At 69.1% G+C, this 56906-nt stretch carries 55 protein-coding genes (1 of these 55 running past the window's edge); 26 read left to right on the forward strand and 29 right to left on the reverse strand.

Going from position 1 to position 56906, the window contains the following annotated elements:
- Together A5701_RS26175 and A5701_RS26180 are read right to left on the reverse strand one after the other, a co-directional pair.
- Positions 1-179, reverse strand: a 179-nt coding sequence (locus A5701_RS26175) for an SDR family NAD(P)-dependent oxidoreductase (protein ID WP_156670278.1), incomplete at its 3' end; no start/stop codon positions are given.
- Positions 176-778 (reverse strand): TetR/AcrR family transcriptional regulator, encoded by a 603-nt coding sequence (locus tag A5701_RS26180; protein WP_067761046.1) that lies wholly within the window; start codon positions 776-778, stop codon positions 176-178. The genes A5701_RS26180 and A5701_RS26175, both read right to left, overlap by 4 nt.
- Before the next feature lie 88 nt (positions 779-866).
- Between A5701_RS26180 and A5701_RS26185 the strand changes: the two genes are divergently transcribed.
- The 3 genes from A5701_RS26185 (at position 867) to A5701_RS26195 (ending at position 4584) form a co-directional block, all read left to right on the forward strand.
- Complete coding sequence (locus tag A5701_RS26185; RefSeq protein ID WP_067761163.1) at positions 867-2003, forward strand: phosphotransferase family protein; 1137 nt, start codon at positions 867-869, stop codon at positions 2001-2003.
- The gene (locus tag A5701_RS26190; RefSeq protein ID WP_067761048.1) at positions 2003-3118 is read left to right on the forward strand and encodes a hypothetical protein; all 1116 of its coding nucleotides are present in this window, start codon (positions 2003-2005) and stop codon (positions 3116-3118) included. The genes A5701_RS26185 and A5701_RS26190 overlap by 1 nt, the downstream gene beginning before the upstream one ends.
- Before the next feature lie 119 nt (positions 3119-3237).
- Positions 3238-4584 (forward strand): flavin monoamine oxidase family protein, encoded by a 1347-nt coding sequence (locus A5701_RS26195; protein WP_067761049.1) that lies wholly within the window; start codon positions 3238-3240, stop codon positions 4582-4584.
- On the opposite strand, the gene A5701_RS26200 is transcribed toward A5701_RS26195, so the two are convergent.
- A complete protein-coding gene (locus tag A5701_RS26200) occupies positions 4579-5535 on the reverse strand; it encodes an alpha/beta fold hydrolase (RefSeq protein ID WP_067761051.1) in 957 nt (318 codons plus the stop codon). The genes A5701_RS26195 and A5701_RS26200 overlap by 6 nt on opposite strands.
- Before the next feature lie 132 nt (positions 5536-5667).
- On the opposite strand from A5701_RS26200, the gene A5701_RS26205 reads away from it, so the two are divergent.
- A complete protein-coding gene (locus A5701_RS26205; RefSeq protein ID WP_067761165.1) occupies positions 5668-7026 on the forward strand; it encodes an NAD(P)/FAD-dependent oxidoreductase in 1359 nt (452 codons plus the stop codon).
- Here A5701_RS26205 and A5701_RS26210 read toward each other — a convergent pair.
- The 3 genes from A5701_RS26210 to A5701_RS26220 all read right to left on the reverse strand — a co-directional run bounded on the left by A5701_RS26210 (position 7023) and on the right by A5701_RS26220 (position 10142).
- Entirely contained in the window at positions 7023-7445 is a 423-nt protein-coding gene (locus A5701_RS26210; protein ID WP_197499052.1) for an STAS domain-containing protein, read from the reverse strand. The genes A5701_RS26205 and A5701_RS26210 overlap by 4 nt on opposite strands.
- A gap of 387 nt (positions 7446-7832) precedes the next feature.
- A complete protein-coding gene (locus A5701_RS26215; protein WP_231972888.1) occupies positions 7833-8819 on the reverse strand; it encodes a helix-turn-helix transcriptional regulator in 987 nt (328 codons plus the stop codon).
- A 141-nt stretch (positions 8820-8960) separates the two neighbouring features.
- Positions 8961-10142, reverse strand: coding sequence for a glycosyltransferase (locus A5701_RS26220; protein ID WP_067761055.1), 1182 nt, complete (start codon positions 10140-10142; stop codon positions 8961-8963).
- A 174-nt stretch (positions 10143-10316) separates the two neighbouring features.
- Between A5701_RS26220 and A5701_RS26225 the strand changes: the two genes are divergently transcribed.
- Positions 10317-11183: a chemotaxis protein CheB gene (locus A5701_RS26225; protein ID WP_082950252.1), complete on the forward strand. Its 867-nt coding sequence runs from the start codon at positions 10317-10319 to the stop codon at positions 11181-11183.
- Positions 11184-11188: 5 nt separating this feature from the next.
- Here the strand turns inward: A5701_RS26225 and A5701_RS26230 are convergent, their stop codons facing one another.
- Genes A5701_RS26230 through A5701_RS26240 form a run of 3 tightly spaced genes read right to left on the reverse strand, consistent with a single transcriptional unit; the run spans position 11189 to position 14838 of the window.
- The gene (locus A5701_RS26230; protein ID WP_067761056.1) at positions 11189-13030 is read right to left on the reverse strand and encodes a CheR family methyltransferase; all 1842 of its coding nucleotides are present in this window, start codon (positions 13028-13030) and stop codon (positions 11189-11191) included.
- A 55-nt stretch (positions 13031-13085) separates the two neighbouring features.
- A complete protein-coding gene (locus tag A5701_RS26235; protein ID WP_067761057.1) occupies positions 13086-13844 on the reverse strand; it encodes an STAS domain-containing protein in 759 nt (252 codons plus the stop codon).
- A complete protein-coding gene (locus A5701_RS26240) occupies positions 13831-14838 on the reverse strand; it encodes a chemotaxis protein CheB (RefSeq protein ID WP_067761058.1) in 1008 nt (335 codons plus the stop codon). Before A5701_RS26240 ends, A5701_RS26235 begins: the two co-directional genes overlap by 14 nt.
- Before the next feature lie 154 nt (positions 14839-14992).
- Between A5701_RS26240 and A5701_RS26245 the strand changes: the two genes are divergently transcribed.
- A complete protein-coding gene (locus tag A5701_RS26245) occupies positions 14993-15250 on the forward strand; it encodes a Rho termination factor (RefSeq protein WP_067761060.1) in 258 nt (85 codons plus the stop codon).
- Here A5701_RS26245 and A5701_RS26250 read toward each other — a convergent pair.
- Positions 15244-15819: a nucleotidyltransferase gene (locus tag A5701_RS26250; RefSeq protein ID WP_067761062.1), complete on the reverse strand. Its 576-nt coding sequence runs from the start codon at positions 15817-15819 to the stop codon at positions 15244-15246. The two genes, A5701_RS26245 and A5701_RS26250, sit on opposite strands and share 7 nt — an antisense overlap.
- Before the next feature lie 104 nt (positions 15820-15923).
- On the opposite strand from A5701_RS26250, the gene A5701_RS26255 reads away from it, so the two are divergent.
- The 5 genes from A5701_RS26255 (at position 15924) to A5701_RS26275 (ending at position 19822) form a co-directional block, all read left to right on the forward strand.
- On the forward strand, positions 15924-16649 hold the full coding sequence (locus A5701_RS26255) for a glycosyltransferase family 2 protein (RefSeq protein ID WP_067761066.1): 726 nt from the start codon (positions 15924-15926) through the stop codon (positions 16647-16649).
- Complete coding sequence (locus A5701_RS26260) at positions 16646-17587, forward strand: acyl-CoA dehydrogenase (protein WP_067761068.1); 942 nt, start codon at positions 16646-16648, stop codon at positions 17585-17587. Before A5701_RS26255 ends, A5701_RS26260 begins: the two co-directional genes overlap by 4 nt.
- Before the next feature lie 7 nt (positions 17588-17594).
- A complete protein-coding gene (locus A5701_RS26265; protein ID WP_067761071.1) occupies positions 17595-18368 on the forward strand; it encodes a PIG-L deacetylase family protein in 774 nt (257 codons plus the stop codon).
- On the forward strand, positions 18365-18991 hold the full coding sequence (locus A5701_RS26270) for a cyclopropane-fatty-acyl-phospholipid synthase family protein (RefSeq protein ID WP_231968728.1): 627 nt from the start codon (positions 18365-18367) through the stop codon (positions 18989-18991). Before A5701_RS26265 ends, A5701_RS26270 begins: the two co-directional genes overlap by 4 nt.
- A 66-nt stretch (positions 18992-19057) precedes the next feature.
- A complete protein-coding gene (locus tag A5701_RS26275) occupies positions 19058-19822 on the forward strand; it encodes an endonuclease/exonuclease/phosphatase family protein (protein ID WP_067761073.1) in 765 nt (254 codons plus the stop codon).
- 12 nt (positions 19823-19834) lie between these two features.
- Here A5701_RS26275 and A5701_RS26280 read toward each other — a convergent pair whose 3' ends face one another.
- Positions 19835-20110 carry a DUF3349 domain-containing protein gene (locus tag A5701_RS26280; protein WP_067761075.1) on the reverse strand — a complete coding sequence of 92 codons (276 nt, stop codon included), beginning with the start codon at positions 20108-20110 and terminating at the stop codon, positions 19835-19837.
- Between the two features lie 125 nt (positions 20111-20235).
- Entirely contained in the window at positions 20236-20472 is a 237-nt protein-coding gene (locus tag A5701_RS26285) for a general stress protein CsbD (RefSeq protein ID WP_067761077.1), read from the reverse strand.
- 186 nt (positions 20473-20658) lie between these two features.
- Here A5701_RS26285 and A5701_RS26290 point away from each other — a divergent pair, with 186 nt between their 5' ends.
- The 5 genes from A5701_RS26290 (at position 20659) to A5701_RS26310 (ending at position 26114) form a co-directional block, all read left to right on the forward strand.
- Positions 20659-21465, forward strand: a complete 807-nt coding sequence (locus A5701_RS26290; protein WP_067761079.1) for an SDR family oxidoreductase — start codon at positions 20659-20661, stop codon at positions 21463-21465.
- Between the two features lie 234 nt (positions 21466-21699).
- Positions 21700-22116: an STAS domain-containing protein gene (locus tag A5701_RS26295; protein ID WP_067761080.1), complete on the forward strand. Its 417-nt coding sequence runs from the start codon at positions 21700-21702 to the stop codon at positions 22114-22116.
- A 262-nt stretch (positions 22117-22378) separates the two neighbouring features.
- Positions 22379-22777, forward strand: a complete 399-nt coding sequence (locus tag A5701_RS26300) for a heme-binding protein (RefSeq protein ID WP_067761081.1) — start codon at positions 22379-22381, stop codon at positions 22775-22777.
- Positions 22778-22884: 107 nt separating this feature from the next.
- On the forward strand, positions 22885-23931 hold the full coding sequence (locus A5701_RS26305; protein ID WP_067761084.1) for a DNA topoisomerase IB: 1047 nt from the start codon (positions 22885-22887) through the stop codon (positions 23929-23931).
- A gap of 392 nt (positions 23932-24323) precedes the next feature.
- Positions 24324-26114, forward strand: a complete 1791-nt coding sequence (locus A5701_RS26310) for a thiamine pyrophosphate-requiring protein (RefSeq protein WP_067761087.1) — start codon at positions 24324-24326, stop codon at positions 26112-26114.
- A gap of 15 nt (positions 26115-26129) precedes the next feature.
- Here the strand turns inward: A5701_RS26310 and A5701_RS26315 are convergent, their stop codons facing one another.
- Together A5701_RS26315 and A5701_RS26320 are read right to left on the reverse strand one after the other, a co-directional pair.
- The gene (locus tag A5701_RS26315; protein WP_067761089.1) at positions 26130-26780 is read right to left on the reverse strand and encodes a UdgX family uracil-DNA binding protein; all 651 of its coding nucleotides are present in this window, start codon (positions 26778-26780) and stop codon (positions 26130-26132) included.
- Between the two features lie 74 nt (positions 26781-26854).
- Positions 26855-27415 carry a hemerythrin domain-containing protein gene (locus A5701_RS26320; protein WP_067761092.1) on the reverse strand — a complete coding sequence of 187 codons (561 nt, stop codon included), beginning with the start codon at positions 27413-27415 and terminating at the stop codon, positions 26855-26857.
- A gap of 133 nt (positions 27416-27548) precedes the next feature.
- Between A5701_RS26320 and A5701_RS26325 the strand changes: the two genes are divergently transcribed.
- From A5701_RS26325 to A5701_RS26335, 3 genes are read left to right on the forward strand one after another with little or no spacing between them, the layout of a single operon-like run.
- The gene (locus tag A5701_RS26325) at positions 27549-28589 is read left to right on the forward strand and encodes a hypothetical protein (protein ID WP_067761096.1); all 1041 of its coding nucleotides are present in this window, start codon (positions 27549-27551) and stop codon (positions 28587-28589) included.
- Positions 28590-28642: 53 nt separating this feature from the next.
- Positions 28643-29647: a sensor domain-containing protein gene (locus tag A5701_RS26330; RefSeq protein ID WP_067761098.1), complete on the forward strand. Its 1005-nt coding sequence runs from the start codon at positions 28643-28645 to the stop codon at positions 29645-29647.
- 9 nt (positions 29648-29656) lie between these two features.
- The gene (locus tag A5701_RS26335; RefSeq protein WP_067761100.1) at positions 29657-30625 is read left to right on the forward strand and encodes an aldo/keto reductase; all 969 of its coding nucleotides are present in this window, start codon (positions 29657-29659) and stop codon (positions 30623-30625) included.
- Here A5701_RS26335 and A5701_RS26340 read toward each other — a convergent pair.
- The 5 genes from A5701_RS26340 to A5701_RS26360 all read right to left on the reverse strand — a co-directional run bounded on the left by A5701_RS26340 (position 30622) and on the right by A5701_RS26360 (position 37527).
- Positions 30622-31389 (reverse strand): SDR family oxidoreductase, encoded by a 768-nt coding sequence (locus tag A5701_RS26340; protein WP_082969841.1) that lies wholly within the window; start codon positions 31387-31389, stop codon positions 30622-30624. The genes A5701_RS26335 and A5701_RS26340 overlap by 4 nt on opposite strands.
- Before the next feature lie 91 nt (positions 31390-31480).
- Positions 31481-33235: a sensor domain-containing diguanylate cyclase gene (locus tag A5701_RS26345; RefSeq protein WP_067761104.1), complete on the reverse strand. Its 1755-nt coding sequence runs from the start codon at positions 33233-33235 to the stop codon at positions 31481-31483.
- 122 nt (positions 33236-33357) lie between these two features.
- Entirely contained in the window at positions 33358-35508 is a 2151-nt protein-coding gene (glgX, locus tag A5701_RS26350) for a glycogen debranching protein GlgX (RefSeq protein ID WP_067761106.1), read from the reverse strand.
- A 69-nt stretch (positions 35509-35577) separates the two neighbouring features.
- The gene (locus tag A5701_RS26355; RefSeq protein WP_067761108.1) at positions 35578-36759 is read right to left on the reverse strand and encodes a zinc-dependent alcohol dehydrogenase; all 1182 of its coding nucleotides are present in this window, start codon (positions 36757-36759) and stop codon (positions 35578-35580) included.
- A gap of 60 nt (positions 36760-36819) precedes the next feature.
- Positions 36820-37527, reverse strand: coding sequence for a GAF and ANTAR domain-containing protein (locus A5701_RS26360; RefSeq protein ID WP_067761110.1), 708 nt, complete (start codon positions 37525-37527; stop codon positions 36820-36822).
- 312 nt (positions 37528-37839) lie between these two features.
- On the opposite strand from A5701_RS26360, the gene A5701_RS26365 reads away from it, so the two are divergent.
- On the forward strand, positions 37840-39150 hold the full coding sequence (locus tag A5701_RS26365; protein ID WP_067761174.1) for an NAD(P)/FAD-dependent oxidoreductase: 1311 nt from the start codon (positions 37840-37842) through the stop codon (positions 39148-39150).
- A 5-nt stretch (positions 39151-39155) separates the two neighbouring features.
- Here the strand turns inward: A5701_RS26365 and A5701_RS26370 are convergent, their stop codons facing one another.
- A complete protein-coding gene (locus tag A5701_RS26370; protein ID WP_067761114.1) occupies positions 39156-39689 on the reverse strand; it encodes a DUF1360 domain-containing protein in 534 nt (177 codons plus the stop codon).
- A gap of 73 nt (positions 39690-39762) precedes the next feature.
- Positions 39763-40125, reverse strand: a complete 363-nt coding sequence (locus tag A5701_RS26375) for a helix-turn-helix transcriptional regulator (protein ID WP_067761115.1) — start codon at positions 40123-40125, stop codon at positions 39763-39765.
- Positions 40126-40270: 145 nt separating this feature from the next.
- On the opposite strand from A5701_RS26375, the gene A5701_RS26380 reads away from it, so the two are divergent.
- Both A5701_RS26380 and A5701_RS26385 read left to right on the forward strand, forming a co-directional pair.
- The gene (locus A5701_RS26380; RefSeq protein WP_067761176.1) at positions 40271-40720 is read left to right on the forward strand and encodes an Hsp20/alpha crystallin family protein; all 450 of its coding nucleotides are present in this window, start codon (positions 40271-40273) and stop codon (positions 40718-40720) included.
- 88 nt (positions 40721-40808) lie between these two features.
- Positions 40809-41489 carry a PAS and ANTAR domain-containing protein gene (locus A5701_RS26385; protein ID WP_067761117.1) on the forward strand — a complete coding sequence of 227 codons (681 nt, stop codon included), beginning with the start codon at positions 40809-40811 and terminating at the stop codon, positions 41487-41489.
- Here A5701_RS26385 and A5701_RS26390 read toward each other — a convergent pair.
- Positions 41484-42860: a wax ester/triacylglycerol synthase family O-acyltransferase gene (locus A5701_RS26390; protein WP_067761119.1), complete on the reverse strand. Its 1377-nt coding sequence runs from the start codon at positions 42858-42860 to the stop codon at positions 41484-41486. The genes A5701_RS26385 and A5701_RS26390 overlap by 6 nt on opposite strands.
- Before the next feature lie 108 nt (positions 42861-42968).
- Between A5701_RS26390 and A5701_RS28400 the strand changes: the two genes are divergently transcribed.
- Both A5701_RS28400 and ppsA read left to right on the forward strand, forming a co-directional pair.
- Positions 42969-43121 (forward strand): hypothetical protein, encoded by a 153-nt coding sequence (locus A5701_RS28400; RefSeq protein ID WP_156670279.1) that lies wholly within the window; start codon positions 42969-42971, stop codon positions 43119-43121.
- 25 nt (positions 43122-43146) lie between these two features.
- On the forward strand, positions 43147-45567 hold the full coding sequence (ppsA, locus tag A5701_RS26395) for a phosphoenolpyruvate synthase (RefSeq protein WP_067761121.1): 2421 nt from the start codon (positions 43147-43149) through the stop codon (positions 45565-45567).
- 16 nt (positions 45568-45583) lie between these two features.
- Here the strand turns inward: ppsA and A5701_RS26400 are convergent, their stop codons facing one another.
- The 5 genes from A5701_RS26400 to A5701_RS26420 form a co-directional block, all read right to left on the reverse strand.
- Positions 45584-46492 (reverse strand): 3-oxoacyl-ACP synthase, encoded by a 909-nt coding sequence (locus A5701_RS26400; protein ID WP_067761125.1) that lies wholly within the window; start codon positions 46490-46492, stop codon positions 45584-45586.
- Entirely contained in the window at positions 46476-47579 is a 1104-nt protein-coding gene (locus A5701_RS26405) for a 3-oxoacyl-ACP synthase III family protein (RefSeq protein WP_067761178.1), read from the reverse strand. The genes A5701_RS26400 and A5701_RS26405 overlap by 17 nt, the downstream gene beginning before the upstream one ends.
- A 50-nt stretch (positions 47580-47629) precedes the next feature.
- The gene (locus A5701_RS26410; protein WP_067761127.1) at positions 47630-48619 is read right to left on the reverse strand and encodes an NAD(P)H nitroreductase; all 990 of its coding nucleotides are present in this window, start codon (positions 48617-48619) and stop codon (positions 47630-47632) included.
- Between the two features lie 107 nt (positions 48620-48726).
- Entirely contained in the window at positions 48727-50187 is a 1461-nt protein-coding gene (locus A5701_RS26415) for a bifunctional aminoglycoside phosphotransferase/ATP-binding protein (protein WP_156670280.1), read from the reverse strand.
- Between the two features lie 15 nt (positions 50188-50202).
- Positions 50203-51090, reverse strand: a complete 888-nt coding sequence (locus A5701_RS26420; protein ID WP_067761183.1) for a universal stress protein — start codon at positions 51088-51090, stop codon at positions 50203-50205.
- A 118-nt stretch (positions 51091-51208) separates the two neighbouring features.
- Between A5701_RS26420 and otsB the strand changes: the two genes are divergently transcribed.
- Entirely contained in the window at positions 51209-54913 is a 3705-nt protein-coding gene (otsB, locus tag A5701_RS26425) for a trehalose-phosphatase (RefSeq protein ID WP_231972887.1), read from the forward strand.
- Positions 54914-55033: 120 nt separating this feature from the next.
- On the forward strand, positions 55034-55828 hold the full coding sequence (locus tag A5701_RS26430; RefSeq protein WP_067761132.1) for a universal stress protein: 795 nt from the start codon (positions 55034-55036) through the stop codon (positions 55826-55828).
- Between the two features lie 7 nt (positions 55829-55835).
- On the opposite strand, the gene A5701_RS26435 is transcribed toward A5701_RS26430, so the two are convergent.
- Both A5701_RS26435 and A5701_RS26440 read right to left on the reverse strand, forming a co-directional pair.
- A complete protein-coding gene (locus A5701_RS26435) occupies positions 55836-56204 on the reverse strand; it encodes an STAS/SEC14 domain-containing protein (protein WP_067761135.1) in 369 nt (122 codons plus the stop codon).
- Positions 56205-56238: 34 nt separating this feature from the next.
- Positions 56239-56906 carry the 3' portion of a universal stress protein gene (locus A5701_RS26440; protein ID WP_067761137.1) on the reverse strand. It continues 211 nt past the right edge of the window, so the window shows 668 of its 879 coding nt (coding positions 212-879); the start codon falls outside the window, past its right edge; the stop codon is at positions 56239-56241.

Genomic DNA, 56906 nt, shown 5'->3' on the forward strand with positions numbered 1-56906 from the left:
TCGATGTCGGCGACCGTCTCGCCGATGGTGCCGGGCAGCCGCTCGTCCCACACCTGCTCGGTGCGCCCGGCCACCGCCACGGCGGCGCCGTCGGCCGCCAGGGCCAGTGCGATCGCCCGGCCCAGCCCGCGGCTGCCGCCCGTGACGATCGCGGTCCGCCCCGACAGGCGCCCCGTCATCGCGTCACCCCGTGCACCACGATGGCGGTCGTCTGCTCCACCCACGCATCGTCGAGCTCGTCCTCCGGGCGCAGCAGCATGCGCAGCATCGTCGCGCCTCCGATCAGCTCGATCAACCGGTCCGGGTCGACGTCGGGATGGGCTTCGCCCCGGTCGACCGCGTCACTCAGCCGCACCCGCACCGTCGCGAACAGGTCCGCGAAGCGGGACATCACCCGCGCGTTCAGCGCGGGATCGGCCGTCATATCGGCGACCAGCCCGGGCAGGGCGGCGCGGACGACCGGGGTGGTGAAGACGTCGCGGGTGGCCTCGATCATCATGCGGACGTCGGCGGCGAAATCCCCGGCCGGCGCCTCCAGCGCGGTCGGCGCCACCGGGAAGGCCGCCTCGTGCACCAACTCGGCCTTGCTCGACCACCGCCGGTACAGCGCGGATTTCGTGGTTCCCGCACGCTCGGCGACCGCCGCCAGGCTCAGGTTTGAATAGCCCATTTGGACAAGCAGTTCCGCGGTGGCCGATAGGATGGCCGAGTCGATACGCGGGTCCCGCGGGCGGCCGGCGCCGGGGGCCTTGTCAATGTCGGACGGGTCTGCTTTCATAACGCTACCTACCGTATCGTAATTGCCGAGCCCAGGTCTCAAAGGGAACGTCTCAAAGAGAACGAAGTCTCACAGAATGGAGGCACCCGTGGCCAACGAACCCGTGCTCGACAAGGTCGACCGACTTCAGCGCTCCAGCCGCGACGTCACGACGCTACCCGCCGTCATGTCGCAATGGCTGTCGACCGTCCTACCCGCCGGTGCGAACCCGGAGGTCACCGTCGAAAGCGGCGTCGACTCGACGGGGATGTCCTCGGAAACGATCATCCTGACCGCCCGCTGGCAGCAGGACGGCGAGCCTGTCGAGCAGAAGCTGGTGACCCGGGTCGCCCCCGCCCCCGAAGATGTGCAGGTCTTCCCCACCTATCGGCTTGACCACCAATTCGAGGTGATCCGAAAGGTCGGCGAAATCACCGACGTCCCGGTCCCGCCGGTGCGCTGGCTCGAGCCCACCGGCGAGGTGCTGGGCACGCCCTTTTTCGTCATGGACTACGTCGACGGGGTGGTGCCGCCCGACGTCATGCCCTACACGTTCGGCAACAACTGGTTCGCCGACGCCCCCGCCGAACGCCAGCGCGAACTGCAGGACGCGACCGTCGGGGTGCTGGCCAAGTTGCATTCAATCCCGGACGCCCAGAACACCTTTGGCTTCCTGTCCGACGGGCAAAACGGCGACACCGCGCTGCGCCGGCACTTCAACTGGGTGCGGTCCTGGTACGACTTCGCGGTGCCCGACATCGGCACCTCACCGCTGCTGGAGCGGACCTTCGCCTGGCTGGAGGAGCACTGGCCGGCCGAACAGGCCAGCCGCGAGCCCGTACTGCTCTGGGGCGACGCCCGGGTAGGCAACGTGCTTTACCGCGACTTCTCCCCGGTGGCGGTGCTGGACTGGGAAATGGTCACGCTCGGACCGCGCGAGCTCGACGTGGCGTGGATGATCTACGCCCACATGGTTTTTCAAGAATTGACCGGCCTGGCCGGGCTGCCCGGACTGCCGGAGGTGATGCGTGAGGAAGACGTCCGCGCCACCTACCAGCGGCTGACCGGCGTGGAGGTCGGCGACCTGCGCTGGTTCTACGTCTACTCGGGTGTCATGTGGGCCTGCGTGTTCATGCGCACCGGCGCGCGCCGGGTGCACTTCGGCGAAACAGAGAAGCCCGACGATGTCGAATCGCTGTTCTACCACGCCGGATTGATGAAGCGTTTGATCGGAGAGGATCAGTAATGCTCGGACCGCTCGACGAGTTCCCCGTACATCAGATCCCGCAGCCGATCGCGTGGCCGGGCTCCTCGGACCGCAACTTCTACGACCGCTCCTACTTCAACGCCCACGACCGCACCGGAGACATCTTCGTCATCAGCGGCATCGGCTACTACCCCAACCTCGGTGTCAAGGACGCGTTCTTCCTCGTCCGGCGCGGGGACACCCAGACCGCGGTGCACCTGTCCGACGCGATCGACCAGGACCGGCTGAACCAGAAGGTCAACGGCTATCGGATCGAGGTCGTCGAGCCGCTGCACAAGCTGCGGCTGGTCCTTGACGAAACCGAGGGCATCGCGGCCGATCTCACCTGGGAGGGGCTGTTCGACGTCGTGCAGGAGCAGCCGCACCTGATGCGGTCCGGCAACCGGGTGACCCTGGACGCCCAGCGGTTCGCCCAGCTGGGCAGCTGGAGCGGTCGCATCGCCATCGACGGCGAGGAGATCGCCGTCGACCCCGCGACCTGGCTCGGCAGCCGCGACCGGTCCTGGGGCATCAGGCCGATCGGCGAACCGGAGCCCGCCGGGCGACCCGCGGACCCGCCGTTCGAGGGCATGTGGTGGCTCTACGTGCCGATGGCGTTCGAGGAGTTCGCCATCGTGCTCATCATCCAGGAAGCGCCCGACGGCTTCCGCTCGCTCAACGATTGCACCCGGATCTGGCGCGACGGCCGCGTCGAGCAGCTGGGCTGGCCGCGGGTGAAGATCCACTACCGGTCCGGCACCCGCATCCCGACCGGGGCGACGATCGACGCCACCGCCCCCGACGGCACGCCGGTCCACTTCGACGTGGAGTCCAAGCTGCCGGTGCCCATCCACGTCGGCGGCGGCTACGGCGGCGACTCGGACTGGCTGCACGGCACGTGGAAGGGTGAGAAGTTCGTCGAACGGTTGACCTACGACATGACCGACCCGGGGATCGTCGCGCGGTCGGGTTTCGGCGTCATCGACCACGTCGGCCGGGCGGTGTGCCGCGACGGCGAGCGCGAGCCGGTGGAGGGTTGGGGACTCTACGAGCACGGCGCGCTGGGCCGCCACGACCCGTCGGGATTCGCCGACTGGCTGACGGTCGCCCCCTAGGCAGCCCGCGAACGTCGACTTGTCGGAGATTTTCGGGCCATCTCGCGCAACAAGTCGACGTTCGTGGGTGTCGGGCATTCGCCCTACGAAATCGCAAGAATTGCGGTTGACTGTTCCCCGTGCCAAATCCGCCGTGGATCGTCGACGTTGTCGTGGTCGGTGCAGGATTCGCGGGGCTTGCCGCGGCGCGCGAGCTGGCCCGCCAGGGTCATGACGTCGTGGTCTTCGAAGGCCGCGACCGCGTCGGCGGTCGGTCCTTCACCGGCAGCGTGGCCGGGTTGCCCGCCGATCTGGGCGGCACTTTTGTCGGACCCACCCAGGACGCGGTGTTGGCGTTGGCCGCCGAGCTCGACGTCCCGACCACTCCTACCCATCACGACGGCAAGAACGTCATCCATTGGCGCGGCTGGACGCACTCTTACCGCGGCACCATTCCCAAACTCTCGCTGACCGGGCTGCTCGACATCGGCCGATTGCGTTGGCAATTCGACCGGATCGCCCGCAGCATCCCGGTCGACGCCCCGTGGGACGCGCGCCGGGCGTCCGAGCTCGACGACGTCTCGCTCGGCGGCTGGCTGCGCTCGGTGCGTGCCACCGCGTCGTCGCGTGACCTGCTGGCGATCGTGTCCCGGGTGACCTGGGGGTGCGAGCCCGACGACGTCTCGATGCTGCACGCGGCCCGCTACACGCACGCCGCCGGCGGCCTGGACCGGCTGCTCGACGTCGAAAACGGCGCCCAGCAGGACCGTTTTCCGGGCGGCACCCAGCAGATCGCCGAGGCCGCGGCGGCCGAGCTGGGCACCCGCGTGGTGCTGGGCGCGCCGGTCCGCCGCATCGACCGGCACGGCGCGGGGGTCACGGTCACCACCGACGTCGGCCAGGCCGAGGCCGGATTCGTGGTGGTCGCGGTCCCGCCCGCCCACCGCGCGTCGATCGAGTTCGCTCCCCCACTGCCCGCCGAGTATCACCAACTCGCGCGGCATTGGCCGCAGGGCCAGCTCAGCAAGGCCTATGCGGCCTACTCCACACCCTTCTGGCGGGCCGACGGCTTCTCCGGGCAGGCGCTGTCCGACACCGGACCGGTGTTCATCACCTTCGACGTCAGTCCGCACGCCGACGGGCCCGGCATCCTGATGGGGTTCGTCGACGCGCGCGAGTTCGACGAGCTGGCCCCCGAGCAACGTCGGCACGCGGCGTTGAGCGGCTTCGCCAGGTTGTTCGGCGACAACGCGCTCAAACCGCTCGACTACGTCGACCACCGTTGGGGCGCAGAGCAGTTCGCGCCCGGCGGTCCCACCGCGGCGGTTCCTCCGGGTTCGTGGACCCGATTCGGGCCGTTCCTGCGCGAGCCCGTCGGCCCGATTCACTGGGCCGGCACCGAGACGGCGGACGAATGGACGGGATTCCTCGACGGCGCCGTGCGGTCCGGCCAGCGGGCGGCCGCCGAGATCACCGCCCTGTTATGAACTGATCCGCACGTCCGGGATCACCGATTCGGCGAGCGCCCGCAAATGCCGATTCACCTCGCGCGGGTGTTCCAGCATCGAGCAGTGGCCGCCGGGCAGCTCGACCAGGCCGACGACGTTGGGCGCCGTGCCCGCGATCCGGCGGGCCTGGCTGATCGGGGTCAGCCGGTCGCGTTCGCTGCCGATGACCAGCGTCGGGACCGTCAAACCGTCCAGCTCCAGGTAGCGCGACCCCAAGGCGGCGACCAGCATCCTGGCGCAGCCGGCGCGCCCCGCGGGTGACGTCTGTTCGAAGAACTGGTGCACGATCCTGGCGATGCCCGGGTCGGCCTCCTTGCCCACCGCCAGCATGCCGACCAGATAGCGGCTCGGAATCCGGGCGGCGGTCGGGATCGGGAACCCGCCGAACGCGTGGATCAGCGCGCGGGCGGCGGCGACTCGCGCGGGTGACAGCCCGTGCGGCACCGACAGCAATTGCACCTTGCGGACCAGATCCCCGGTGGTGGTGTTGATCAGCGCGACGGCGTCCGCGCGGCGGCGAACCATGTGCCGGTACCGCGCCGACCACGCGGCGATGGTGATGCCACCCATCGAATGCCCGGCCAGCACGGCGCGCTCGTGCGGCGCCAGCGTCGCATCCAGCACCGAATTCAGATCGGAGGCAAGGTGTTTCAGGCTGTAGCCGTCGCGGCGGGGCATACCGCTGCGCCCATGGCCGCGGTGGTCGAAGGCGATCACGCGGTAGTCGTTGGCCAGGTCCGCGATCTGGTATGCCCAGGCCCGGATGGCGCACGTGATGCCGTGCGTCAGGACGATGGGGTAGCCGTCGGCGGGCCCGAAGACCTCGGCGTGCAGGCGGGTGCCGTCGGTGGCCCGGACGCTCACGGTCTGGCTGGGGGGCAACACGTCGGGATAGGGGTCGATCACGCGAGCCGATCGCCGAGCACTCATCGCCGCTCCCCCATTCAACTCGGCCTCGTCGCCGCAGTTAAGGACTGTCGCAAGTTTATCCCCCACGTCCGTTCGGATTCGGTAAATCCGGCAAACCGTTTCTCGTATGAGACGCTAACACCCGTGTACCCGATGTCCCGTCGGGAATTCATCGCGGCGACCACCGGTGTGGTGGGCGGCGGACTGATGGCCGCGTGCGCCCCACGGCGTCCGCCGCCCGCGCGGCCGCCCCCACCGGACACCCGGTCGATCCTTGTCGTCGGGGCCGGGATGGCCGGCCTGTCCGCCGCTCGTGTCCTCGCCGACGCGGGATGGCCGGTGCGGGTGATCGAGGCCCGCGACCGCATCGGCGGCCGCATCCACACCGACCGCGATTGGGGCGCACCGCTGGAGATGGGAGCGTCGTGGATCCACGGCACGGCGGACAACCCGTTGCTGGAGCTGGCGCGGCGGGCGCAGGCTCAGCTGGTCACGACCGACTATTACGGCTGGGCCAAGCTGGTCGTCGATCCCAAACTCCCACCGCTGGACTATGACCCGACGCCGTGGCGCGCGTTCGTGGAGCGGGCGCGTTACCAAGTCGACGCTGGCAGCCTGGCGGCCGCCGTCAACGCGGCGGCCGTCTCCGAGGGCCTTTCGGCCGCGGACCGCGCCCAGCTGGCCTTCTACCTGACCACCGAGATCGAGGACGAATTCGCCGCCGACGCGGATCAACTGTCCACCATCACTTTTGACGAGGGCGATTACACCGGCGGCGATCAGGACGTCATCACGAACGGCTATGACGCGCTGCCGAGGCTCCTCGCCGGCGGGCTTCAGGTCGAGTTGAACACACCGGTGACCGGAATCGCGCAGCGCGACGACTCCGTCACCGTTCGCGCGAAAGATCGGTCGTTCCAGGGCCCCGCCGTGATCGTCACCGTCCCGCTCGGCGTGCTGAAAGCCCGTGCCATTACGTTCGATCCGCCCTTGCCGAGCCGCCACAGCCACGCGGTGGACGCCCTGGGGTTCGGGGTGCTGTCCAAGAGTTTCTTCCGCTTCGACCGGCGCGGCTGGACGGTGGACAACGCCTTCTATCAGTACCTCGCCGCCGACAGCGGCACGTGGGCGCAATGGTTCACGCTGCCCGCCGCCGCGGGGCCAATCGTGTTGGCGTTCAACGCCGGCGGGCGCGGCCGGGCCGTGGAGTCCTCGGCCCCACAGGATCTGATCGCCACCGCGAGGCCCATCACCCGCCGCCTGTTCGGCGACGCCGCGCCCGTGGAGGTCAAGACATCGGATTGGAGCGCCGACCCGTATGCGCGCGGAGCCTACTCCTTTCATGCGCCCGGCTCCGGCCTCGACGACCGGCGCCGGTTGCAAGAACCGGTCGGCGACCGGCTTTATCTGGCCGGGGAGGCGGTCGGCGTCAACAACCCGGCGACGGTGCACGGCGCCATGGCCAGCGGTCGCTACGCCGCTGACCAGTTGATGCGCCGATTGGGCCGCTAGGACGCGAGCCCGCGGAGTCGCGTCGCCGTGTCGTGCTGCGGCTCGTGCTGCCGGGCCGGGCCCGATACCAGCCGCCGGCGGGCCGTGGTCGCGCCTTCGATGTGCGCCAGGGCGGCATCGACCGAGTCGGCAATGGGCAGGCAGTGTTCGGGCAGCACCCGCGTGAGCCGGCGCAGCGCCGCGCCGCTGACGATGCAGCAGCGCAGCTGGGCTTGCCGATGCTCCTCGTTGAGGGCGAGCAGCGCTCGAAGGCCCGAACCGGCAAGGAAATCCAGGCCGGTGAGGTCGAGGACAAGCGGGGCCCTGAGCCGAGAAAAGCGCCGAATCGCCTCGGCGATCAGGTCCGTGTTGGCCGCATCGATTTCTCCCTCGACGCGTAAGACCGTGGCGGTGCTGCGGGCGTGAACGTGGATTTGCACTCCGGCGCAATCGATTTGGTAGCGGCTACGGGGCTCCCCGAGCAGCTCGGGCGTATGTCGATCGGGTGTACGTAGATCGGGTGAAGCAGTCATGTGAATGTGCGCCCTTCAGGCTTGATAAGGCAGGGCGAGCGACGACGGTGTCCGTTTGGCGCCCGTTGATAACGGCAGCTGGGGACTCAACCTGACCCAAGCCTACCGGCAATGGCGACCGGCGGTGCTCATAACCGGCCACCCGCCCTCGGCCGCGCGACCCGGATTCGCCTTCAACCAGGCGTTTTCACCTACGGCTCGCCGTGCGAAAAACATCGTTCGGCGCGTCGGCTTGGGACCTGGCGATTCAAAGCGGACCGCGGATCTGACCTGCGGCTCAGCGGCGTGTCGCGATCACGACCCCGCGGTCAGGTGCCGGAGGGTGGTGTGCGGGCTCTGACCGTAGGTCTGCCGGTACAGCACCGCGAATCGGCCGGTGTGCGCGAAACCCCATCGCTGGGCGATCTCCGTGACGGTGGCGTGGGATGGCGTGGCGGCCAATAAGTCTTGATGGGCCCGGCTGAGGCGGACGCGGCGGATGTATTCCGTTGGGGTGCTGCCGAGTTGGCGGCGGAAGAGGTATTGCACCGCCCTGGGCGTGAGGTGCACCGCGGCCGCGACGTCGTTGATGCTGACGTCCCCGCCGGCGTGTCGATGGATGAAAGCCACTGCGTCCTTGAGGGTTTCGGGCAGTGCGGGCTCATTGGCCAGGTCCAGCTCCGTGACGTTGGACGGGTAACATTCCAGCAGCGCGCCGGCCAGCAACGGGGCCAGCCCCGCGACCACGAGTGGCTGGTCAGCTGTGTCCGGTCCGGCCAGGGTCAAGGCGACGTAATCCAGCGCCCGGTGCCACGCCCGCACGGCGGCGCGCGAACGCGGGCGCCAATCCGAAAAATGAATCTGCCGGGCTGGCGGGGCACCCCAGTCCGCGGCGACCTTGTGCAGCACGTCGGCGGCCAGGCTGACCACATCGAACCGGGCGCCGTTGCACTGCAACACGCACGGCATGCCTTGGGCGACCAGCACCGGGAAATCCACCGTCGCGGGCGGCCCCCCGGCGACGCTCATCGAGCCCCCGCGGGGCTGGATCACGATGATGCTTTCGGAGGCCACAATCTCCAGCGAGACGCGGCCCTGGATCATCACGTCGTCGACCGTCGCGGCGCCCGCTTCGCACCGCCGATGGGAGACGGCCGACCGGCTCGTGAGTCCGGCGATGCGCCAGGCGGGGTGGTAGGCGCCGGCCAGGAACTGCCGCGCGGCCCGCGGATCGACGGTGCGGAACTGGTCGCGCCGAAGTGCCGAGCCCGGATCCCGGGCTTGCCGCACAGCATCGCCCATGCGGCTGGGGTCGGTTTGGTCCGTAACGGGCAGTCGGCCGACCGCGCCGGCCACCTCACCGGGGCCGGTGTTGTCGGTAACGCTCGTCAAGGCGGTCATAGTCGGCGCTCCCCCAGGGTGTTGCGCGCTGCCCTCATTGCATCACCGGATGCCCGATGACTGCAAGCGTTGCGGCATCCAAGTTGTGGAACCCGCCCGTTGGTAGATGTTAAGGCAGTCGAGCGCGATCCGGTCCCAGGCATATCGAGACAGCGCACGACTGCGACCGGCAGAACCCATGCTCATACACTGAAACCTCTGCGCGAGAAGGCTTCTCAACGCGGCTGGCAACTGGGTGGGAGTTTCCGGGCGCAGCACGAGGCCGGTGACGTTGTCCACCACGGCGTCCCTGAGCACGCCGACGCCGTAGGCCACCACCACCACGCCGCAGGCCATCGCCTGTAGCACCGCGGTGGCGCGTGGAGGTTGTCGCGGGGTGCAGGCGACCACATCGGCGGACCGCAGCAGCATCGCCAGTCGATCGCCGGAAACGGTGCCCGCAAACCGGACCCGGTCGGACACCCCCAACCCGGCGCCGAGAAGTTGTAGTTTGAGCCGCGCCTCGTCGCACTCACGATTCGAGGCTTCCGTCTCCGCCAGCACCAGTTCCGTGCCCGGGACCCTGGCCAGCGCCCTGATGACAATGTCGAAGCCGTTGCACGGCTTGGGGTTCGGCGCAAGGCACACAATGCGATGCAGGTCGGTGCGGGCCTGCGCCGGGCCGCTCGAGTTGTATCGCTCGACGTCCACCCCGCTTGTCAAAGCGGATACGCGGGCCCGGCTGCGGCGCAGCCTGGCGAGCGCGTCGACGTCGTCGGAGCTCTCACCGGTGACCCAGTTGGCGCTGCGAGCCAACAGCGGTTCGACGCGGAGCCGTTCGCCCTCCGCCGGCGCGCCCATGGGCGAGGGCGCCGCGCCCGCGGTGGCCAGGCCCAGGAAACTCTGGACGGCCGGCACCCCTTGGCGCCGTGCGGCCAGCTGGGCGGCCAAACCGCCCAGCCACCCGTACGCGTGCACGACGTCGGGCGCCTCAGCGGACCACTCGTCTGCGAGCGCCCCCGCCCAGTCGCCGACGTAGGGCAGCACGTCCAGGTCCGAATTCGTCGACCGCGGCCCGACGGAGATCGACACTGTGCGGTGGCCGCAAGTTCCGATCCCCGCGGGCCGCCGTCGGTTCTGCCGGACGAACCTGGTGACGGCATTTCCGCGGGCCGCCAGTGCGGCGGACAGTTCCTGCGGGTCGTCACCGACAATGTCGTCGCCGCTGACGATCGCAATCCTCACTTCAACCCCGTTGCGTCGCCCATGGCGTGATGGCGTACCCGGCCCCATACCGGCGAAACCGTGGCGGCGCGGGGCTTCGCCTGAAGCGCCGCCGTTTCGCATGGCGGATAGCCGCGGTGGGGCGGGATCGTTCGCCGGACTGTGGTGTGGTCGTCGATTTGGAAGACTGAAAGGGTGGCCAGCGACCCGCATCGGCCCGCCGTCGAACTGGTAGTCCTGTTGTCGTCGGCGGGGGGGTTGGACGCGCTCTCGACGGTCCTCGGTGATCTGCCGGGCGATTTCCCGGCCGCCATCGTCGTGCAGCAGCACCTCGGCGCCCACGACAGCGTCCTCCCGGCGATCCTTCGGCGGCAGACCGCACAGCAAGTCTGTTGGGCCCACGACGGGCGGCCCCTTTGCCCGGGTCAGGCGGTGGTCTGTCCGCCGGGGATGCACCTTGAACTGACGCCGGACGGCTGCTGTCGCCTGCGCCCGATCAGGGATCTGGGCGTGCGCCGCTTCGACGTGCTGCTGCGGTCGGTCGCCGCCTCGTACGGACCGCGCAGCGTCGCGGTGGTGTTGTCGGGCTCCGGGCAGGACGGGGCCGCGGGTACCTCCGCGATGAAGCGGGCCGGCGCCATCGTCATCGCGGAGAGTCCGGAGACGGCCCTGTACACGTCGATGCCCGTGGCGGCGGCGCGCGCCGGCGCCGACCTCGTGCTGCCGATCCACCAGATCGGCCGCGTGCTGACCGGCATCGTCGAGGGAGCGCCGCTGCCCGAACCGCCGCCGCACCACGGTGGCGACCGGTGCGGGGCGGAGGACGTCGGCGAACTGCCCGAACTCCGGCGCAGCGACCTGGTGAACACCGCGGCGGGCCGGGCCGACCTGGCGCGCGAACGCGCCGAAGAGCTCAGCCGTCGACGCAGGGACCTATCCGCCGGACTCGGCGCCACCACCGAATCGGTGGCGATGGCGCGACGCAGGGCCGCGGAGTCGCGGCGGCGCGCGCAGTTGGCGCACCAGGCGGCCGAGGAAGCGGCCGCGCGGTGGGGCCACTGACGCGGCTAGCTCACGACCTCCATGAGCAACAGGGCGCCCCCGACCGTGCCCTCACCCGACCGGAACGACGTGCACGTGACGCGCACCCGGGTCGGGCGCCCCCGGCGGTTGATCGCGTCGACTTCCGTCTCACCGGAACTGTCGGCGTCGACGAACGCATTGCCGATCAAGGACCGCACGCTGTCCAGGGGCAGGCCGATGTCCAGGGCGGTCAGCCGGGTTCCCACCGCCTCCTCGGACCGCAGGCCCCACAGCTCTTCGCACCCGCGGTTCCACAGGATCACCTTCATCTCGCGATCCACCACCACCATGCCCATCTGGACCGAGTCGACCAGCGAATCGAGGAAGACCTTCGCCTCGTCGAGTTCGAGGCTGCGTTCCCGCAACATGTCGTTGATGGTGTGCAGTTCGTCGTTGGTGGACTGCAGCTCCTCGTTCATCGTCTCGAGCTCTTCGTTGGTGGACTGCAGCTCCTCGTTGGTGGTCTCCAATTCCTCCACGGTGGACTGCAATTCCTCGTTGGTGGTCTCCAGTTCCTCGTTGGTGGACTGCAACTCCTCGTACGCCACTTCCAGCTGGCGATTGGTCTGGACCACCTTGTCCAGCAGCGCGCGCGTCGCGCTGACGTCGAAGAACACGATCGACACGCCCAGCAGCCCGTTCTCGGCGTCGACCAGCGGATTGACGTGGATCTCGAACCAAACGGTCTCGGCGCCCGGTCGCTGCCACTTGACGTCTTGGATGCGCGCCGAGCGCCGCTCCACCTTGGCCTGCTCCAGATAGGCGCGCAGCTCGACCGGGCGGTAGGAGACTTCGAGGTCGCGCAGCAGCCGGCCGATGTCGCGGGCCGAGAGCCCGAACAGCGCCTCGGCCTGCTGGTTGATCATCGCGACGGTGTCCTCGCCGGTGATCACGATCTGGGCCACCGGGCTGGCGCGGAAAGCCAAGTCACGCACCGTCGTCAGGCCCGTGAGGTCGACGTTGCGTTCGTAGAACGCACCGGCGGGGTCGTAGCGCTCGACCCCGCTGTGGCTTCCGACCGCCTTGCGGAAGATGCGGTGCTTGAGGTTCAGCGGCGTGAACCGGTCGCCGTGGCTGAGCAACATCTCGGCGTGCCCGAGGAACAGCGTGCCCTGCGGTGCGAGCGCAAAGTGCAAGCGGCCCAGGACGTTTCGCTGAGTCTCGGCGTTGAGGTACATGAGCGTATTGCGGCACACCAGCAGGTCGACGCGGGAGATGGGCGCATCCTTGACCAGATCGTTGCGGCCGAAGATCACCGCGCGGCGCAACTCCTTCTGAAACACGTAGCGGCCGTTGACCTGTTCGAAATAGCGCGCCAGGAGATCGGGCGGCACCGACTCGACGGCCTTGGCGTCATAGGACGCCGCCCGCGCCTCGGTCAGCGCGTCCTCATCGATGTCGGTGGCGTAGATCTTGACCCGTTGCCGGAAACCCTCGGCGCCCAGCGCCTCGGCCAGCAGCATGGCCAGCGTGTAGGCCTCCTCGCCGGAGGCGCATCCCGCGCTCCACACCCGAATCGGATCGCCGGGACCACGCTCGGCCAGCATCCGCGGAATGACCTCGGAAGCGATGTACTCCCACGCGTCCGGGTCGCGAAAGAAGGCGGTGACGTTGATCAGGATGGTGTTGAACAGGGCCGCGAATTCGTCCGAACTGGCCTGCAGAAAGTCGAGGTATTCCTCGAATGTGCTGTAGCCCGCCTGATCCATTCGGTGGCGGACCCGGCGCATCAGCGACGTGCGCTTGTACCCCGTGAAGTCGAAGCCCCGCGAATCGCGCATGTAGCGCAGCAGGGCCTCGAAAGCCTCGTCAGTCGTGCCGTCCATTCAAGTCCCGTCCGCATCGAGCCTGGCCGAAGGACTTGAACACTACTCGCGGTCGTCAGAATCGATCGTCGTGACCGACCATCGCCCAGACGGTCTTGCCGGACGAGGTGGGGGTGGCGCCCCACGTCCGGCACAGCGCGGAAACGATGGCCAGACCGGACACGGTTTCCGCGCCGCGCCGGCCGTCCTCGTGCCGGACCGGCAACTGGTCGCTGGCGTCCTGTACGGCGACGGTGACGGCCTCGCGATGGCTTTCGACGATTAGCACCGGGGCACTCTCGGTGTGGTGGAGCACGTTTTCGATGAAGACGGTGGCCACGGTGGTCGCGATGGGAATCACCGCGCGCCGGTCCCATTCGGTGAGCCAGTCGGTGACGACGGTTCGGGCCATCCCCAGGGTGCCGTCCGAACGGGGCAGCTCGGTGCGCGCGCGGCGCCTGATCTGCAGCGCCCGGCCGCGCACGGCATCCAGCGCCAGCTCGCGGCTCGCGTGGACGGGCACGTAGCGGGCCACCCCGACCCCGATGATCGCCCGCCGGACGGACGGTTCCGCGGACACGAGCAGGATGGGTACGTCGGGCCAGGTGCTGACGTGCCAGCGAGCGCTGGTGAAAACGGTCCAGGCAGAGGCCGTCGGCACGGTGAGCCGGTCGACGTCGACGATGACCGCGCGGGGCTCGTCCAGCGCGGCCTTGATCACGATGTCGCGCAGGCCGCGATACGTGGAGCTGTCCAGCACGCCGTCCGCCACCAGGATCGGCATGTCCTGTTGTTCTTCGGCGGCGATGCGGATGGCCGACTCAGTCACCGCCATCACCGCCGTGCGGAGCGGTGGCCGACAACCGGTCGCTGAGCACCGCCAGCGCCCGTTCGGTTTCTTCGGCGAGGCCGCTGTAACGCATCTTCAGGGGACCGGGTCCAGCCTTGTCCGCCAATTGCCGCGCCAATCGGGCCTTCTCCTGCAGGCTGCGCAGCGCCACCCACAGCGCGCCGTCGACCTCGGTGTCCCGCGCGGCCAGCAGCGCGTCGGCCGTCCAGGCGTGCCCCACCTGGCAGCGGAAGTTGCCTTCGCTGATGGACACCAGGGAGCCGTTGCAGTCCGGGCAGGTGTACCCGGACGGGGTGCCGAGCTGTTGGGTGTCGAAGTCGGTCGAAAACCGCGACATCATGGCGATCCGGTTTTCGAGCTCCATCGCGGCGTCGCGTTCCATGTTGGGGTCCTTGGTCTTCTGGTGCGACAGCTCTTTGAGGACCGCGCCGATGTCGGCGGCCGCCGCATCATGATCCAGCACGCCGGCGTCGCGCGCGTTGGCCGGCATGGCGGGGAACAACGCGTCGTCGGGTGATTGGCCGATGGTGGTACCGCCGCGGGACCGAATGGCACCCAGGCCGAGCACACCGTCGTCGAGCACGCCCGAGAGCACGACTCCGATCGCGCGGGGCCCGAATGCCAGGGCGACCGAGCGGAACAGCGCGTTGATCGCCGGCCGGTGCCCGTTCTCGGTCGGGCCCTGCGAGAGGACCACGCGGTGGTCGGCAGCCAGCAGATGTCGATCGGGCGGGGCGACGTAAATTCGCGCGGGTTCGAGTTTGGCGCCGTCCTCCGCGGTGACGGCCGGCAACGGCCCGCTGCGGTCGACGATGCGAGCCAACACGCTCGGCGCGCCGGCGGGAATGTGCAGGGTCACCAGGTAGGCGTACGGCACATCGGCGGACAAACCCGCCGCCAGCTTCGACAGCGCCTCCACTCCCCCCGCGGAGGCGCCGATCGCCACCACGCCACGCAAGCCGCCGGATTCGTCAGTCATCACTTTCGACTACCCGCATCAATAGTAGGTATTCAACTCCGCAGTAGGTATTCAACTCCGCGCGGGATAGCTGTCGGGGATTCGCAGACCTGGGTTTTCACCGCGGCCGCGGCGGGCACCCTGAGTTGTCTGGTCGCGGACAGGAGGGTGAATCATGCCGAACTCGTCGATCAAGAACGAAAAGTTGTACAAGGACCTGCGCAAGCAGGGTGACTCCAAGGAAAAGGCGGCCCGCATCTCCAACGCGGCCGCCGCGCGGGGCAAGTCCTCGGTTTCGCGCAAGGGCGGGAAGTCCGGGTCGTATCAGGACTGGACCGTCCCACAGTTGAGGAAGCGGGCGAAAGAGCTTGGCATGTCAGGGTATTCGAACCTGACGAAGGACAAGCTGGTAGCCAAGCTGCGCAATCACTGAGTGAGGCCGAGCCGCTCGGCCAGCACCAGGAAGGCGACCGCGTAATCGTTGCCGGCGGTGCGCGCCCGGATCCGCTCCCAGTCCAGCTGCTCGCGGACGGCGCGCACGGCCGGCAGCAGCCTGGCGAAGTCGCAGTAGTGCTCGCCCAGGGCGCGAAGTTGCTGGACGAGCACCATCGTCGGCGGTAGCACGGGCATCCTGACGGCGAGCACGTCGTGCTGCTCGGCGCAGTCCAGCGTGGACGACTCCACCCGCACGCCGTTGAGGCGGTGCAGCACATCCACCACCGTGTCGCCGGTGCGCGCCTTGAAAAGCCAATCCTCCGGGGGACGCTCGATGGCGAAGCCCGCATTGCGCAGCGTCGCGACGGCGTCCTCCACGTCCGACTCGGCCACCACCAGGTCCACGTCATGGGTGCGCTCCGGCGCACCGTAGGCCCACAACGCGTAGCTGCCCGCCAGCGCGAAGCGGGGGCCGTTCTCCTTCAGCGCCGACGCGGCGCCGCGCAGCGCTTCCCGCAGCTGCATGCTGGAAGCGGGTGCGTCGACGTGGGTCTCGATCGGTCCCATGGTGCCCAAGTCATACCCGGCCGACGGCCAGTGCAACCTGCGCTAACGCGGCCGGAGATTGGTAAGCCCGTTTAATCTGCCCCCAATTGGGAAAATCTTTCGAGGTGTCAACCGCTTGGCTCGGCGCCTACGAAGCCGCCGCCGTCGTAATCCCCGCCTGCAACGAGCGGGCGAAGCTGCCGGCCTGCCTGCGCGCCGTCCTCACCGCCGCCCTGTGCGCCCCCATCCCGGTCACCGTCGTTGTGGTGCTTGACGACTGCGACGACGGCAGTGCCGAGTTGGCCGGCGAGTACGGGCCCGATGTGCACTTCATCAGCGTCGAGGCGCACAACGTCGGCACGGCGCGGGCGGTCGGGTTCGGTTACGCGCGGTCGCTGGTCGGGGACCCCGACCGGTGCTGGTACGCCACCACCGATGCGGATAGCAGAGTCGACCCCGACTGGCTGGTGCACCAACTCCGGGCGCGGGCCGACATGGTGCTGGGCGTGGTGCGAGTCACCGACTGGCGCCACCACGGCGCCGAAGTCGTCAACCGCTATTTGCAGTCCTACCAAGCGAACCCGCTTTACCGGCGCGACCAACACGACCACATACACGGCGCCAACATGGGTTTCAGCGCACGGGCCTACTGGCGCGTCGGCGGCTTTCGCACGCTCGCCTCCGGCGAGGATTCCGACCTGGTCGAGCGGTTCGAGGCCGCCGGCTACCGCGTTCACCGCGACACCGAACTCTCCGTCATCACGTCGGCGCGAACCCAGGCTCGGGCGCCACACGGGTTCGCTCACCACCTCAGGCAACTGGGGAGATCGGCGGCGGGTGATTGCGCGTGACGGCGGGACTGGTCAGGCATTGGCTGGAGTCGGAACGACTCGAGCTCCCACTGCCCGCCTCCGGGCGCACCGCCGAGCGCTGGCAACGGCTCTCGTCGCTGGCCGAAGAGAACATCGTGGCGGCCAGGGTCGCCGAAGCGCACGTCGATGCGGTCGCGATTCTTCACGAGTTGGGCGGTAAGCCACCGGAATCCGGCCAACTGTGGGGAGTTTGGGCCGCGGAGTCCCCGGACGCGGTGCTCACCGCCACCGACACCCACGGTGCATTCACACTCGCGGGCACCAAGGTGTGGTGCTCGGGCGCCGGGTTCTGCACCCACGCTCTGGTGACCGCCCGGCTGGAGGACGGCACGCGGGGGTTGTTCGCCGTCCAGGTGACTGACGGGAGCGTGAAACCGCTGCCCAGCACCTGGTGGAACGCCGGCATGGCCGGCAGCGATACGCGGCCCGTGCAGTTCACCAACACCCACGCCGTCGCGGTCGGCGACCCCGGCGACTACCTGGACCGGCCCGGGTTCTGGCACGGCGCGATCGGGGTGGCCGCCTGTTGGCTCGGGGGCGCACGCCGCGTCGCAGATCCGCTATACCGTTGCGCTAAGAGCGAATCCGCCGATGCCTATTCGCTGGCCCATCTCGGCGCCGTCGACGCCGCGCTGGCCGCCGGCGACGCGATGCTGGCCGCCGCGGCGGCGCAGGTCGACGCCGACCCGTTCGACCGTACCGGCACCGCTCAACTGCTGGCCCGTCGCGTGCGCACGGTGGTGGAGCACGCGGTCGATGAAGCCATCACCCGCACCGGCCGCGCCTTGGGCCCGGGGCCACTCTGCCAGGATGGTCGGCACGCCCAACGGGTCGCCGACCTGAGCATCTACATTCGGCAAAGCCACGCCGAGCGCGACCTCGCCGAGCTCGGGCGGCTCGCGGGCAGCCAGCGTTGAGGACGCCGTGAGGACCGCGCCGATCAGCAACAGCGCCAGGTTCGCGGCCAAGCCGCTGACCTCCGGCGGCACCCCAGCACCCCTGTGGCTAGCCGCGTTTGAGCGCGCTCCCCTGCCCGCGCTCGACCTCGCCGGATGCCGACGCCTGATCGTCGTGGCGGCCCACCCCGATGACGAAACCTTCGGCCTGGGCGCGACCATCGCACACTTGGCGGCGGCGGGGGTCGACGTCCGGGTGGTGTCGGTCAGCGACGGCGGTGCCGCCCAGCCGGGCGCGACGCTGTCCGGCCGGATTCGGCTGTCCACCACCCGTCGATACGAACTCCGCAGGGCCACAAGTATTTTGGGTTCCGCTCCGCCGGTCCGGCTAGGATTGCCCGACGGCGAGCTGGCCAACCACCAGGATCGGCTCACCGAGGCGTTGGTGGGGATATTGCGGACGGCGGGCCCCGACACCTGGTGCGCCGCCACCTGGCGAGGCGATGGACATCCGGACCACGAAGCCGTGGGCCGCGCGGCCGTGGCGGCATGCGTGCGCACCGGCGTCGCGTTGCTGGAATATCCGGTCTGGATGTGGCACTGGGCCGCTCCGGCCGACCCCGCGGTGCCGTGGGACCGCGCCAGATCGGTTCCCGCCCCGGGTTGGGCCGTCAACCGCAAACGCCAAGCGGCGCAGTGCTATCGGAGTCAGTTGCGGCCCGGTCGCGGTGAAACACCACCCGTCTTGCCGCCGTTCGTCCTGCAGCGCCTGCTCACCGTGGGGGAAGTGGTCTTCCGGTGACCACGCGGCTGCCCGACGCCTACTTCGACCGGATGTACGTCGGCACCGACGATCCCTGGCAGCTCTCGACGCGGTGGTACGAGCAACGCAAGTACGCGATCACCCTGGCGCTGTTGCCAGCCCTCCGGTATCGGCACGCCTTCGAGCCGGGCTGCTCCATCGGCACGTTGACCGCGCGGCTGGCGGAGCGCTGCGACCACGTGACGGCCGTCGACGTCGCCGATGCCGCGCTTCGCGGCGCCGACGCCCGCCTGCGGCGGGCCGGCTGTCGCGACAGGGTGACGCTGACCCGGTCGTCGCTGGACGCGGCGTGGCCCGCGGGGCCGTTCGACCTGGTGGTACTCAGCGAGGTCGCCTACTACCTGGCGCCTGAAACACTCACCGCGGTGCTGCGTCGCGAATTTCCCCGGCTGGAGCGCGGCGCAATGATCCTCGCCGCGCATTGGCGTCACGACGTGACCGACTACCCACTCACCGGCGACGCGGCCCACGCCGTCATCGCGGGGACACCCGGGCTGACGTCGCTGGGCCGCTACCAGGATCACGATGTCGTCATCGAGGCGTTCGACACCGGCGACGGAAGGTCGGTGGCAGGACGCGAAGGGGTGCCGGGCGTGCGCTGAATCCGCCGCCGACGCATGACAGTGCGACCCCGAGAGTGGCTAGGAGAAATGGGTAGGAGAAACCCTATGCGCGTGGCGACCTTCAACATCCTGCACGGCCGCACCGTCGGCGACGGGGTGGAGGTGCAACGGCTGCGGGACTGCGTGCGCCGGCTCGATCCCGACGTGCTCAGCCTGCAAGAGGTCGACTGCGATCAGCCGCGGTCCGAGCGGGCCGATCTCACCGCGGTGGCGGCCGAGGCGATGGGCGCCGTGGAGCACCGGTTCGTGGCCGCGATCTCCGGCACGCCCGGGGCGACGTGGATGGCCGCGACGGGTCGAGAACAGCCCGGGACCGCCGCCTACGGCATCGCGCTGCTGTCGCGGTACCCGGTGACCAGCTGGCAGGTGGTGCGGCTGCCCCGCATTCCGATGCGCTTTCCCATGTACCTGCCGGGTCCCAACCGGGTGATGGTCGTCGACGAGGAGCCCAGGGCGGCGGTCATCGCACGGATGCGCACCCCGATGGGCGAGCTGACGGTAGCCAACACCCACCTGTCTTTCGTGCCCGGCTGGAATCGGCGTCAGCTGCGCCGGCTGGTGCACGACCTGCGCGGCTTCCCGGGCCCGCGGCTGCTGACCGGGGACCTCAACATGACACCCAAGACCGTGCGGCGCTGGTCGGGCATGCGGGCGCTGGCGGCCGCGGCGACGTTCCCCGCGCACGCCCCCGACCGCCAGTTGGACCACATCCTGACCGACGATCGCGGACTGCGCGGCAAGGCCGTCACGGCCGAGCCGATGAACATCTCCGATCACCGGCCGCTGGTCGTCGACCTCGTGCATTCGTGAATCGCCGGCCGGTTATCCCATCGCGCTGAGCCGGCGCTTGACGCGCGCGATCTCGTCTACCGAGGGCAGCGCGTCGGTGACCCGGGTGATTTCCACCCCGACGTCCACATTGGAGATCGAACGACACGTCGGGACCAGCAGTTTCGTCGCGATGGTGGCGACCTCGTCGTCGGACACCCGGCGCGGCAGCAGCGCCAGCACCGGCGAGTGGCCGAGGGCGGGGGCACCGCCCGGGTAGCCCGCGCGCAGGAACGCGACGATGCTCAAGACGCGATCGCTCAGGCCCATGTTCCACCTCGTTCATCCGGTCGTAGCCAGGAATAACCGGCCCGCGCGGTTTGAAACCCGGCACGCCCGCGAAAGCGAAAAAGGGGCCCGGCCCCTAGACGGAACCGGACCCCTTCGTCAGCGTGCTACTGGTTTTCCTTCTGACGCTCCTCGGCGGCCTTGGCGCCGGCCCGCGCGGACTCGGCTTCGGCCTCCTTCTTGCCCGCGTCGCGCTGGGCGTCGGCCTTGTCCTGCTGGGCCTGGCCCTCCTCGACCATGTCGTCGCGGCCGAGCACGGTCCCGCCGGCCTCCTTGACCTTGCCCTTGACGCCCTCGACGGCGCCCTTGACCGCTTCCTGCGGTCCGCTCTTGTCATCCCCCATGGGGTCGACCTCCCTTTTGTTTACTGTGCATCTCGCTCATACGGCGTTCCCGTCGGCCGAACCGTCAAACGCGCAGACCGCTGTGCGCGCGATCACGCGGAACGATTCCACCTTCAAATTGGACCGTTTGGGACGCGATCCGGTGGGTAGTAATGAGCGACCACCAACGAAAGCGGGTGAGGTTTCTTGACCACCGTCGCCGTGATCGGGGCGACCGGGACCGCCGGGTCGCGCGTCGTCGCCAGGCTCAGGGCCAGGGGCGTCGCGGTCGTGGAGGTTTCCCGCACCCACGGCGTCGACGTGCTCGACGGCGAGAGCCTGTACCGGGCGCTCAAAGGAGTCGATGTCGCGATCGACGTCGCCAACCCCGAGCCGCACGACGGTCACCCCACTGCCACCGAGACGCTGGCCGCCCGCAACGTCATGGGTGTCTGCTCCGCGCGGGGCGTGCAGCGTCTGGTGGTGGCGACGTTGGCCGGCATCGACGATCCGGTGTTCGACGGGCTGCCCTACTTCGAGGGCAAACGGGCGGCGAAAGAGATCCTTCTCGAGGGCCCGGTCCCGGCCACGGTCGTGAAGTCGACCCAGTGGTATGAATCCGCCACCGGCCCAGCGGGGCCGGTGATTTGTGACGGGAACGAGGTGATCGTGGAGGATTGGCTGATACAGCCCATCGCGGCCGACACTGTCGCCGACGTCCTCGTCGAGGCGGCCCTCGGACAGACGCACACGCCGCGCACCATCACGGGTCCCGATGCCATCCGGCTGCCCGAGCTGACCTCGAAAGTCCTTGCCCAGCAAGGCGATGGCCGTGCGGTGCGGGTGGTGCAGCCCGCCCTTCCCGCGCTCGCCGCGGGAGCATTGCTCGCCCCCGAGCGCGCGGTGGTCGTCGGGCCCGACGTCGAAACCTGGCTCCGGACGGTGCCGCCGGCGAGCACCGACGGGGACGGCGACGGCGCCACGCTGCACCGGCCGGATTTCTCCCAGACCTGACCGGTCGTCCTTAGCCAGAAAACGAAGAGTTGCCGACGGTGCGCGGACCATTCGGTGCCGGATGCGCTGGTCGAGCGCGCTGACCACACCAGGTCACCGCGGGCCGTCGTCATTTTCCTGCGCCGACGGAGGCAACGGCGTTATGGTCACCTCAGGTTGAATCCACAGCTGCCCTCACGCGAGCGGCCGTGGGCACCGGTCGCTCCTCACTCACCCATCCGATGGGGCGACGATATGATTGCTCAACCCTACCGAGTCGAACAACGACTCCACTGCTACGAAATCGATTGCGCCGGGGCGCGACTGGACGTGCAGGCGCACGGCCTGGCCACCGTACTCGGCGTCAGCGGCGAAATCGACGCGTCCAACGCCGACCTCATCGCCAAGGCGATCCGGCGCTTCGTGCGACTGCGGGCCCCGCTGATCCTGGACTTCAGCCGCGTGGACTACCTGGGCAGCGCGGGCCTTCGTGTGCTGCTGCTCGTGCAGGATGAGTGCCGGCTCGCCCGGCTGCACTGCAGCGTGATCGGCGGTGTCGCCCTGCGTCGGCTCACCCGCCTGGTGACCGGACTCGGCCTGCCCCTGGTCGATTCGATCGGCGAGGCGCTCCAACTGATCCGCGCCTCCGCAAATGGCACGCAGCGACGGTGATTTCAGGTCACGATTCCGTCACGATCCTGATCACGAATCCTTAAGAATTGCCGGCCCGTTTCTAAGAATTCTCAACATAGCCGGGCGGATTTGACTGTTCGCTTAGTGAACGCCCGCGTTCCGTGGCCGCTTCGCGGGGTTGGCACACTTTCCGTTCCTCGCGGGCGATCACGACCACTGTTGAATTCCGCTACTTTGGTTTTCGAGGATCGGGAGCCTCTCTGGCAAGAATCAATTCGTAATTTCGAAGGACACATTCATCATGAAAATCAGCAGTATTGTCGCGCGCCGGCGGCTGGCCGGCGTCGGTGCCGGCTGCCTGCTCGGGGGGATCACCATGGGGCTCGTCGGCGCGCCGTCGGCGGCCGCAGCGCCCGACTGCAGCCCCGGCGGGGTCAACGCCACCGTCTCGTCGGCGCAGGGCTCGGCTGAGCAGTACCTGGCCGCGCACCCGGGCGCCAACGACGTGGTCAGGGCCGCCTACACCCAGCCGCGGCCGGAGGCCGAGTCCAACCTGCGGGGCTACTTCACCGCGCACCCCCAGGAGTACTTCGACCTGCGCGGCATCCTGGCACCGATCGGTGACACCGAGCGGCAGTGCAACGTCAAGGCCCTGCCGCCGACGCTGGAGTCGGCCTACCAGGAGTTCATGGCCGGTTGATCCCGGCTCGAAGCGACCCGCCACGACGCTGTGGCGGGTCGTTTCGCTTCACGTGTGAACGGCCCTCGTGACGGGTAATTGTCCAGTCAACGTGACTGGAGGGAAAGATGCGGCTGCGTCGCAGTGTGCTCAACAAGCCGGGGATCGCGCGTAAGCGCCGGGGTAAGGGCTTCGCCTATTACGGGCCCGACGGCGAGTTGCTGTCCGACCCCGAAACCCTGCAGCGCATCAAGGATCTGGTCATTCCGCCGGCCTGGAAGAACGTGTGGATCTCACCGCATCCCAATGGCCACATCCAGGCCGTCGGCGTGGACGCCGCCGGCCGCCGCCAGTACCTCTACCACACCGCGTGGCAACAGGAACGTGCCGAAGAGAAGTTCGACCGCGTCCTGGAACTGTCCACGCGCCTGCCCCATTGGCGCGCCGCCATCGCAAAAGACCTGACGCGCAGCGGCTTAACGCGTAAGCGGGTGCTCGCGGTGGCGTTGCGGCTGCTCGATCGCGGCTACTTCCGGGCCGGCAGCGAGCAGTATGCCGAGGAGAACGAGTCGTACGGGCTGGCCACCCTGCTCTGTGAACACGTGCAGGTCCGGCGCGACGCGGTGGCCTTCGACTTCCCCGCCAAGAGCGGCGTGCGGCGCACGGTGGAAATCGAGGACCCCGAAGTGGTCCGGGCGGTGCGCGCCCTCATGCGCCGGCCCGAGCGAACCGAACGACTCTTGGTGTGCCGCAACGCAACCGGATGGCTCGATGTCCGATCCGACGACCTCAACGCCCGCTTCAAGGAGTTGGTCGGGAACGAATTCACTGTCAAGGACCTGCGCACCTGGCACGGAACGGTGCTGGCGGCCACCGCGTTCGCCGACGCCGATCCGGCCGTCTCGCAGCGGGTGGCCAAGCGGGTCGAGTCCGCCGTCATGAAGGAGGTCGCCGAGGAGCTCGGCAACACCCCGGCGGTGGCCCGCGGGTCTTATGTGGATCCCCGCGTCGTCGCCGGCTACGAGCAGGGGCTGACGATCGCCGCGGCGACCCGCCGCGCCGAGCGCGCGCGCGATCCCGACGCGGCTCAGGAAATCCTGGACAAGGCCACCCGCATGCTGATCCGCCGAGTGGCCAAGGGCGCTGGCACCTCCGTGCTGCTGAAGAGCGCCTGAGGCGCCGTGGGCCGGGCTCCTGCACAGGTGAGGCGCGACGAGTCGGCGCGGCCAAGGCGGGCGAGCGATCGTAGTGCTGAACACCACGACTCGCTCGATCCGACCATGGCGTAAGAGGGGGCTTGGGCTACGGCGGAAACGGCGCACCGCAAGGCTTTTAGCCGAATAAAGCCGACCGGCGGCGCGTTCACAGGAAACCCGACGAATAACGGCGGCGATCGTGGGTATGCCCGTCGTGTGGGAAGCGCTTCAGCCTGCCCATTCACGTCTGACTGCGGTCGAAACGGACGGCCGTGGGCCTTCGCAGCAAACCGCACGCCCCCGTGGCTTCGGCGTCGGCCGGCGTAGCTAGCGAATCGTCATCGAAAACCGTCTGTCTAGGAGGAACACCAATGGCTAAGCAAGAGGTCTCGGACTACCTGCTGGAGCGACTGCGGGCGTGGGGCGTTGAGCACGTCTTCGCCTTCCCGGGCGACGGCATCAACGGGATCCTCGCCGCATTCGGCCGCGCCGACAACAAGCCCATGTTCATCCAGTCGCGGCACGAGGAGATGAGCGCATTCGAGGCGGTGGGCTACGCGAAGTTCACCGATCGAGTCGGGATCTGCATGGCCACCTCGGGTCCGGGGGCGATCCATCTGCTCAATGGCCTGTACGACGCCAAGCTCGACCACGTTCCGGTGGTGGCCATCGTCGGACAGACCAACCGCAGCGCTATGGGCGGTTCCTATCAGCAGGAGGTCGACCTGCTGAGCTTGTTCAAGGATGTCGCGAGCGACTACGTCCAAATGGTCACCGTGCCAGAACAATTGCCCAATGTGTTGGATCGTGCCATCCGGGTGGCGATCGCTCAGCGCGCGCCGACGGCCATCATCATCCCGTCGGATGTGCAGGAACTTCCGTATTCGCCGCCCACGCACGCGTTCAAGATGGTGCCCTCCAGCCTTGGCATCGAGTGGCCGGCGGTCGACCCCGAAGACGCGGCGGTGCGGCGGGCGGCCGACCTGCTCAACGCCGGCAAGAAGGTTGCCATGCTGGTCGGCAACGGCGCGAGCGGGGCCCGCGACGAGCTGATCGAGGTCGCCGACCTACTGGGGGCCGGCGCGGCCAAGGCGTTGCTGGGTAAGGACGTGCTGAGCGACGAATTGCCTTGGGTGACCGGCTCGATCGGACTGCTGGGGACACGGCCGAGCTACGAGCTGATGCGGGACTGCGACACGCTGCTGACGGTGGGCTCCAGCTTCCCCTACACGCAGTTCCTGCCGCAGTTCGATCAGTGCCGCGCGGTGCAGATCGACATCGACGGCCGCTTCATCGGCATGCGCTACCCGTATGAGGTCAACCTGGTTTCGGACGCGAAGTCGGCACTGCGGGCGCTGATCCCGCACCTGCGGCGCAAGGACGACCGCAAGTGGCGCGAGACCATCGAATCCAACGTGTCCCGCTGGTGGGAAACGATGGAGATGGAGGCGAAGGTCAGCGCCGACCCGGTTAACCCGATGCGGATGTTCTCCGAGCTGTCCCCGATGCTGCCCGACGACGCCATCGTCACCGCCGATTCCGGCTCGGCGGCCAACTGGTATGCGCGCCAATTGAAGTTCCGCGGCAACATGCGCGGCTCGCTGTCGGGCACGCTGGCCACGATGGGCCCCGGCGTGCCGTACGCGATCGGCGCGAAGTTCGCTCACCCGCGGCGGCCGGTCATCGCTTTCGTGGGTGACGGCGCGATGCAGATGAACGGCATGGCCGAGCTGATCACGATCAAGCGCTACTGGCAGGAGTGGGGCGATCCGCGGCTGATCGTGGCGATCCTGCACAACAACGATCTCAACCAGGTCACCTGGGAGATGCGCGCAATGGCCGGATCGCCGAAATTCGCCGAGTCCCAAAACCTTCCCGACGTGGACTTCGCCGCGTTCGCCGCGAGCCTGGGCCTGAACGCGATGGCCATCAAGGACCCCGAGGAACTCGGGGACGCGTGGCGCAACGCGCTTTCGGCGGACCGCCCCACCGTGTTGGACGTGTTCACCGATCCCAACATGCCCCCGATCCCGCCGCACGCCACCTGGGATCAGTTCAAGGCCGCCACCACGGCGGTGCTCTCGGGTGACGAGGACCGAGTCGGCTTCGTCAAGGTCGGCCTCAAGACCAAGGCGCAGGAATTCATGCCGCACAAGAAGTGACGACGCTTCGCCGGCTCAGAGGTTGGAGCCGGCGCTGCGCAGGTCGTCGACGAACAGCCGGTAGGCCTCCTCGCGTCCATCGCTGCGGTCGCGCAGCACGGCCGACGGATGCACCGTCGCCACCACGGCCGGCTCGGGGTCGACGTCGACGACGGAGGAGGGCAGCCGCAACTGCTGGCCGCGCTGGGCGGAGACCCGAAAGTCGGTGCCCAGCAAGGATTGTGCCGCGGTCGCGCCGAGGCACACGACGACGTGCGGCCGCACCGCCTCGATTTCGGCGATGAGCCAGGGCCGGCAGGCGACCACCTCGGTGCGTCCCGGCTTTTGGTGGATCCGCCGTTTGCCGCCCTTGCGGGTGAACTTGAAGTGCTTGACCGCGTTTGTCTCGTACGTCAGCGAGGGATCGATGCCGGCGTCTTCCAGGGCGCGCGCGAGCAGCCGCCCGGCCGGCCCGACGAAGGGCTCACCGGCGCGGTCCTCCTGGTCGCCCGGCTGCTCGCCCACCAGCATGATCGGTGCGCCGGGATGTCCGCGGCCGAACACCGTCTGGGTGGCGTCGGCGAAAAGCGGGCAGCCCCGGCAGCATTCGGCCGCGGCCCGAAGCGAATCCAGGCCCCGCTGCTCGGGCAGGTAATGCTCGGCCCCCGGTGCCTTGGTTGCGGTCATGGTGCTCCCTTGCCTACCCGACGGGGCTGGGGCGCCCCCACCCAGGTCGTGCGGGGGCGCCCCATCGAGTCGTGCTAGCCCTTGCCGACGATGGCGTCGCGGGCCCGGTCGAGCATCGCCGCGAACGGTCCCGCGGCCAGGTTGGCCGCCTGCGACTCGACTCCGGCGTGCGGCCGGGTGGGCGCGATCGCCTCGGCGAGCTTGGCCGCGCGGCCCATCCGCTCGAGCTCGTCGCCGCTCAATTCCTGGCCCAGCTTGGAGAATTCGTCGTGCTCCTCGTGCTCGGCGTGCGCGACGACCGCGTCGCGCAGCTGAGTCAGCAGGCTGGTGAACTCCGCGCTGTCCACGTCGAGCTTCTCCAGCTTCTGCAGGACCGTCTTGGCCTCGTGCTCTTCGTGCAGTCGCTCGTCGACCACCGCGGCGCCGTCGGAAAGCTTCCGCTTGGCCCGCGGGTGCACGATTTCCTCCTCGGCGGTTTCGTGGACGGCGAGCAGTCGGCGCAGTTCGACGAACGCCTTTTCGCGTTCTTTGCCCGACGCCGCCAGGGTTTCGGCGAACAACGATTTGATCTGCTCGTGCTGACTGACAAGAAAGTCGACCACATCGGTGGGCGACGTGATGGCGCTCTGAGCCATGATGTCCTTCCCATTTTGTTCCGCGCGCGGGCTGTTGCGCGCTCCTGTTCGGCTACCCGACGAATTCGGCGACCAAACGGTACGGCCGTGCACCAGTGGGTAGTTCCTCATCAAGTCGCGAACGAGGAGAACGATGGTGACTACCGGAATGCGCAGTCGGGCGGGGATCCTGGGCGCGCTGGTCGTGACGGCCGGCTGCGCGGCGCCGGGGGCGTCGCTGGAAAGCGCGCCCGACGTGGTGGTGTGGTCGGTCGCCGCGCCCCTGCGCGGGCCGGTGTGGTCGTATCGGACGCACGCCCTCGTCGCGCTCACCGGCGACCGCCGGCTGGCCGAGGTGACCGCCGGTGACCGCCCGGGCGACGCCAGGACGCGGCTGTCGGCGCCCATGGCGGCCGGACGCAACCTGCAGATCAGCCAGCGGGACGACCGGATCGTGTTCGTGCCGCAGCCCGAGCGCGGCAGGGTCGCCGAGGTCGACCTCGAAAGCCTGCGCCAGATCGGCGATTTCGACGCCGGGCCCGCCCCGGCGTATCTGTCCGAGGACGCCGGGTTGCGCACGCTGCTCGCGCTGTCGGCGGACGGAACGACGGTGACACCGGTGGATCAGCACGGTGATCGCAAGCTACCCACCGCCCGGATCGCCGGCGATCCCGCGGACACCATCGACGGCGCCAATCGCGGCCGCGAGATCGATTACCACGCCTATGCGCCGTCCGGAATCCGCCATTACCAAGGCTCTTCGTCACCTCCGGCGGAGCGCGGGTCGTTGGGGATCGACGTCGCGGTGTCGGCGGGCGACGGCACCGCGGTGACGCGCAGCTACGTGGCCGGCCACGACGACGCCACGCTCTACGCCGTGGATTCCCGCCGGGGCGGGGAGGGGCTCACGGTGCTGGCCCGCACCCGGCTGCCGTCCCCGATCCGCGAGTTGGGCACCGACGACACCCGGATCTACGCCGCCACGGACCACGAGGTGGTGGTGCTGGAGACGGCGAGCTTCACCGGCTTCCCGGCGGGGACGATCCCGGTGGTCCGCGCGATCGGCTACCGGGCGGGGCTGCCGCCCGCGGCCCAATCCGCGCCCCTGTCGGGCATGGCGATCGGGCCCCACCGGGTGTACCTGACCCTCGCCGACGTGCCCTACGTGGTCAGCGTCGCCAAGCCGCGCCTCTGACGCCCGGGCTTCGGCTACATTTCGGGCAGGTTGGCCGGTAAGGAGGCGCTGGCGTGACCAACCCGCAGGACCCGTATTGGCAGAACCCCTATACCTACGACCCGCTCGGCCGGGTTCCGCCCGCGCCGTCCCCGGTGGAACCGCCGCCCGTCTTGGCGCCCCCGCCCGCGGTGCCCTATCGGCCGCCGGTCAACGTGCTGGCGACGCTGTCGCTGGTTTTCGCGTTCGTGTTCGCGCCCGTCGGGGCGGTCCTGGGCCACGCCGGACTGGCGCAAATCCGCCGCAGCGGGGAGCTCGGCCGGGACCGCGCCCGTGTCGGGCTGGCGCTGTCGTACGCGTTCATGACGCTCGCCGTGGTCGCCGTCGTCGCGTGGGCCACCTTGGGCGCGACCCCGTCCACCCAGACCGCCGCGCCCGCCACCACTACCGGCGCGGCACCCCCGGCGCCCCCTGGTCCGGTGGCGCCGGACGCCCTGGCGGCGCTGCTGCCCGGCGCCGACGCCCTGCGCAACATCACGTCCGACCAAAATCTCGAGGCCGGCCAGACGTGGGACAGCCTGGGCCGATCCAGCGCGGAGGGGGCCATCGACCGGCCGGAATGCTGGGGCAGCATCGCGCCCGGAACGCCCGACGCCTACGCCGGTGCCGCCGTCACCGGATACCGCGCAGCGGAGTTCCGCGACTCGCGCAGCTTCCTGAAGTCCACCCAGGTGATCGAGGCGGTCGTGGCCTTCCACGACCCTGCCGCCGCCCGGGCACAGCTGGCGGCGTTGCTCTCGGGATGGCGCCAATGTGGCGGCTCGACCGTGACGCTCACACCCCGCAACGGGGAGTCGCTCACGTTTTCGGTCGGCGCACCCGCCGACGCCGGCAACGGCGTCACCACCCAGGATCTGACGCCCCGGGGAGTGCAGATCCGCTCGGCCCGCGTCATCGCGGCCAAGGCCAACGTGGTCGTCGACCTGATGGTGTCCTGCAGCGGCACGACGGACGGCGCTCAGCCGCGGCAGGGCGGCCTGGGCATCGCCACCTTCGTGCTGGGCAAGCTGCCTGGCTAGGGTGGGCCTATGAGGTATGTCGACGTCGACGGAGTGGGCCGGGTCAGCCGGATCGGCCTGGGCACCTGGCAATTCGGGTCACGGGAGTGGGGCTACGGGGAGGGCTACGCGTCCGGCGCCGCGGGCGAGATCGTGCGCCGCGCCCTGGCTTTGGGGGTGACGCTCTTCGACACCGCCGAGGTCTACGGGCTGGGCAAGAGCGAGCGGATCCTCGGCGAGGCACTCGGCGACGAGCGCGCCAGCGTCGCCGTCGCCAGCAAGATCATGCCGGTGGCGCCGTTCCCCGCCGTGGTCAAGCAGCGGGAGGCCGCCAGCGCGCGGCGGCTGGGCCTCGACCGCATCCCGCTCTACCAGATTCACCAATCCAACCCGTTGGTTCCGGACACGGTGATCATGCCGGGCATGCGCGACCTACTCGACGCCGGCAAGATCGGCGCGGTCGGCGTCTCCAACTACTCGCTCGCGCGGTGGCGGAAGGCCGACGCCGCGCTCGGTCGGCCGGTCGTCAGCAACCAGGTGCACTTCTCGCTGGCCCACGCCGGGCCGCTGGAGGACCTGGTGCCCTTCGCCGAGCGGGAGAACCGCATCGTTATCGCCTACAGCCCGCTCGAGCAGGGGCTGCTCGGCGGCAAGTACGGCCTGGACAACCGGCCCGGGGGCATCCGGGCGCTGAACTCGCTGTTCGGCACTGAGAACCTGCGCCGGGTGGAGCCGCTGTTGCAGACGCTTCGCGACGTCGCGACCACCGTCGGTGCCAAGCCGGCCCAGGTCGCGCTGGCCTGGCTGATCAGTTATCCGGGTGTCGTCGCCATCCCCGGCGCGTCCAGCGTCGAGCAGCTCGAGTTCAACGTCGCCGCCGCCGACATCGACCTGCCCCCGGACGCCCGCGAGGCGCTCACCGGGGCGGCCCGCGCCTTCCGGCCGACCTCGGCCGGGCGTTTCCTGACCGACCTGGTTCGCGAGAAGCTGGGCCGCTAGGACTGCGCGGAGTCGGCGAACGCGGCGGGGCTGGCCGGTGCGCCCCGGGCCACCACCACCGGCATCGAGGTCGCGGAGTTGGTCCGCAGGATGGTGTGCACCACGTCGATCAGGTCCTCGACGGGCATCAGCTTTCCCGGCATGCAGCCGCGGGACGCCCACAGCGGGACGGCCTTCATGGCGAGGTCCATGTCCCAGCCGATGTTCATGCCCGTCGCCGCGTCCCCCTCGCCGCCCGGGCACTCGCCGACGATGAAGGTGGTGAACCCGATGTCGGGATGCTCGGCCCGCCACGCGTCCACCATCCGCTCGAGGGCGGCCTTGCTGACGCCGTAGGCGCCCAGGCCCGGCCACGGCGGCCCGAAGGTGCCCGCGTCGGAGGACAGGTAGACCGCCTTGCCGGCGGAGACCGTCAAGTGCGGCAGCGCCGCGGCGGTCACCAGCGCGGCGCCGATCACGTTGGTGTCGAAGATGCGCCGCCAGGTGGCGGCGTCGGTGTCGACCATGCGGACCAGCGGGCCGACGGCCGGGGTGTAGACGATGTTGTCGATGCCGCCGAGGGCGTCGGCGGCAGAGGCGATCGCCGACCGGCACGACGCCTCGTCGGTGACGTCGCATTCGATGGCGACCGCGCCCGGGCCGGCGTCCTTGGCCGCCGCCTCGATGCGCTCGCGGCGCCGGGCCAGCAGCGCGACCTGATCGCCGCGCTCGGCGAGGCCGACACCGATGCAACGACCGAGCCCGCTGGAGGCGCCCACCACCACTGTCCTTGACATATTTGCCCTCTCTTGTAACGAGCTGCCGTCGGCAAAAACCTACCGGATAGCACCCGGCGCATGTCGATGGCTGGGCGGCCTAATTCCGGACGACGGTGTTCCGCTCCCCAAATTTGGCCTGGTACATGGCGGCGTCCGCCCGGGCGGTGACCGCGTCGACGGTATCGCCGGGTAGGGCAAGCGTGGCGCCGATGCTTAGAGTGGCGGAGATCGAATTGCCGGACACGCGGATGGGTTCGGCGGCCCGACAGCGAATCTTCTCGGCTATCCGGGCGAGCTCGTCGATGTTGCGGACGCCGGGCAACAGGGCGAGGATTTCGTCGCCCCCGGTCCTGCCGACGGTGTCGCCGCGGCGAACGCTTCCCCGAATCCGCGCTGCCAGGGTCGCGAGCACGAAGTCCCCGATCCCGTGTCCCCAGGTGTCGTTGATTTCCTTGAAATGGTCTACGTCGCAGAACAAGACGCCGACGTAGGTCCCCGCCGGTTGCGGATCCTCGAGCGCGGCGGCGAGCCGGCCGAGGGCCTCGGCACGGTTCACCAGGCCGGTCAGGGTATCGAACCGGGCGAGCCGTTCCAGTCGCTGCTCCGCCTCAACCTGCTCGTCGACGACGCGCACCGCGGCGATCATGCCGTCGGTGTTGCCGTCGGCGTCGACGTATGGTTTGCCGTGGCTCTCGACCCAATGGTATTGACCGTCGGCGGATCGAATTCGGAACCGTTGCACGACCGATTCGCCGGCGGCGACCCTGCGCAGAGCGGCGCCGACCGCCTCGATGTCCTGCGGGTGGATGTGGCGGTTGAAACCTGGGCCGATCCACCCGTCCGGCGGCCGGCCCAGCGCCGTCTCCACGGACGGCGACACCCAGACGATCTCGTCACCCCGGATGAGCACGACGATGTCCACCGCGTTGTCGGCGAGGATGCGGTAGCGCGCCTCGGCCTCGGCGCGCTCGGTGCTGGCCAGCTCCTTTTCGATCAGCAGTTTCTGCTCGTTCTGGATGAACACGAAGGTGATCACCCCGACGACGAGGGTGCCCAGCAGGATCGAGAAGGTCCACTCGGCGTGCGGTCCGACCCCGAGCCCCAGGAAGATCGGCCGCGATACCGCGACGACGACCGGCAGCGCGGCGAGCAGGCCGGCCAGCCGAAGCAGCGACTTCCGGTCGGGGCGGGCGAGCAGCCAGGCGACCGGGAACCGGTCGGGGCGCGCCAGCGCCGTCGCCGCGGCGACCAGCAACAGCGCCGACGCCGTCATCAGTGCCTGGCCGGTCGAAGGCGAGGTGCCCACCAGCGCCAGCGCGTCGAAGAGGTAGGCCCCGACCGTGACGAACGGGATGGCCCCGCCGGCGGCGGTGCACGCGGGCCGGACCACGCGGGTGCCCCGATCCACTCGGATCAGGCCGGTGGCCGCCGCCAGGAACAGCGCCGACACGCCTGTCTGCGGGCTCGGCCGCCCCGGCCAGCTCCATCGTGACGCACGGACCGCGTCACCGAACCACACCTGGTCGAATCCGGACGACGGCCTGCCGGTGGCGTACTCCGCGAGCACGATCACGGCGAGGGCGCCCACGACCAGCGCCAGTCCTCGCCCGACCCACGCGCGCCCCCGCGAGGGGCTACCCGACTGGAGCAGAATCGCCGCACCCAGCCCCGCCAGCCACGCGCCCGTCCAGGGCATCATCTCCGGCCAGGTCGGGTGGATGCGGGTCAGCCGGTCAACACCCGTCGCCCAGCCCACCCACGTCATCGTGGCGAGGGCGAACACCAGCAGCAGGGCGATCCGCCGGCACCAGGCCACGTCGTTCAGGCACGCCTCGGGGCTCCGCCCGTCCATCGGCTGCCCCTTCCTTCCCCCAACGGCGCGCACCCGACAGTGTGCGCGGATCGACGGCCGATGCCCGAGGGCACAAGGTAATCAATCCATGGGCGAAAGGTCCCCCGGCCACCCGGGCGGGATCAGCCCCCGTCGGGGGCCTGCAGCACCACGGCCGTATGCGCATCCACGGTGAGCGTGCCCCCGCCGGGCACCTCCTCCGCGGGCGTCTCCTCGTCGGGGCCGGTGAACACCACGAGCTGCCAGGCGGCGCCGAATTCCTTTGGCGGCAACGTGAATTCGATCGGCTCGTAGTGGGCGTTGAAGCAGAGCAGAAAGGAGTCGTCGAGCACCCGCTGCCCCCGCGCATCGCGGTCGGGGATGCCGTGCCCGTTGAGGAACACCGCGACGGACTTCGCGAACCCCGCGCCCCAGTCCTCCTCGGTCATCTCGGTGCCCTCGGGGGTGAACCAGGCGATGTCCGGCAGCCCGTCCTGGCCGCGGCGGCCCAACGGCTTGCCGGAGAAGAACCGGCGCCGGCGGAAGACCGGATGGTTGGCGCGCAGCGCCGACACGACGCGGGTGAACTCCAGCAGGCCGTTGTCGGCCTTCGACCAGTCGATCCAGGTGATCTCGTTGTCCTGGCAGTACCCGTTGTTGTTTCCGTTCTGCGTGCGGCCCAGCTCGTCGCCGTGGCAGATCATCGGCACGCCCTGCGACAGGAGCAGCGTGGTGAGGAAGTTGCGCTGCTGGCGGGCGCGCAGCGCGTTGACACCCGGGTCGTCGGTGGGCCCCTCCGCGCCACAGTTCCACGACCGGTTGTGGCTTTCGCCGTCGTTGTTGCCCTCGCCGTTGGCCTCGTTGTGTTTCTCGTTGTAGGACACCAGGTCTCGCAGCGTGAACCCGTCGTGGGCGATGACGAAGTTGATCGACGCGACCGGGCGGCGCGCGGTGTGCTCGTAGAGGTCGGCCGATCCGGACAGCCGATAGGCGAACTCGTCGAGGGTCGACGGCTCCCCGCGCCAGAAGTCCCGGACGGTGTCGCGGTACTTGCCGTTCCATTCCGTCCACTGCGGCGGGAAGTTGCCCACCTGGTAGCCACCCGGCCCGACGTCCCACGGCTCGGCGATCAGCTTGACCTGGCTGACCGTCGGATCCTGTTGCACCAGTTCGAAGAACGTGGCCAGCCGGTCGACGTCGTAGAACTCGCGGGCCAGCGTCGACGCGAGGTCGAAGCGGAAGCCGTCGACGTGCATCTCGGTCACCCAGTAGCGCAACGAGTCCATGATCAGCTGCAGGGCGTGCGGGTGACCGACGTTGAGGCTGTTGCCGGTCCCCGTGTAGTCCATGTAGTAGCGCTTGTCGTCGTCGACGAGCCGGTAGTAGGCGGCGTTGTCGATGCCGCGCATCGACAGCGTCGGGCCCATGTGGTTGCCCTCGGCCGTGTGGTTGTAGACGACGTCGAGGATCACCTCGATGCCGGCCTCGTGCAGCGCCCGCACCATGGCCTTGAATTCCTGCACCTGGCCGCCGGGCGAGGTCGAGCTGGAGTACTTGAAGTCCGGCGCGAAGAACCCGATCGTGTTGTAACCCCAGTAATTCGACAGGCCCTTGTCGACCAGGGTGGAGTCGTTGGCAAAGTGGTGCACGGGCATCAGCTCGATCGCGGTGACGCCCAGGCTCTTGAGGTGCTCGATGATCACGGGGTGCGCCACGCCCGCGTAGGTTCCGCGCAACTGCTCGGGCAGGTCGGGGTGGGTCTGCGTCAGCCCCTTGACGTGCGCCTCGTAGATGACCGTGTCGGCGTACTGGTGGTCCGGCGGCCGGTCGTTGCCCCAGTCGAAGTAGGGGTTGATCACCACCGACTTGGGCATGAACGCGGCGGAGTCGTCGTCGTTGCGGCTGTCCGGGTCGCCGAAGTTGTAGCTGAACAGGGCCTGGTTCCACTCGAACGATCCGTCGATGGCCTTCGAATACGGGTCCACCAGCAGCTTGTTCGGGTTGCACCGCAAGCCGTTCGGCGGGTCGTACGGGCCGTGCACGCGGTAGCCGTAGCGCTGGCCGGGTTCGATGTTGGGGATGTAGGCGTGCCAGATGTAGCCGTCGATCTCGGGCAGCGGGACCCGGCTCTCGGTGCCCTCGGCGTCGAACAGGCACAGCTCCACCCGCTCCGCGACTTCGCTGAAGACGGCGAAATTGGTGCCCGCCCCGTCGTAGGTGGCGCCCAGGGGGTAGGCGCGGCCCGGCCACACCTCTCCGGTGGGCGTGGGGGCGATGGCTTCTGCGGATGTCATGGCGCAATCAATACCCTACCGGGGCCTCCCCCAAACGGTGGTTCGGAAGGCCTTGCAGCAAAACGATTTTCAGGGCCGTAACATGACCTTCACCGCCCCGTCCTGCTTCTTCTGGAAGATCTCGTAGGCGTGCGGGGCCTGGTCCAGGGGCAGCACGTGGGAGGCGAACGTGTCGACGCCCAGCGGGTCGTCGTCGGTCAGCAGCGGCATGATGTCGTCCACCCACCGCTTGACGTTGGCCTGGCCCATCCGCAGGGTCACCTGCTTGTCGAACAGCGTCAGCATCGGCAGGGGGTCGGCCATCCCGCCGTACACACCGATCAGCGATATCGTCCCACCGCGGCGGACGATGTCGATGGCGGAGTAGAGCGCGCTTAGCCGGTCCACGCCGGCGGTCTGCATCAGCCGCTTGCCGATGAAGTCCGGCAGCATGCCGGTGGCCTGCTGGGCGAACTTGGCCGCCGGGGATCCGTGCGCTTCCATGCCGACCGCGTCGATGACGGAGTCGGAACCCCGCCCGTCGGTCAGGTCCCGGATCGCGTCCCCCAGCGAGCAGTCGAGTCGCCCCAGGTCGATGGTGTGGATGCCCCGCTGCGCGGCGCGGCCCAGGCGCTCGGCCACCAGGTCGACCGCGATCACCCGATAGCCGAGGTGGTCGGCGATGCGCGCGGCCATGTCACCGATGGGGCCCAGGCCGAGCACGGTGACCGTCCCGCCGTCGGGGATGTCGGCGTAGGCCACCGCCTGCCAGGCGGTGGGCAGCACGTCGGACAGGTAGACGAATCGCGAATCCGGCGGGCCCACAGGGACTTTGATGTGGGTGAACTGCGCTTGCGGGACGCGCAGCAGTTCGGCTTGCCCGCCGGGGACCTCGCCGTAGAGCTCCGAGTAGCCGAATAGCGCAGCTCCCATGCCCTGCTCGCGCACCTGGGTGGTCTCGCACTGGGTGTAGAGCTGCTGGTCGCACATGTAGCAACTGCCGCAGGAGATTTGGAACGGGATGACCACCCGGTCGCCGACCCGCAGGTCACCGGTTTCGCCACCGACCTCGCGCACGATACCCATGGGTTCGTGACCGAGGATGTCCCCGGGTTTCATGAACGCCCCGAGAATCTCGTACAGGTGCAGGTCCGACCCGCAGATGTTGGTCGAGGTGACTTCGATGATGGCGTCGGAGGGCTTCTCGATCTTCGGGTCTGGAACCGACTCCACCCGCACATCGCGCTTCCCGTGCCACGTAACAGCCTTCATGCGCGTGGCACATACCCGCTCGGCGCGGGCCGAAACGCCGCGGCCCCTCGTCGCAGCGCGTCAGCGGTGCGGACGCTTGAGGGGATGCTCGTTGTCGATCAGCGACTTCGCGATGTCGGTGAGCCGGGTGTTGGATTTCTGCGACAGCCGGGTGAGCAGCTCGAAAGCCTCGACGGCGTCCAGATTGAACCGCTCCATGATGATTCCCTTGGCCTGACCGATCATGTCCCGCGACGCCAGGGCACTGCGAAATTGGTCTTGCCGGCGCAACATCGACCACGCCAGCGCGACGTGTGTGGCAAAGACGGCGCCCAACTCCACGGAGTCGTCGTGAAACGCGTACGGGGAGTCGGAGTAGAAGTTCAGCGCGGCCATCGTGCCGTGGCCCACGAACAATTCGTAGGACAGGATGGACCGGATCGGCGTCTGCTCGATCGCGTACCGCCGATACCGCGGCCATCGTTGGTCCTCGGCGAGGTCTTCGACGTGCATCAGGTGGTGCCGCCAGGCGGCATCCAGGCACGGTCCCTCGCCGTAGCGGTTCTGGATGGCGTCCAGCAGGATCGGGTAACGATGCGTCGCGGCCACGTTGATGACGGACTTGCTCCGCTCGGCCAGCGTGATGCCGGCGTACTGGCAACCCGCCACGTGCAGGACGCCGTTGTCGATGAGTTGATTCAGGCCCGCGGTGGTATTGCTTTCCCGGCGCTCGAGGCTGGACACCAGTTCGGCCAGCTGGGTGACCACCGCCGCACTGCCGTCTTGCACAGCACCCCCTTTCGATGGCCTGCCCTTTGGCGGCCCCCGGCAACGAATCCGCGCAGGCCGAGTGCCGAGGGCCACGCCTCGCTCATTCAAGCGTGCGAATGGAAATTCGGTGCGTCAACCCACAAAACGAAGTCTAGGTGCCAGAATACGAAGCGCAACCAAGCGGCGGCGCTCGGCGACCACCGTGCGAATAACCTTCACCAGGTTTGCCTGCACGTAACACGTTGGCATTGAACAGTTTTCGTCGCGGTCGTCGACGTTCGCGCGGCGACGCCCCGGATCTTCGCGGGACGCCGTCCTACACTCGGCTTGGTGACCTCAATCGTGATCGTTGGCAGCGGCTTCACCGGATTCACCTGCGCGCACCGTCTGGCACGCATTCTGCGGCGACGGCGCGAGCAGGTGGACATCACGATCATCTCCCCGGTGGATTACATGCTCTACACACCGTTGCTGCCGGACGTCGCCGGCGGGGTCGTGGACGCCCGCTTCGTCGCGGTCCCGCTGGCCAACAGCCTCAAGGGTGTGCACGCGGTACGCGGGCGCGTGGACGGCGTGGACTTCGATCGGCGGACGCTGACGTGGTGCGATCCCGAGGAACGCAACCACACCATGTCCTGGGACCGGCTGGTGCTCACGCCGGGTTCGGTGACGCGGTTGTTCGACGTGCCGGGGCTGGCAACCTGCGCGCGCGGGTTGAAGACCACCGCCGAGGCCCTTTACCTGCGAGACCATTTCGTGGAGCAGCTCGAGCTGGCCAACATCGAGGACGACCCGCGGGTGGCGGCGGCCCGGCGCACGGTCGTCGTGGTCGGCGCCTCCTATTCGGGCACCGAGCTGGTGGCGCAGCTGCGGGCGCTGGCCGACGCGGCGGCCAAGCAGATGCGGTTCGATCCCGCCGACGTCAAGTTCTTGCTCCTCGACCTGGCGGAGCAGGTGATGCCGGAAGTGGGCAAGAAACTGGGTGACGCCGCGCAGAAGGTACTTCGCCGGCGCGGCATCGACGTCCGGCTCGGCGTGACGCTCAAGGAGGCGCACGCCGATCACGTTGTGCTCAGCGATGATTCGCGCATCGAGACCCGCACGATCGCGTGGGTGACCGGTGTCACCGGTGCACCGCTGGTCCAGGAGCTGGGCTTGCCGACCGAGCGGGGCCGGCTCAAAGTCGGTGCGGATCTGCGCGTGCCGGAGCAGCCGGACGTGTTTGCGGCCGGTGACGCCGCCGCGGTTCCCGACCTGACCCAGCCCGGCAAGATCACGCCGCCGACCGCCCAGCACGCGACCCGGCAGGGCAAGGTGCTGGCCCGCAACGTGGCGGCCAGCCTCGGGTACGGCAGCCCCAAGGAGTACAAGCACCGCAATCTGGGTCTGGTGGTCGACCTGGGACCGTGGCAGGCGGTGGCCAACCCGCTGAACATCCACCTGTCCGGGCTGCCCGCGAAATTCGTCACCCGGTCCTATCACCTGTACGCGATTCCGCGGGGGGTCAACCGATGGGCGGTGTCACTGGCCTACCTGACGGACCTGCTGTTCGACCGGTCGGTGGTGTCCATCGGGCTGGCGTCCGAGGAGGACGCGCAATTCGCGGCCAGCGAGGGCATCCCCATGCCGAAGACCGGCTGAACCCCTCAGCCGGCCGCCTGCTGCGCCCTGGCGTAGGCGAGCTGCAGGAAGTCGGCGCCGGTCAACACGGTGAAGACGCCCGCCACCAGGCGGGTGAACCGCGGCGCGAACACCAGGCCGATCGCGAAGCCGGTCGCCACCCACATGTCCAGGCAGAACGGGCAGGTCAGCAACTCCCCCAGGCTGTGCCGAAGCGGGCTTTCGTCCCGAACCTCCTCCATGACCTCCGCCGGGCCGCCGCTGCCGGCGAAGCGGGTGAAGGGCGCCCGCAACGGGCTCGTCACCGCGTCCTTGGTCAGGGTGCGCGAGAGCTTGTGGGTGCCGAGGGTCACCGTGACCAGGTCCTGGATGCGCCAGCGCGTCGGCAACGTGCGCCCGGTGAGCAGCGCGGCCACGGTCGCGACCCCCACCACGGCGCCGTAGATCGCCAGCACCACGAGGTAGCCGCCCAGCGGCCGCGGCTCGTCGCCCCGGTACTCGTCCGCTTCGCGCCGCGCTTCGTCGACCACCTGGGCCTTGGCCTCCGCCACCTCTGCCATTGCCGCTCCTTCACTAGGGACAGCTGGCTGGGTACCCGATGTCGGTGAACGCAATCGGCGGACGGCGGGCGCCTCACGCGTCCTGGCGCGCGGACCCCCCGTTTTTCGCGGCCTTGCGCAGCGTCCGGTTGGTGGACTGCAGGTCGGTATTGGCCGCCGAGAGCGTCGCGTTGTGGTCCTCGAGCTCCAGGATCCGCGCGATGCCGGCCAGGTTGACGCCGGCGTCGACCAGCTCGCTGATGCGCTTGAGCCTGGTCAGGTCGTCGGCGCTGTAACGCCGCGTCCCTCCATCGCTTCGCGCCGGCGTGACCAGCCCGTACCGCTCGTACAGGCGCAACGACTGCACCGCGATGCCGGAAAGTTCGGCGGCCACCGAGATGCCGTATACGCCGTGATCGGGCGCCGGGGCGCCGAAATCGCTGCGTTGGTCGGTCATCACGCGTCTCCCCCAGAACTCACGGGCTCAGAAAATCTATCTATCACACTTGCGCCATTGTGTCGATAGTGCTATATCAAATCTATGTCATTGGACATAGGTAATTGCCAGACCACAGCCTAGATTGGAGTGAGAGGTGACCACCATGCTGATGCGTACCGATCCGTTCCGTGACCTCGACCGCTTCGCCCACCAAGTGTTCGGCACCGCCGCCCGGCCTGCGGTGATGCCGATGGACGCCTGGCGCCAGGGCGAGGAGTTCGTCGTCGAGTTCGACCTGCCCGGCATCAACGCCGACTCGCTCGACATCGACATCGAGCGCAACGTCGTGACCGTGCGGGCCGAGCGGCCTGCCCTGGACCCCAACCGGGAGATGCTCGCCACCGAGCGCCCCCGGGGCGTGTTCAGCCGGCAGCTGGTTCTCGGCGACAACCTCGACACCGACAAGATCGAGGCGTCCTACCGGGAAGGCGTTCTGCGCCTGCGTATTCCGGTGGCCGAACGTGCCAAGCCGCGCAAGATCACCGTCGGCCGGGGCGACACGCAGACGGCCATCGACGAGAACGCCTCGCACCGCGAGGTCATCAACGCCTGATCGCCCGGCTGGGCGGCGGCTCGATTCCGGGTAGCAGACACGGGCCGCCGCCCATCGCCGGCCCAACGGCAGGAAAGCCGGGTGCGAGATGAAGTGGGAACTCGACGGTCAAACGGTTGACGTCGAACGGGCGTTGGCCGGTGGCTCCGCGCAACCGGCCGGCTGGTTCCGCTTCTATTTCACCGATCAGCGCTGGGAGTGGTCGGAGCAGGTGCAGCGGATACACGGCTACGAGCCGGGCACCGTCACGCCCACCACCGAACTGGTGCTCTCGCACAAGCACCCGGACGATCGCGGCCAGGTCGCGGCCACCATCGACCAGATCGTGAACACCCGCCAGGCGTTCAGCACCCGCCACCGGATCGTCGACACCGGCGGCAACGTGCGCCACGTCGTCGTCGTGGGTGACCGGTTCTTCGACGACGACGGGGATGTGGCCGGCACGCACGGGTTCTACATCGACGTCTCCCCGGCGACCGGACGGCCGGATGAGGAGCTGGTCAGCGCCAGGCTGGCCGAGATCAACGAGAACCGGGCCGGCATCGAACAGGCCAAGGGCATGCTGATGCTGGTCTACGGCATCGACGCCAACGCGGCCTTCGAGTTGCTCAAATGGCTTTCGCAGGAGGCCAATATCAAGCTGCGGCCGCTTGCCGAGCAGATCGCCGAGGACTTCCGCGGCGCCGGAGGGCGCCTCGACGCCCGATCGGAATTCGACCATCTGTTGTTGACCGCGCACGAGCGCGCCGCCCAACGCAGCCGGTCATGACGACTTGCGGCGCCTCTTGCGGGCGGCCGCCAACAGTTGCGCCATGCCCTCCTCGATGCCGGCGGCGAGCGCATCGATGTCGGGTGCGGTGTCGTAATCGGCGGTGATGCCGAAAACGAACGTGTCGGCGTAGCTGAGCATCGCGACGCCGGTGCGCACCTGTAGGGCGATCGGCGGGATCGGCAACAACTCCAGCACCCGGCGGCCCATCAGCCGCTGCCGGCTCCGTGGACCGGGCACGTTGGTCGCCAACGCCACCACCGCCCGCTGGGGTATCCGCGAGAGCAGGCGAATGGCCCACGCGGACAGCGCGAATGGGGTGCGCTTGGCCGCCACCACCATTGCGCTGCCACCCTCGCTCTGCCCGCTGGCTTTGGCGTGGCTGAGTCGATCGTGCACCAGCTTGAGCTGCCGCACCGGGTCCTCCTCGTCGACCGGCAACAACGGCAGCATTGCCGACACCCGGTTGCCCGCGACGTTGAAGTGGTCCACGGCGCGGACCGAAACCGGCACGAGGGTGCGCAGCGAGTCGCGGCCCGGGCGCTCCCCGCGCGCCAGCAAGACACCGCGGTAACTGTTGGTGATCGCCGCCAGCGCAACGTCATTCAGCGTGACCCCGAAGGCCCGGGCCACCTTGTGCATGTCGGTCAACCGGGCGCGGGCCGCGCTGTACCGCCGCATCGTGGTCACCGGCCCGTGCAGCGACGAATCGGGGGCGGGATGCAGCAGCCCCGCCGCGAGCTCGGCCGCGCCGATCGCCGCGTGTTCCGCCGCGGTCACCGCAGCGAACGCGCTGCGGCCGATACCGCTCGCCCAGCTCAACGGGTTGAGGTTCACCTTGGCGGGCCCCGACCGGGCCGACAACCTGGCAGCGCCGACGTCGGCGGCGAACGTGTCGCCGTCGCCGTCGTCGCTGAACTTCGACAGCAGCTGCGTGGTGGCGATGCCGTCGGCGATGCAGTGGTGAATCTTGGTCAGCACCGCCCATCGATTTCGGCTGAGCCCCTCGATGATCCAGCACTCCCACAGCGGGCGCTCGCGATCGAGCCGGCGCTCCATCAGCGACGCGATCAACTCGAACAGCTCCGCGTCACCACCGGGATGTGGCAGCGCGATGCGGTGCAGATGGCGCGCGAGGTCGAAGTGCGGGTCATCCACCCAGTTCGGCGGGCGCAGGTCGAGCGGATGGGTCCGCAGCACCTGCCGGCACCGCGGGATCGTCGCGACCCGTTCGGCGAACGACGCGAAGAACTCCTCGTACGTCGGGGCCGGCCCCTCCACGATCGACACCCCGCCGACCGCGAGGCTCACGTGCGGATCGGAATCCTCGACCTCCAGGAAACCGGCATCCAGGGCGGTCAATTGCTCCATGGTGCTACTTTCCGCGCCGCAATGCGCTGCTGGCAGGGCCGTAAGTCCCCAAGTACTGAGGCCAAACGGCGGCTGTGGCCTCGTGCCCCCGGGCATATCGTGAGGCGGGTGACGGGAGATCAATTGAGCAGCGAGGCAGATGCTTTCGCCGCCCGCCCCGGCCTCACCGCGCCGCCCGCCCTTCTGCACGCGCGGCCGCGCATGGGCTCGGCCCGCGACCGCCGCCCGGTCCACGCCTGCCGCATCGACGAAGCGCACTGATGCAACCCACCGAAGGAAGAACACCATGAGCGATTTCACCTACGTCCGCTTCTTCGAAGAGATCGGCATCTCCGACGTCCCGCTCGTCGGCGGGAAGAACGCCTCGCTCGGCGAGATGTTCCAGAAGCTCACCGGACAGGGCGTGCGGGTCCCGCATGGGTTCGCGATCACCGCCGAGGCCTACCGGCACATGCTGGACAGCGCCGGCGCCTGGGACGCGCTGCACGCCGCGCTCGACGACCTCGACCCCGACGACGTCACCGCGCTGGCCCGCAAGGGCAAGCGGGCCCGCGAAATCGTCTACGGCGCAGGGCTTCCCCCGGAACTCGCCGCCGAGATCACCGCCGCCTACCGGCAGCTGCAGGAGGAATACGGCGAAGACGTCAGCCTGGCCGTGCGCAGCTCGGCGACCGCCGAAGACCTGCCGACCGCCAGCTTCGCCGGCCAGCAGGAGACCTTCCTCAACATCAAGGGCACCGAGAGCCTGCTGGACGCCTGCCGCCGGTGTTTCGCGAGCCTGTTCACCGACCGGGCCATCCACTACCGGATCGACCAGGACTTCGACCACTTCAAGGTGGCGCTGTCGATCGGCGTCATGAAGATGGTGCGCTCCGACCTCGCCTCGTCCGGGGTGATGTTCACCCTGGACACCGAATCCGGCTTCCACGACGTCGTATTCATCACCGGCGCCTACGGGCTCGGCGAGAACGTGGTCCAGGGCGCCGTCGACCCCGACGAGTTCTACGTGCACAAGCCGACGTATCAGGCCGGCCACCGGGCGGTGCTGCGCCGGCTGATCGGGGACAAGGCGGTCAAGATGATCTTCGTCGAGGGCGAGACGAAGAACACCACGCGCAACATCCCCACGCCGAAGGCCGACCGGGCCCGGTTCTGCGTCACCGACGACGACGTCCTCGAGCTGGCCGGCTACGCCTGCGCCATCGAGGGCCACTACGGGCGGCCGATGGACATCGAATGGGCCAAGGACGGTCTCGACGGGCGGATCTACATCGTCCAGGCGCGCCCCGAAACCGCGGCCTCCCAGCGCAGCCAGACGATGATCGAAAGCTACGTGCTCGAGGGCAAGGGCGCCGAACGCAAGGAGGTGCTCGCCGAGGGCCGCTCGGTCGGCGAGAAGGTCGCCACGGGCATCGCCAGGCGGATGGACAACCTCGGGAAGCTGTCGGAGTTCCAGCCCGGCGACGTGCTGGTCGCCGACATCACCACGCCCGACTGGGAACCGATCATGAAGATCGCGGCGGCCATCGTCACCAACCGCGGCGGGCGCACCTGCCACGCGGCGATCATCGCCCGCGAGCTCGGCATTCCCGCCGTCGTCGGCGCGGGGAACGCCACCACGACCGTGCCCGACGGCGAGCTCGTCACGGTGTCGTGCGTGGAGGGCGACACGGGGCGGGTCTACCGCGGCGAGTTGGGCTTTCGCGTCGACCACACCGAGCTGTCCGATCAGGAGCGCCCGCAGACCGAGATCATGCTCAACCTCGGCAACCCGGACCTGGCGTTCAAGACGTCGTTCCTGCCGAACGACGGCGTGGGACTGGCCCGGATGGAGTTCATCATCAACGAGTACATCCGGGTGCACCCGCTGGCCCTGCTCCACCCCGACCGGGTGGACGACCCCGAGGCCCGGCGTACGATCGACACGCTGACTTACGCCTATTCCGACGGCGCCGAATTCTTCGTCGAGCGCCTGTCGGAAGGGATCGGCACCATCGCCGCCGCCTTCTGGCCCAAGCCCGTCGTCGTGCGGATGTCGGACTTCAAGACCAACGAGTACGCCAGCCTGGTCGGCGGCAGCGGCTTCGAAGCGGCCGAGAGCAACCCGATGATCGGCTTCCGCGGCGCCTCGCGCTACGCGCACCCGGCCTATGCCGAGGGATTCGCGCTGGAGTGCCGGGCGATGAAGCGGGTGCGCGAACAGATGGGGCTGACCAACGTCGTGCTGATGGTGCCGTTCGTGCGCCGGGTGGCCGAGGCGGACCTGGTCCTGGCCGAGATGGCCAAACACGGTCTGCGCCGCGGGGAGAACGGGCTCAAGGTGTACGCGATGTGCGAGATCCCCAACAACGTCATCCTCATCGACGAGTTCGCCAAGCGCTTCGACGGGTTCTCCATCGGATCCAACGACCTCACCCAGCTGACCCTCGGGGTCGACCGGGACAGCGAGATCGTGGCCTTCGACTACGACGAACGCGACGCGGGAGTCAAAGAGATGATCCGTCTGGCCGTGGAGGGCTGCCGCCGCAACGGGATTCACTCCGGGTTGTGCGGTCAGGCGCCGTCGGACTACCCCGACATGGCCGAGTTCCTGGTTCGCTGCGGCATCGACTCGATCAGCCTGAACCCCGACGTGGTGGTCAAGACCACCCGGCAGATCCTGGACCTCGAGCGTGCGGTGCAACGGCCGAGCGTCACGCCAGCGTGACGCAGGAGCTCGAGCGTCACGCCAGCGTGGCGCTTGAGGCGTCCCGCGGTGGCTGGCGATAGAGGGCGGCGCCGGCGACGACGTCGGCCCCGGCCGCGACGAACAGGACCCGCGCTCCCGACGGCAACCGCTCGGCCCGCGCTCCGAACGCGGCGGCCAGGGCGGCGGTGTGCATGTGTTCGTCGTCGGCGACGCTGATCTCCTCGACCGGCACGCCCAGCCGGGCGCCCAGCGCGGCGCGGTATCCGGGACGGGCGGGGGCGGCGACGATCGCGTCGACGTCGGACAGGCGCACCGATTGCTCGGCAAGGCACGCCGACACCGCCCGACCGGCCGCCGCGGCGAACCGCTCGTCCATCGCCGCCGACTCGGAAAACCGCAGGACGTTGCGTGAGTCGGCGAAACCAACTGTAGCGCTGAAGGTTTCGTCACCATTTTCGCTGTGGTCGTTCACCCAGGACACCCGGCTGAGGCCGTAGTCGCCGTCGGACCAACCACACAGCATCGCCGCGCCGGCGCCCGAGAATCCGAAGTGCTCGCTCATCCCGTGGCCGGGGTCGGCGTCGCTGGCGACCACCAGCGCGCGCCGGATGGCGCGGCTGCGCATGAAGCCGTCGACGATCTGCAGCGCAGTCAGGAGCCCGCACGTGCCGTTGGCGATGTCGAAGGAGAACGTGCCGTGGGCGCCTGCGTGCGGATCCTCCGGGTTGGCGCCGATGTCGTCCTGGATCAGCGCGGCGAGCGCCGGCTCACCGAGGTTGCGGTCGCGGTAAATGCCTGCGTTGATGACGAGGTCGAGGTCTTTCGCCTCGCATCCGGCCCGCTTCAGGCAGTCCTTGGCGGCGACGACGGCCAGGTGCAACGCGCTGTGGCGCCCGCGCAGCCGCGGGTGCGAGACGTCGATCCGATCAATCACCGTGCCCATAGCGGCTCACCACATCCTCGTCCAGGGTCAACAAGACCACACCGATTTCCAGCCCGGAGGCCAACGCCAGCAACGCGATTCGCTCTCCCGGCTTGATTCGCCCGGCCTCGAGTTCCTCGACGAGCGCCACCGTGTGGGTCGTCGAGGCGGTGTTACCGTAGCGGTCGACGGTGATCACCGCGTCGTGGCGCGGGCTGTCGCCGAACACTTCCGACATCCGGGCCATTCCCTTGCGGATCGCGCGCGCGGACGTCTGGTGGGTGATGACGTGATCGATGTCGTGGATCGAAAGGCCAACGGTGTCAAGCACTTCGCTCAGCAGCAGCGGAGTGTTGGCTATCGCGGCCTTCTGGATGGCGCGGGAGTTGGTGAACATGCGCGCGCCCGGGTCGTCGCCCTGCGGATACGCCAGGCAGAGCCGGCTGTAGTCGGCCACGGTGGTGAAGCCCGCCAGCGCGATGCCGGCCGAACCGGCCGGCGCCCGCTCCAGCAGCAGCGCCGCGCCGGCATCGCCCAGGGTCAGGCAGGCCAGCTCCTTGCTCATGATGTTGCGGATGTGCCGGGCGGCATTGTTGGAGAGCTGCGAGATGTACTCACCGCTGACGACGAGCCCGCGCTCGACGACGCCCTGGCGAATCCAGTTGTTCAAGATCGTTACGCCCGTGAGCATTCCGGCGCACGCGTTGGACACGTCGAACGTCATCGCGTTCACCGCCCCGATCCCGCGCGCCACGGCGCTGCTCATGGTCGGCTCGAGCCACTGGGTCAGCCCGTCGCGGAACTTGGTGATGCTGCAGCTGATCACCACGTCCAGCGCCGCCGGATCCTGCTGCGCGGTGGCCAGGCAGTTCAGCGCCGCCGAACTGGCCAGGGTGTAGGAATCCTCATCGCCCACCGACACCCGGCGTTCGCGGATCCCGGTCAGCCGTTCCAGGTCGATGTGGGTGCGGTGGCGGGTGGATGCCATCAGCTCGTCGGTCGTCAGGTGGGTGCCGGGCAGATGCCGGCCCGCGCCCGCGACTCGCGCGACGAAGGGAGCCTCACCGCCCTCCCCGTTCGTTTCCATCACCAGCCAGTGCCGAGTCATCGATGACACCTCCTTGGCTTCGTCCTTGCGGTGGTCCTGGGCATGTCCGGTCACCCACGCATCTCGAGGACCTCGGTCACCGGACGCCGGGCGGTGGGTTTCGCGTGTGGGTCCCCGGCCGGTGACCGGCCGACCCGGATCAGCAGCTGCGGCTGGCCGGAACCGCCGGTGATCTGCCTGATGATGTCGCGGCTCTGCGACATCTCCGTCATGTGGGTCAACGTGCAGGTGGCCATGCCGGCCACAGTGCATTCGAGCAGCACCGCCGACAGCGCCTCACCGCAGCGCAGCACCTCGGTCGGCGCATCGTCGTGACGGGTGGACAGGACCACGATCTTGGAGTGGTCCGCCTCGATGGAGGCGCGGCGGCGGCCCCCACCCGCCGGCGGGAACGCGCGGGCGATGTCGACGCGCGCGGCCTCGGAACTGGACAGCAGAGCGCTTTCGGGCACGTGTTCGGCGTTCGCTTCGAAGGGTGATGTCCACCAACGTAATTCGGTCAGATAGGAGGTGTCGCTTCGGCGCAGCTGCTCGGTGAGCCGCGACGCCTCAGCCAGCCTCGGCCGCTCGTCGTCGTCGACCACGTCCAGTGAAACGTCGTATGGTGTCACCGCGCGGATCAGGGCCGCATGCAGCGTGGGCCACGCGGCCGGTGCGCCCAGGGGCAGCCGGTCGGTGCGGCGGCGAAGGATGGCTTCGGCCCGCAGCCGGCGCTGCGGCGTCACGTTCTCCACGGGCAGAAAGCCCACGCTCGCGAGGTGATCCGGCCTGCCCTCGGTGGGGAACCGTTCGGTGACGCTTTCCCAGCCCGCGGCGGCCATGGCGACCCTTAGGTGGTCGAGGGCGGCCCCGCAGCTCAGGATCAGCTCCCGGCCGGTGTGGTCGGTGGCGTGCATCGCGTGGTGCGGGTCGGCCCACAGGTGCAGCCTCGTGCCGTCGGCGACCCACCGCCAGGGCTGGCTGTTGTGCAGCGAAGGCGCGCGGCACGCGAGGGTCACCGCGTCCCGGATGACCTGCTCGGTCGGCACTTTCGCGTCCATGTCCACCGTTTCGTCGACTTCGGTGAGGCAAACTGTATGCGCCGTGCGCGGGTGCGGGCAGGGCCGTTGGTCCCCGACGGCCGGGACGTTGGCACCTGCCGAGGGCGTTATGTCGTGCGCGCCCAGAGGTCGTGCGCCTCGCGGGCGACGAGGTCGGGGCGCCGCGAGGTGTCGATCCGGTGCGCGCCGACCCAGTCGGCATGCCCGGCGGCCAGGGCGGCGGCGATCTCCGGGGTGACCTCCGAAGTGCCCGCGGGCCTGGTCTTGATCCGGTCGGCCGCCACGTCGGCCGTCGCCGAGCACACGAATTCGACGAGCGCCGAATGCGTCTCGGTGGCCAGCCGGTGAGCCTGCTCGCGCGTCCGCGGATCGCGCCAGGTGCCGTCGAGGATCACCGAGTGCCCCTCGCCCAGCAACCGCCGCGCGCGGCTCAGCGCGGTCTCGTAGACCACCGTCACCTGGTCGGGGCTGTAGAGCCCGGCGTTCAGCACGCCGGGCTCACCGGCGATGGCACCCGAGTCCCTCAGCTCCCGGCGCACGTCGTCGGTGGAAATAAGCTGAGCGTCAAATGATTCGGCCAGCCCGCGCGCCACGGTGGACTTCCCGGTGCCGGGGTTGCCGCCGACGAGCGCCAGCCGAACGGTGCCGCTCTGCAGGTGCCGGGTGGCGATGGCCAGGTGGCGCGCGGCGTCGCCGGACGCGCCTGGGCTGCCCTGCGAAACCCGGACGCAGTCCACCTTGGCCCGCACCCCGGCCCGGTAGGCGATGTAGAAGTCAGCCAGCGCCCGTGGCGCCGCCCGACCCGCGTGCTCGGCGTAGCGCCTCAGGAAGTGGTCGCCGAAGTCCTTGCGGCCCAAAAACTCCAGGTCCATCGCGAGGAAGGCGGCGTCGTCGATGCAGTCGACGTGGCGCAGCCGGTCGTCGAACTCCAGGCAGTCCAGCAGCGCGGGGCTGCCACCGACCCAGAAGATGTCGTCGGCGAGCAGGTCGCCGTGCCCGTCGACGATGCGCCCCTCGCGGATGCGCCGCTCGAACAGCCGCGAGCGCCCGGCGACGAACTGGGCCACCAGGCGCCGCAGCAGGTCGACGTCGTCGGCCTCGACCCCCGGAATCGACTGGCTCGCATAGCGTTCCAATTCGGACAGGTTCTCCCGCCAGCGCCCCTCGATCGCGCCGGCCTCGCCCTGGGCGTCGATCCGCTCGCCGCGCTCGGCGCGTTCGTGGAAGCGGGCCAGCACGGCCGCGACCGCGTCCAGCACGCGGTGCACGGACTCCGCGGTGTCGTGGGCCACCAGGTGCGCGAGGCGGTCCTCGTCGCGGTAGCGCCGCATGACCACGACCGGTTCGGCCGGCCCGCCGAGCGGGTCGGTGAGGTGGGCGACGCCGAGGTAGCTGTCGGGCGAGAGCCGGCCGTTCAGCTCGACCTCCCGGCGGCAGGCGTGCTCGCGCTGCTGCGGCGCGCGGAAGTCGAGAAAGTCGGTCAGCACCGGCTTCTTGGCTTTGTATGCGCGGTCGCCGGCGAGAATGACGACGCCGGTGTGGGTTTCGTGCACATCGAGAAACGGCACGGCGGCGGCGCGACCCTACGACGGTCGGGCGACGATGACGGGCATGCGGACCGAGTGGACGACGGCGTTGCTGACCGAGCCCAGCAACACGCCCGACAGGCCGCCCCTGCCGTGGCTGCCCACGACGACGAGTTGGGCGGACTCCGACTGTTCGATGAGCTGCCGCGCGGGCCGGTCGGATACGACGACCCGGTGCACGGTGACGTCGGGATATCGTTCCTGCCAGCCGGCCAGCTGTTCGGCCAGGCTCCGCTCGGCTTCCCCCTTCACCGCCGACCAGTCCACCCCGGGCAGTTCGAAGACGTCGACGTCACTCCACGCGTGCAGGGCGGTCAGCCCGACTCCGCGACGCGACGCCTCGTCGAAAGCGACGGCCACCGCAACCTCCGAGGCGGGCGAGCCGTCGATGCCCACGAGCACCGGCGCCTGCTGAGGGTGCTCCATCAGCGGATCCTCGTCGCGGATCACGGCGACCGGGCAGCGCGCGCCGCGGACCACGCTGCTGCTCACCGAGCCCAGCAGCAGCCTGCCCACCGCGCCGCGTCCGTTGCTTCCGACGACGACCATCTCGGCCTCTTTGGACATCTCGACCAGCGTGGGCACCGGGGGCGCACAACGCAGCTCGCTTCGGACGTCGATCTTGCGGTCGGTGGTGACGGCGTCCTCGGCGATCTTGACCGCCTGCTCGAGCACCTCTCGGCCTTGCTCCTCCTGCCACACGGCCACGCCCGTCGACAGGGGAAGGGCCGGATACATCGGCACCATCGCGTTCACCATGTGGACGATGGTCAGCGGGACGTGTCGCATCGCCGCGTCACGGGCCGCCCAACAGACGGCGGCGTTCGAAGCCGGCGACCCATCGATTCCGACGACGATGCCGTGGCGGTTTGCCATTGCGGACATGATGTTCTCCCTCTCCTCCCCCAAAACGCTATGGCGCGACCGACCGTCGATCATGAGGCTTTAGTCACCAACCGCATGGCCATGAGGCCCCCCTGCGCCGACGGGCCTTGACGGCCGCGTGCGCTGTGGCATCGTCACAGCAATGACTGAATGGCCTGTCACCGTGGACGGGCGCTACCACGACGCGGTGATCCTCGGGCTCGACTGTGTGATCGAACAGACCTCGCCGGACGTCGTCGAGGCCCGCGATTCGACCGCCGTGCTGTTGCGGCGGCTGCGCGAGGCCGGCATCGCCGCCGCCGTCTATTCCTCGGGCCGCGAATGCGCACCCCTGTTGCGCGCCGCGGGAATTGAGGAATTGGTGGACGTCGCCGTCTGCCCGGCCGAGTCCGCCGCGCAGGGGGACGCGGCGCTGACCGTGGCGGTGGCGCGCCTGGGGGTGCGCCCGGTCCGTTGCGTCCTCGTCGACTGCGACGAAGGGGGAATCGCGGCGGGCCGGGACCACGGCTTCGGGCTCGTCATCGGCCTCGAGCGCAACGGGGGTGGAGACGGGTTGCTGTCCCTCGGGGCGGACGCCATCGTCGCCGACTTCGCCGGGATCACGGTGCGGCGCGGGGGCTCCCCGTTGTCGACCATCGCGGACGCGACGGGTGTCTACAGCCAGCTGAAGGAGCTGGTGGCCAGCCGGCGGCCGGCGGTGTTTCTCGACTTCGACGGCACGCTGTCCGAGATCGTCGCCCAGCCGGCGTCCGCCACACCGGTCGAGGGTGCGCCCGAAGCGCTGCGCGCGCTCGCGGCGGAGTGCCCCGTCGCGGTGGTCAGCGGACGCGAGGTGGGTGATCTTCGCGACCGCGTGCGCGTCGACGGGATCTGGTACGCGGGCAGCCACGGTTTCGAGCTCGTCGCACCGGACGGGACCCACCACGACAACGCCGACGCCCTCGGCGCCATCGACGCGCTGGCGCGTGCGGCCGACCGGTTGACGGAGCTGCTCGCCGGTGTCCCGGGAATCCATTTGGAGCGCAAGAGGTTTGCGGTCGCGGTCCACTACCGCCACGTCGACTCCGAACGGGTCGATGGGGTGATCGCGGCGGTACGCAAGCTCGCGCGATCCGAATGGCTGCGGATCACGATGGGTCGCAGGGTCATCGAACTGCGCCCCAGCCTCGACTGGGACAAGGGCACGACGCTCAACTGGATCCTCGAACAAATCCAGGGAACCGGCGGCGATGCGGTGTTGCCGATCTACGTAGGCGACGACATCACCGACGAGGACGCCTTCGATGCGGTCCAATTCGACGGAGTCGGAATTGTGGTGCGGCACAACGAGGATGGGGATCGCCCATCGGCCGCGTTCGTCAGCCTGGCCGATCCGTTCGCCGTCCGCGACTTCGTCCGGCGGCTGGCCGACGATCTGCACGAGGCCGCCGCCGCACCCAACGACGCGTGGGAACTGGTCTATGAGGGTTACGACCCCACCTACGAGCGGCTGCGCGAAACGCTGTGCACCGTCGGCAACGGCTACGTCGCCAGCCGCGGCTGCGCCCCGGAGGCCACCGCAAGCGCGGCGCACTACCCGGGGACGTATGCGGCCGGGGTTTACAACACGCTGGCCGATCGGGTCGCCGGCCGGACGATCGAGAACGAAAGCCTGGTCAATCTGCCCAACTGGTTGCCGTTGACCTTCCGGATCAACGGCGGGCCGTGGTTTCACATCGACGACACCGAATTGTTGTCCTACCGGCAGACATTCGACCTGCGGCACGCGACGCTGACGCGCACGCTGCGATTCTCCGACGGTGCGGGCCAGATCACGAGAATGACCCAACAGCGGTTCGCATCCATGCACGAGCCGCATCTGCTCGCCCTGCAGACGACGGTCGTCGCGGAGAACTGGTCGGGCACCGTCGAGTTCCGGTCCCTGCTGGACGGCGGCGTGGGCAACACCATGGTCGAGCGCTACCGTTCGCTGTCGAGCAGACACCTCACGTCACCGGCTATCGACGAATTCGCCGACGAATCGGTGATCTTGCGGACCGAGACGTCGCAGTCGCGCATCGCCATCGCGGTGGCCGCTCGCACCACCGTGTGGTGCGATGACGCCCGAGCCGTCGCCCAGTACAAGGTCGTGGCCGAGCCCGACCGTGGCGGCCACGACATCCAGGTGGCGTTGGCCGAGGGCCAATCGGTCACCTGCGAAAAGATCGCGGCCGTCTTCACCGGCCGGGACAACGCGATATCGGAGCCGGCGAGCACCGCGCAGCTACATCTCGATGCCGCCGGCCGGTATGCCGAGCTGCATCGTCAGCACGCCCGCGCCTGGGACCTGTTGTGGGAACAATGCGCGATCGGCCTGACCGACGGCGCCGACGCGCTGCGGATCCTGCGGTTGCACCTGGTGCACCTGCTGCAGACGCTCTCGCCACACACCGCCGAACTCGACGCCGGTGTGCCGGCCAGGGGCCTGCACGGCGAGGCCTACCGCGGACACGTGTTCTGGGACTCGCTGTTCGTCTCCCCGGTGCTGAGCGTGCGCATGCCCAATGTGGCACGCTCGCTGCTGATTTACCGTTATCGGCGCCTTCCGGAGGCCCGCCGGGCGGCACACCGGGCCGGTTATCTGGGTGCGATGTACCCCTGGCAGTCGGGCAGCGACGGACGCGAGGTGAGCCAGGAGGTGCACCTGAACCCGGAGTCCGGCCGCTGGAATCCGGATGCCAGCGCCCGGGCGCACCACGTGGGTCTGGCCATCGCCTACAACACCTGGCAGCACTACCAGGTGACCGGAGACCGGCAGTTTCTCGTCGACTACGGCGCCGAGATGCTGGTGGAGATCGCGCGTTTCTGGGTCGGGCTCGCCAGCTTCGACGAGACCCGCGGCCGCTACACGATCAAGGGCATCGTCGGCCCCGACGAGTTCCATTCGGGTTATCCGGGCAAGGAATACGACGGGATCGACAACAACGCATACACCAACGTGATGGCGGTCTGGACCATCCTGCGGGCGATGGACGCCTTGGACCTGCTCCCGCTGCGGGACCGCCTGGACCTCGTCGGCAAGATCGACCTGACGAGCGAAGAGCTCGGCCGGTGGGAGCACGTGACGCGGCGCATGTTCGTTCCGTTCCACGACAACGTGATCAGCCAGTTCGAGGGCTATTCGCAACTGGCGGAACTGGATTGGGACCAATACCGGCAGCGCTACGGCAACATCCAGCGGCTCGACCGCATCCTGGAGGCCGAGAACGACAGTGTGAACAACTACAAGGCGTCCAAGCAGGCCGACGTGTTGATGCTGTTCTACCTGCTGTCGTCGGACGAGTTGCTGGCTCTGTTGGGCCGGCTCGGCTACCGCTTCGCGCCGGAGCGGATCCCTGAGACGGTGGACTACTACCTCGCGCGCACCTCCGAGGGATCGACGCTGAGCGCCCTGGTCCATTCGTGGGTGCTCACCCGCGCCAACCGGCACCACGCCATGAAGTACTTCGTGCAGGTGCTCGCGTCCGACATCGTCGACATCCAGGGCGGCACCACGGCGGAGGGTATCCACCTGGCCGCGATGGCCGGCAGCATCGATCTGCTGCAACGGTGTTTCACCGGACTGGAGACCCGCGACGACCGGTTGATCCTGAGCCCGCAGTGGCCGAAGGCGCTGGATCCGATCGAGTTTCCGTTCGTCTATCGCGGCGAACGGCTGCACCTGCGGGTCAGCGGGCGGGCGGCCGAGCTGACGTCCGAGGCCGGCAACAGCGCATCGGTCACGGTGGAATGCCGTGGCCGCGTGCACCAGCTGCTACCCGGGCGCACGGTCGAGGTCGCCTGAGGTCAGGTGACCAATGCCCGCGAACGGGGGCCGAACGGCCCTGCTGAACCGCGCCGCGCCCCCATAACGTGACCAGTGCCGGGCCTTCAGGGTCCGCTGGCCAGTCTCCGGGAGGACGCGATGAACAATCCGCAGCAGCGGATCGTGGTGGGTATCGACGGCTCGGACGCCGCGATCAATGCGGCCAAGTGGGCCGCCGCCGAGGCCGTCAGCCGTGACGTCCCGCTCCGGCTGATTCACGCCGTCCCCCGGCGGAACGCCGGCGACGACAGCCTGGACATCCAATACGCCCAAACCGCGCTGCGCGCCGCCGATGCGGCGCTTCAGGCCACGGGTCAGCAGGTGAAGATCGAGTGCGACATCGTGCGCGGCTCATCCGAGGACGCGCTGATCGACGAATCACGCAGTGCCGCAATGGTTTGCGTGGGCTCGGTCGGCACGGGCTGGGTGGCGCGTAAGGTCCTGGGCTCGACCGCGGAAACCCTGGCGCACAAGGCGCACTGCCCGGTGGCCGTGATCCGCAGCCGTGGCGCCGAGCCGGATGACGGATTCGTCGCCGTCGCCGTCGGGGAATCGGCCGGCAACGACGCCGTGCTCGAACACGGCTTCCGCGAGGCCCGCCTGCGTGAGGCGCCGATCCTGGCGATGGGCGTCTGGCGGTGGGGCCTCGGCGAGATCCCCTACAGCCAGCTCGAGCAGCGGCTCGGCCCCTGGGTGGCGCAGCACCGCGAGGTGCACGTCCAGCCCGCCGCGGCCAGGCGCGGCGCGGCCGAATTCCTCACGCACACAACCGAGCCGGTTCAGCTCGCGGTGGTGGGCGGCGAGGACGCGGACAAGGTCGCCCGGATCGTGGGACCGATCACCTCGCACCCGAGCGGAAACGCGGGGTGTTCGGTGCTCGTCGTGCGTGACTGACGGCGAGCTACCCGGCCGCCCATTCGGTGGCGCTGTCGAGCTCGTCGGATGAGAAGATGGCGAACTCGCCGGGGACCAGCCACGCGACGGCGTGCAGGACATGGGCGACCCAGTCCTTGTCGGAGACCACCGCGATCCGCTTGAACGCCGCGTGGTGCGGCAGCACGGTGCCCAAGCCCAGCTTGAGGTCCTCGAGGAATCCGCCCGGCCCGAATCCCTCGTAATCGGGCGCGATCACCTCGACGATGCGGACCTCGCCGGTCTCTAGCACCCGCTCGATCTGGGGCTTGAAGTCACGCAGCTCGTCGCCGCGCAGCCGGCCCGACACCCGGATGCCGATCACTTTCTCCGGCATGCTCGGCAACAGTTCGATCATTTGCGAGCCTCCCTCACGCGCAAGGTTCTTCTTCTCAACGGACAACCAACACGGGCACCCGCGCCGACTGCGCGACGGCCGAACTCACCGAGCCGAGCAACATTCCGGGGAATCCGCCACGGCCGCGGCTACCGACCACCACCAGCTGGGCGCGTTCGGATTCCTTGAGTAACCACTCGGACGGCTTGTCGCAGAACAGTTTCCGTTCGACTCGCACGTCGGGATACCGCTCGTGCCAGCCGGCCAGGCGTTCGGCGAGGGTTTCGGCCGCCTGGATCTCGCGGTCGCGCCAGTCCATGCCGAGGATGGGGAACACCCCCACGTCGCTCCAGACGTGCACGGCCACCAGGCCGACCCCCCTGCGGGAGGCCTCGTCGAAGGCCAGCGTGGTCGCGTCCTCCGACGCCGGGGAGCCGTCGATGCCGAGCACCACGGGCGCGGCCGGATCGGGCGCCGACCCTTCGGCGGAGTGAATCACCGCGACCGGGCAGTGGGCGTAGTGCACGAGTCCCGTGGTCACCGAGCCCAACAGCAGGCGACCCACCGCGCCCAGCCCCTGGCTTCCGGCGACGATCATCCGGGCATCCTTGGAGGCCTCAACAAGTGCCGGGACGATGGCTGAATACCTGGTCTCCGTGTGGATTTCGGGCGGCGCGGAGTCGCCGACGCTGGCGTTGAGCGTCTTGCGGGCCTGGTCGATGA

It is taken from the genome of Mycobacterium sp. E3305 (genome assembly GCF_001666785.1).
Classification (GTDB): Bacteria; Actinomycetota; Actinomycetes; order Mycobacteriales; family Mycobacteriaceae; genus Mycobacterium.

Bases quoted from the DNA above. Each gene is read 5' to 3' on its own strand.
- A5701_RS26180 (WP_067761046.1), bottom strand. From the start codon at position 778: ATGAAAGCAGACCCGTCCGACATTGACAAGGCCCCCGGCGCCGGCCGC.
- A5701_RS26190 (WP_067761048.1), top strand. From the start codon at position 2,003: ATGCTCGGACCGCTCGACGAGTTCCCCGTACATCAGATCCCGCAGCCG.
- A5701_RS26200 (WP_067761051.1), bottom strand. From the start codon at position 5,535: ATGAGTGCTCGGCGATCGGCTCGCGTGATCGACCCCTATCCCGACGTG.
- A5701_RS26205 (WP_067761165.1), top strand. From the start codon at position 5,668: ATGTCCCGTCGGGAATTCATCGCGGCGACCACCGGTGTGGTGGGCGGC.
- A5701_RS26215 (WP_231972888.1), bottom strand. From the start codon at position 8,819: ATGGGCGATGCTGTGCGGCAAGCCCGGGATCCGGGCTCGGCACTTCGG.
- A5701_RS26230 (WP_067761056.1), bottom strand. From the start codon at position 13,030: ATGGACGGCACGACTGACGAGGCTTTCGAGGCCCTGCTGCGCTACATG.
- A5701_RS26235 (WP_067761057.1), bottom strand. From the start codon at position 13,844: ATGGCGGTGACTGAGTCGGCCATCCGCATCGCCGCCGAAGAACAACAG.
- A5701_RS26240 (WP_067761058.1), bottom strand. From the start codon at position 14,838: ATGACTGACGAATCCGGCGGCTTGCGTGGCGTGGTGGCGATCGGCGCC.
- A5701_RS26245 (WP_067761060.1), top strand. From the start codon at position 14,993: ATGCCGAACTCGTCGATCAAGAACGAAAAGTTGTACAAGGACCTGCGC.
- A5701_RS26250 (WP_067761062.1), bottom strand. From the start codon at position 15,819: ATGGGACCGATCGAGACCCACGTCGACGCACCCGCTTCCAGCATGCAG.
- A5701_RS26275 (WP_067761073.1), top strand. From the start codon at position 19,058: ATGCGCGTGGCGACCTTCAACATCCTGCACGGCCGCACCGTCGGCGAC.
- A5701_RS26280 (WP_067761075.1), bottom strand. From the start codon at position 20,110: ATGGGCCTGAGCGATCGCGTCTTGAGCATCGTCGCGTTCCTGCGCGCG.
- A5701_RS26285 (WP_067761077.1), bottom strand. From the start codon at position 20,472: ATGGGGGATGACAAGAGCGGACCGCAGGAAGCGGTCAAGGGCGCCGTC.
- A5701_RS26295 (WP_067761080.1), top strand. From the start codon at position 21,700: ATGATTGCTCAACCCTACCGAGTCGAACAACGACTCCACTGCTACGAA.
- A5701_RS26300 (WP_067761081.1), top strand. From the start codon at position 22,379: ATGAAAATCAGCAGTATTGTCGCGCGCCGGCGGCTGGCCGGCGTCGGT.
- A5701_RS26305 (WP_067761084.1), top strand. From the start codon at position 22,885: ATGCGGCTGCGTCGCAGTGTGCTCAACAAGCCGGGGATCGCGCGTAAG.
- A5701_RS26310 (WP_067761087.1), top strand. From the start codon at position 24,324: ATGGCTAAGCAAGAGGTCTCGGACTACCTGCTGGAGCGACTGCGGGCG.
- A5701_RS26315 (WP_067761089.1), bottom strand. From the start codon at position 26,780: ATGACCGCAACCAAGGCACCGGGGGCCGAGCATTACCTGCCCGAGCAG.
- A5701_RS26320 (WP_067761092.1), bottom strand. From the start codon at position 27,415: ATGGCTCAGAGCGCCATCACGTCGCCCACCGATGTGGTCGACTTTCTT.
- A5701_RS26325 (WP_067761096.1), top strand. From the start codon at position 27,549: ATGGTGACTACCGGAATGCGCAGTCGGGCGGGGATCCTGGGCGCGCTG.
- A5701_RS26335 (WP_067761100.1), top strand. From the start codon at position 29,657: ATGAGGTATGTCGACGTCGACGGAGTGGGCCGGGTCAGCCGGATCGGC.
- A5701_RS26345 (WP_067761104.1), bottom strand. From the start codon at position 33,235: ATGGACGGGCGGAGCCCCGAGGCGTGCCTGAACGACGTGGCCTGGTGC.
- glgX (WP_067761106.1), bottom strand. From the start codon at position 35,508: ATGACATCCGCAGAAGCCATCGCCCCCACGCCCACCGGAGAGGTGTGG.
- A5701_RS26355 (WP_067761108.1), bottom strand. From the start codon at position 36,759: ATGAAGGCTGTTACGTGGCACGGGAAGCGCGATGTGCGGGTGGAGTCG.
- A5701_RS26370 (WP_067761114.1), bottom strand. From the start codon at position 39,689: ATGGCAGAGGTGGCGGAGGCCAAGGCCCAGGTGGTCGACGAAGCGCGG.
- A5701_RS26375 (WP_067761115.1), bottom strand. From the start codon at position 40,125: ATGACCGACCAACGCAGCGATTTCGGCGCCCCGGCGCCCGATCACGGC.
- A5701_RS26380 (WP_067761176.1), top strand. From the start codon at position 40,271: ATGCTGATGCGTACCGATCCGTTCCGTGACCTCGACCGCTTCGCCCAC.
- A5701_RS26385 (WP_067761117.1), top strand. From the start codon at position 40,809: ATGAAGTGGGAACTCGACGGTCAAACGGTTGACGTCGAACGGGCGTTG.
- A5701_RS26390 (WP_067761119.1), bottom strand. From the start codon at position 42,860: ATGGAGCAATTGACCGCCCTGGATGCCGGTTTCCTGGAGGTCGAGGAT.
- ppsA (WP_067761121.1), top strand. From the start codon at position 43,147: ATGAGCGATTTCACCTACGTCCGCTTCTTCGAAGAGATCGGCATCTCC.
- A5701_RS26400 (WP_067761125.1), bottom strand. From the start codon at position 46,492: ATGGGCACGGTGATTGATCGGATCGACGTCTCGCACCCGCGGCTGCGC.
- A5701_RS26405 (WP_067761178.1), bottom strand. From the start codon at position 47,579: ATGACTCGGCACTGGCTGGTGATGGAAACGAACGGGGAGGGCGGTGAG.
- A5701_RS26410 (WP_067761127.1), bottom strand. From the start codon at position 48,619: ATGGACGCGAAAGTGCCGACCGAGCAGGTCATCCGGGACGCGGTGACC.
- A5701_RS26420 (WP_067761183.1), bottom strand. From the start codon at position 51,090: ATGTCCGCAATGGCAAACCGCCACGGCATCGTCGTCGGAATCGATGGG.
- A5701_RS26430 (WP_067761132.1), top strand. From the start codon at position 55,034: ATGAACAATCCGCAGCAGCGGATCGTGGTGGGTATCGACGGCTCGGAC.
- A5701_RS26435 (WP_067761135.1), bottom strand. From the start codon at position 56,204: ATGATCGAACTGTTGCCGAGCATGCCGGAGAAAGTGATCGGCATCCGG.